Genomic DNA, 57671 nt, shown 5'->3' on the forward strand with positions numbered 1-57671 from the left:
GAGCGGTAGAAGTCGATCGACGGCTTGTTCCAGTCGAGGACGGACCATTCGAGGCGTTCGTAGCCCCGGTCCACACAGATCCGGGCCAGCTCCGTCAGCAGGGCCTTTCCGTGTCCGCCGCCGCGCCGCTCGGGCCGTACGTACAGGTCCTCCAGATAGATGCCGTGCACCCCGCGCCATGTGGAGAAGTTGAGGAACCACAGGGCGAAGCCGATGACCTCACCCGTCTCCGCGTCCTCCGCTACATGCGCGAACGCCGCCGGGTGGTCGCCGAACAGCGCCGTGCGAAGCTGCTCCTCGGTCGCCCGCACCTCGTGCAGGGCCTTCTCGTATTCGGCCAGCTCACGGACCATGGCGTGGATGACGGGGACGTCGTCGGGGACGGCAGTACGGATCATGGCGGAAGGAAACCATCCGGACGTCGCGAGGTCCAGTGGTCGGCGTGCTACCCCGTCCGGTGCGTGGTCAGCAGCTCCGCGATCCTCAGTTGGGTGGCCTGGAGGGGCTCACCGTCCTCGATGTCCCACAGCGAGTTCTGGAGCACCCGTCCCAGCGTCCAGCGGGCCGCCCGTCGCCGGTCCAGGCCCAGGCGCTCGGTCATCAGGTCGAAGCGCCACAGCACCTCGCCGTCCTCGTAGCGGTTGACGAGCGCGGGCATGAGGTCGAAGCCCGGGTCACCGACCAGGGGGTTCGGGTCGATGGCGAGCCAGGGTTCGCGTACGGCGCCGAGGACGTTGTCGAAGTGCAGGTCCCAGTGCAGCAGCCGGTCCCCCGGCTCGGGCAGCACCTCCCGTACCGCGTCACCGCAGACGGACAGCGCGGGGCGGGCCGACGGGTCGCCGATCTGTGGGAGCGCGCCCGGGAGCGCGTCGAGCATGTCCGCCGCGATGTCCGCGAGGTGGCGGACCCCGGGCGGTCCGGGGACGGAAGTGAGGCGGGCCAGCAGGTCCGCGATGACGCCCACCGCCTCCCGGGAGTCCTCGACCGCCGACAGCGGACGGCTCTCGTCGGCGCGTTCGAGGAGCTGGGTCGTGGTCGGCTCGTCGTAGGCGAGCAGCCGGACGATCCCCCGGCCGTCCCAGGCCCGCAGGCCCTCGCCCTGGTGCTCGCTCTCGTCGTCCGCGACCTGCATCTTCAGCACGGCGGACGAGCCGTCCGCGCGGGCCACCGGCAGGACGAGCGAGGCCATGCCGTGCATCGCGGGCCCGGTGATGGTGAGCTCCCAGCGCGCCAGGTGGTCCGCCGCCCGTGCGGGCAGCCCGTCGATGAACGCGCGTCCCGCCTCCCGCTTGTACTTGTGCTGGTTCGCGACCAGTTCCGCCGGGATCTCGAAGCCGGTCCCCCGCGCCTGCGCCGTCGTCCCCTGTTGCGTCCTCCGTTGCGCGCTCATCCCGCCGAGCGTAGGAGAAGAAGCGGGCGACCCGCCTCCGGATATCCGCGCGCCCTGCGCGTACGCTCGCGATCGGCGGCAGCGGTGCGGGCGGCAGCGGGAGGAACGGGCGCATGGGCACGGTCAACGGCGGCATCTCGTACTGGTTCACCGAGGACGGCCTCCCGGCGCCCCGCGAACCCCTGCCCGGTGACACGAGCGCCGATGTGGTGATCGTCGGCGGCGGCTACACCGGCCTGTGGACGGCGTACTACCTCAAGCGGGCCGACCCCGAACTGCGCATCACCGTCCTGGAACAGCGGTTCTGCGGATACGGCGCCTCCGGCCGCAACGGCGGCTGGCTGTACAACGGCATCGCGGGCCGCGACCGGTACGCGCGGCTGCACGGACACGAGTCAGCGGTACGGCTCCAGAAGGCGATGAACGGCACGGTCGCCGAGGTGATCCGGGTCGCCGCCGAGGAGAAGTGGTCGGCGGACCTCCACCAGGGCGGTGTGCTGGAGGTGGCCCTCACCCCGGCGCAGCTGGTGCGGCTGCGCGCGTTCCACGAGGCGGAACGCGCGTACGGGGAGGACGAGCGTCTGCTGCTGGGTGCCCGCGAGACCGCCGAACGGATCAGGATCGCCGGCGCCGTGGGCTCCTCCTGGACCCCGCACGGGGCACGGCTGCACCCGGTGAAGCTGGTCAAGGCGCTGGCGGCGAGCGTCGAGGCGCTGGGTGTCACCGTCCATGAGTCGACGCCCGTCACGGAGATCCGCCCGGGGCACGCGGTCACCCCGTACGGCACGGTCCGCGCCCCGTACGTGCTGCGCTGCACGGAAGGGTTCACCGCGTCGCTCAAGGGCCAGCGCCGCACCTGGCTGCCGATGAACTCCTCGATGATCACCACCGAGCCGCTGACCGAGGAGCAGTGGGAGTCCGTCGGCTGGGCGGGCCGCGAGGCGCTCGGGGACATGGCCCACGCGTACATGTACGCGCAGCGCACGGCGGACGGGCGGATCGCGCTGGGCGGCCGGGGCGTCCCGTACCGCTTCGGCAGCCGCACCGACAACGACGGCGGTACCCAGCGGGCCACGGCCCGGGAACTGCGGGCGGTGCTCACCCGGTTCTTCCCGCAGCTCGCGGGGGTGGGGATCGCCCACGCCTGGTCCGGGGTGCTGGGGGTGCCGCGTGACTGGTGCGCCACGGTGACGCTGGACCGGGCGACCGGGCTCGGCTGGGCGGGCGGCTATGTCGGCTCGGGGGTCGCCACGGCGAACCTCGCGGGGCGGACGCTGCGGGATCTGGTCCGGCACGACGCGGGGCGTTCCGGGGCGGGTGAGCTCGCCGCGTTGCCGTGGGTGAACCACCGGGTCCGCAAGTGGGAGCCGGAGCCGCTGCGCTGGCTCGGGGTGCAGGGGATGTACGCGACGTATCGCGAGGCGGACCGGCGTGAGCGGGTCGGTCGGGGCGCCGCGTCGTCGCGCTTGGCGCGGGTCGCGGACCGCGTTGCGGGACGCGGCTGATCCCTCTCCGGGCCGCCTCCGCGTTACGCCTTCGCTTGCGCTTCCGAGGTCTGTCCGGCTGGACGTAGTTGTTCCCCTGCTGGTCGTTCGTGGGTGCGCAGTTCCCCGCGCCCCTGGGTGCTGCCCCCTCGCGGTCGCTCTTCGGGTGCGGGCCGGTCCTCGTCTTCGCGCAGTTCCCCGCGCCCCTTTGGGGGCGCCTCAGCCCCTTGCTGTTGTTGTTCACCATCCTCCTCGCGGACTCGCGCTGCTGCGGGAGGGGGTGGGCGGGAATCTCTGCCCGCAGACTCCGATGCTCTTCAGTAGGACCACTGGACGTCGTACCGAGCGTGTCGGATCGAGGACGGAGAATCCCGACCGGCACCGACCCGAAGAACCGACCGGACGCGCCCCAAAGGGGCGCGGGGAACTGCGCAAACCCACCGAGCGACGGCACAGGAACGAAGTCCGCCCCGCCGGACAGACCTGGGAAGCGCAAGCGAAGGCGACTACTGGACGTCGATACCGAAGTCCCCCACCAACTCGCCGAGGCCGCCCCCGTACCCCTTGCCGCCGACCACGAAGGTCCAGTCGCCGCCCGCGCGGCGGCGGAACGACCCGAGTACCAGCGCGCTCTCCCCCGCACGGCCGTCGGACACCTCCAGCCGGTCGAGCTCGGTGCCGTCGGCCGCGCGCAGCCGTATCCCCGCGCCGGTGAAGCCCGCGAGGTCGGCGTCCGGATTGACCGCCGGGTCGACGGCCGCGACGAGCACGATCCGGTCGGCCCGGTCCGGCACCGCGTCGAACGCGACCCGCACCGCCGCCCGGTCCCCCGCGAAGTCCCCGAGCATCCGGACCGAGCCGTCCGGGGTGCGCGGATTGTTGAAGAAGACGAACCAGTCGTCCGCGAGGACCCGCCCGCCCTGGCACACCAGCGCGCACACGTCGAGGGCGACCGCCCCGGACCAGGACATCCCGAGGACGTTGAAGTCCCCGTGATCGCCGGGGTCCCCGTCGTCCTCCCCGTGGGTGCGGTCGGCGGGCCGGCCGTGCCCCGCCGCAGGGCCGTCGGGCCCGGTCGGCATGACCAGCGTGGGCGCCGTGGACGAGAACCCCGCCGAACCACCTGAACCACCTGAACCAGCGAAATCCGGCCCCGCACCGCCCCCCGAGCCACCGGAGGACCGCCCGCCGCCGGAAGGCCCGCCGCCGGACGACCGGGCCCCACCGGAGGACCGGCCGCCCCCGGACGACCCGCCCCGGGGACCCCCGTCCCCGAGGCGCCCCCGCAACCCGTGCTGATGGAGCAGCTCCACCAGCTCGGGCCCGGACACCAGGGTCAGCGGCTTGCCGTTCGCGAAGGTGTAGGAACCGGGGCCGAAGCCGGACGTGGTGACGAGGACGCCCTTGTTGGCGCCCGCGTCCTGCACGGTCCCGTACAGATCGCGGACCGCGCTCGGCGGGACGGTGTTGCGGTACCGCTTGACCTGGACGACGATCTTGCCGCCGCTGATCGGGTCCGGGTCGACCGCGTCGACGTCGACCCCGCCGTCACCCGACCGCTGGGTGGTGACCGCCTGCATGCCCCGGGCCCGGAACAGCTCCGCGACCAGCACCTCGAACGCCAGCGGGTCCATCTCCAGCAGATCCGGCTCGGTACCGTCCCCGTGGCTGACCACCCCCGCGCCGACCTGCTCCGGCAGCCGCGCCGGACGGACCGCGACCCGCTGGTCGGGCTTGGCCGACAGCGAGCCGCCGAGCCCGTCCGTGAGGCAGTCCGCCGCGTTCACGGTCTCCAGCCGCAGCCCGTCGAACGCGCCGCGCTCCGCCAGCACCGACGCCACGAACAGCTCCGTGCGGCGGCCCGTCGCCGGGTCGAAGTCGTCCACGAAGCCGTTCAGCGCGACGGACGACAGCACCCCGAACTCGTCGGCCGCGAACACGTCCCGCAGGGCGAGCAGCACGCTCTGCGCGAGCACGTCCCGGTAGACGGCCCGCCGCTGGGTCTGCGGCCGGGCCGTCTCCTTCAGCTGGTCGGCGCTGACCACGTACCGTACGGACCTGGCCTCGGGGACCACGTCGGCCGCGGGCAGCTGCCAGTTGAGGACGAACTGCCGGGCGGCCGGGTCGAACGCGGCGCTGACCTGGCGGGGGAAGCCCTCCGGCCAGACCGAGTTGGCGTACAGGGCGGCGGAGAAGTACTCGATGACCGTCTCCGGTTCGGCGCCGCGCAGACTGGACGTCATCTCCTGGATGTTCGCGTTGTGCGCGCGGACCTCGGCGTTCCGTCCGGCGGCCCAGGTCTCGTAGCGGTGCCGGTAGTCCGCGAGTTCCCGCAGGCGCCGCTCCTCCGCGAGCCGGGCCGTGTCCCAGTCCCGGCGGTAGCGGTCCTCGGCGTCCCGCTGGGCCCGCGCCCGCGCGCCGGCCGTCCAGCCGCCGCCCTGGGTGACGTACGCCCTCGGGTCGGGCATCGGCACGGGCGCCGCGAGCGGACCGGGCTCGAACGGGGCCACCGACTCCTCCCGCCGCAGCGCCGCCACCCGGAACGCGGGCGCCCGGCAGCCCGCGACCAGCAGCCCGCTCAGTTCCGCGACCCGTGCCTCGATCTCCTCGGTGCGCCCCCGGGCGTCCGCCTCCCGCCGCGCGCGGTACGCGGCCTGCTGCTCCCGGTGCATCCGGGCCAGGTCCCGCTCCCGGGCCCGCTGATCGCGCTCGTACTCCCGCCGCTCGCGGGCCTGCCGGCGCAGCCCCTCCTCGTACTGCCGCTGCTGCTGCCGCTGGGCCTCGGCCCACGTCCCGATCAGCCCGCCCGAACCCCGCCCCACCGAGCCCGCCCCTTACGTCTGCCGCTGTCCTGTTCCGCCCCTGCCTCCCAGTGTCTCCAATGGCCGCGTGATCCGACAGCTCTTCACCTGAACCGATGTGCGAACCTCAGAGCGTTCCGTCCGGTTTGTGGCTCACCGTCAACACGCACCAGACGGTTCCCCCGTCCGTGTGAACGCCCCATTCCTGGGCCAGCGCCTCGACCAGGATCAGCCCCCGGCCCCGCTCGGCGAGCCGGTCGTCCGGGGCGAAGGGGGCCGGGTGCGGGAAGGCGGCCCGGGGGCCGGGGCACCCGGCCGCGACCGGACGTCCGGCCGGGACGCGGCGGGGCCGGGGCACCGGCATCGGGCCGGTGCGGACCTCCACCTTGACGGTCTCGGCGGTGCGGCTCAGATGTATGCGGACCTCGTCGCCCCAGCCGTGCTGGAACGCGTTCGTGACCAGCTCGGTGACCACGAGCTGCGCCGATTCCACCAGGTCCGCCAGTCCCCAGTGCCTCAGCTGCGCACGAACGATCCTGCGCATCTGCCGCGGGCGGGCGCGGTCCCGTTCGGTCAGCGGACCGCCGGGGTGCGAGGTCCTCAGATAGCTCACGGCGAATCCCCCCTCCGCCACTGTCCCCGTCGTACCGCCGTCACCGCGGCCGACCGTTTCGGTACCTCTCACCCTGTCTCCATGGGGCCGGGATCGTCCGGATGCCGTTCTGCATCGTTTGCCGTTCCGCATCGCTCGATGTAGTTCGATGTCGTTCGATCGTCTTCAATGTCCGTGCAAGAGGTAACCGCGCGGGGCCTGTTCACGGGTACCGTTGGGGACCAGTGGGACCGTGAACACCGTGAACACCCAGGACGTCGTGGGGAGTTGAGGTCATGGCCACGAGGAAGCGCACCCCCAACCCGAACCTCGCCCGGCTGCTCGACCAGGCAGGCTGGACGCGTACTCAGTTGGCACAGCAGGTCAACCGGCTCGGCCCGCAGGCCGGACTGGAGCTGACCTACGACCGCACCGCGGTCGCGCACTGGATCGCCGGCACAGCGCCGAGACCGCAGGTCAGGGCACTGATCGTCGAGGCGTTCTCGGCACGGCTCGGACGGCCCGTCACCCATGCGGAGGCCGGACTGTGCCCCGCGGTGCCGCCCGGCCCGGCCGACGGCCGGGGCGCCACGGGCGACGCAGTGGAGGAGCTGATCGACCTCGGCCGCGCGACCATGGACCCCTCCCGGCGGGGGGTCCTCGCCGCGTCGGTGTTCTCCGCCGCGCTCACCCTCCCGGCGTTCACCGCGACCGCGCACGCCGCGCCGCGCCCCGAGGCCGAGTGGCGTCCGGGCCAGCGCACCACCCGGATCGGCGCCTCCCAGGTCTGGTCGGTACGGACGATGACCGAGCGGATCGCGGACATCCTCGACGAGCTCGGCGCGGCGCACGCCATGCCCATGGCCTCCGCGTTCCTGGTGAACACCGTCGGCCCCTGGCTCAAGGCGCAGGCCGGGGACCAGGTCCGCAAGGACATGCTGGCCGCCGCGTCCGACCTGGCGTACCTCACCGGCTGGATGGCGATGTACGAGAAGGCCCACGGACTCGGACAGAAGTACTACGTCCGCGCGCTCGGGCTGGCCCAGGAGGCCGGGGACCAGGTCACCTACTGCCGCACCCTGCGCGGGATGTCCCTCCAGGCGTCGAACCTGGGCCACGGTCACAAGGCGCTGGAGCTCGCCGACTCGGCCGCCGAGGCGGCGCCCTCCGCCGGGCCCCGGCTGCTGGCGTTCCTGCGCGGCCAGCAGGCGCACGCGGCGGCGATGGTCGGCGACCGCCGCCGCGCGCACGCCCGGCTGCGGGAGGCCGAGGACGCGCTGTCCCGCGCCGACAGCCGGCGCGAGGCGATCGGCGGGTACGACCGGACGGCCTGGCTGTTCCACGTCGCACACGTGCTCAACGAGGAACGGGACCTCGCGGGCAGCATCCGGGTCCTCCAGCAGTCGATCCGGCACCAGCCCGCGCAGGAGCGGCAGGGCCGGGCCCACGCGTACGCGGTGCTCGCGCGGCGGCAGGTCGCGCTAGGACACCTGGACGCGGCCTGCCACAGCTGGGGCCGGTTCCTCGACGAGTACGAGCATGTGAGCAGCGCGCGGGCGGACGACCACTTCGGGACGCTGCGCGCGGCGATCAGACAGCACGCGAAGTCCCGCCCCGTGGAGGAACTGGCGGAGCGGGCCCGGGAGATCGGGGCACTCAAGGCGGCGTGACGCCTTCGCTTGCGCTTCCCAGGTCCGTCCGGCGGGACGTACTCCGTTCCTGTGCCGTCGCTCGGTGGTTTCGCGGTTCCCTGCGGGGCGCCTTCGCTTGCGCTTCCCAGGTCCGTCCGGCGGGGCGCACTTCGTCCCTGTGCCGTCGTCCGGTGGTTTCGCGCAGTTCCCCGCGCCCCTTGGGGCGCATCCGGTCTGTTCTTCGGGTCGGTGCCGGTCGGGATTCTCCGTCCTCGATCCGACACGCTCGGTACGACATCCCCCTTACCCGACTGAAGAGCATCGGAGTCTGCGGGCAGAGATTCCCGCCCACCCCCTCCCGCAGCACCGCGCCTGCACGAGGAGGAGGGTGAAAAACAACCCCAGGTGGGCGCCCCTTCAGGGGCGCGGGGAACTGCGCGAAGACGAGGGCGGACCCGCACCCTAGGAGCGACCGTAAGGGGGCAGCATCCAGCGGGGCGGCGACCAGCCGCGCCGCGGGAACGGTCGCGCGCTGACGTCCACGCGAAGGGCGGGCCCGGGTACCGAGAGGGCACCCGGGGCCTGCCGCCGTCAGCGCAGGGCGGCCCGCAAGGTTCGCTGCGCGAGGGAGATCGCCGCCTCCGCGGCGTGGGTGCCGCGCAGGGCGTTGAGCATGACGAAGTCGTGGATGATCCCCTGGAAGCGGACGGCGGTGACGGGGACACCCGCCGCGCGCAGCTTGCCCGCGTACGCCTCGCCCTCGTCCCGCAGGACGTCCGCCTCCCCGGTGATCACGAGCGCGGGCGGCAGTCCGGCCAGTTCCTCGCGGGTGGCGCGCAGCGGGGAGACGTTGATCTGCGCCCGGTCGGCGGGGTCGATCGTGTACTGGTCCCAGAACCACCGCATCCCGTCGCGCCGCAGGAAGTACCCCTCCGCGAAGTGGTGGTAGGAGGGGGTGTCGAACGCGGCGTCGGTCACCGGGTAGAAGAGCACCTGGTGGACGAGCGGCACGTCCCCGCGTTCCTTCGCCATCAGGGTGAGCGCCGCCGCCATGTTGCCGCCGACGGAGTCACCGGCCACCGCGATCCGCGCCGGGTCGAGCCCCTTGCCCGTGCCCTCGGCAACGATCCAGCGGGCGACGGCGTAGTTCTGCTCGACGGCGACCGGGTACCGGGCCTCGGGCGACAGGTCGTACTCGGGGAACACGACGGCGGCGCCCGCGCCCACGGCGAGTTCCCGTACCAGCCGGTCATGGGTGCGCGCGTTGCCGAAGACCCAGCCGGCGCCGTGGATGTACAGCACCACGGGCAGCGCGCCGCCGACCCCGGCGGGCCGCACGATCCGGGCCCGTACGTCCCCGGTCGGCCCGCCCGGGACGGTGACCCACTCGTCGTCCACATCGGGGAGGTACTTCGGGTCGACGGCGCCGGACTGCACCTGGTCGACGGCCGCGCGGCCCTCGGCGGGCGGCAGCTCGTACAGGAACGGCGGCTTCGCGGTGGCCGCCGAGAACTCGGCCGCGGCGGCCTCCAGCACGGGCGCCTCGGGAATGTACGCGGTGGACATGGCGCATCGACTCCTCGAACTCACGGAACACGACCCCCCGACCCAGCACCCCTATCAGCCCCGCCCACCCACCCCCCGGCAAACGCCCCGGACGACACCCCCACCCGGCGGCACCCGTATCAGAATCCGGGCACGCGGACGGCGGGCTGTGCCGGGGCGGACCTCGGCACACACGAACGGCCCCGGACGGGGTCCAGGGCCGGGCGAGCGTCCCGGGGGAGGGAAACCCCAGGTCGGCGTGGCGATGTCTGGAGCCCCCTGTCGGATTCGAACCGACGACCTTCGCTTTACAAGAGCGGCGCTCTGGCCAACTGAGCTAAGGGGGCGTGCGTGCCCCAGCAGTGTACCCAGTGCGCGGTGTGCCCTCGGCGGGATTTACGTCGAAGGTCACAGCCCTGGGGCTGATGACAGATCGGGTGAACGGGGGGTAGCGTCCTGGATCAGTTCACTCAAGTGGACTACACCAATGCTTCACCCGCCGCGGGGCATCCCGGGGTGGATCACCTTCTTTACTCGGATCGTCCGGCACGTTCCTGCCGGTGAAGGGGGCTTCACAGCCATGGCATCTGTCACGTTCGACAAGGCGACCCGTCTCTACCCGGGCTCCACCAAGCCCGCGGTCGACAGCCTGGAGATCGACATCGCGGACGGCGAGTTCCTCGTCCTCGTCGGTCCCTCCGGTTGCGGCAAGTCGACCTCCCTGCGCATGCTCGCCGGTCTGGAGGACGTGAACGGCGGCGCCATCCGTATCGGCGACCGCGACGTCACCCACCTGCCGCCGAAGGACCGGGACATCGCCATGGTGTTCCAGAACTACGCGCTGTACCCGCACATGACGGTCGCCGACAACATGGGCTTCGCCCTGAAGATCGCGGGCGTCAACAAGACCGAGATCCGCGCCAAGGTCGAAGAGGCCGCGAAGATCCTCGACCTCAGCGAGTACCTGGACCGCAAGCCGAAGGCCCTCTCCGGCGGTCAGCGCCAGCGTGTGGCGATGGGCCGCGCCATCGTGCGTGAGCCCCAGGTCTTCCTCATGGACGAGCCGCTGTCGAACCTCGACGCCAAGCTGCGTGTCTCGACGCGTACGCAGATCGCCTCGCTCCAGCGCCGCCTCGGCATCACCACCGTGTACGTGACCCACGACCAGGTCGAGGCCCTCACCATGGGTGACCGCGTGGCCGTGCTCAAGGATGGTCTGCTCCAGCAGGTCGCCTCCCCGCGCGACATGTACGACCGTCCCGCGAACCTCTTCGTCGCCGGGTTCATCGGCTCCCCCGCCATGAACCTGATCGAGGTGCCGATCACCGACGGCGGTGTGAAGTTCGGCAACTCCGTGGTGCCGGTCAGCCGTGACGCCCTGACGGCCGCCGCCGAGCGCGGCGACCGCACCGTCACCGTCGGTATCCGTCCCGAGCACTTCGACGTGGTCGAGCACAACGGTGCCGCCGCGAAGAGCCTCGCCAAGGACACCGCCGACGCCCCGGCCGGTCTCGCGGTCCGCGTCAACGTGATCGAGGAGACGGGCGCCGACGGCTTCATCTACGGCGACGCCGACGTCAGCGGCGAGACCAAGGAGCTCGTCGTCCGCGTCGGCGGCCGCCAGGTCCCCGACAAGGGCGCCGAGGTCCACGTCGTGCCGCGGCCGACCGAGCTCCACGTGTTCGCGACCTCCACGGGCGAGCGCCTCAGCGGCTGACCCCGGGACGGGCGGTTTGCGCCGCCCCGCCCACGGACAGGATTCCGGAGCCCCGCACCCCTGGGTGCGGGGCTCCGCCGCGTCCGGCCCCACAGGGCAAATACCCCCGCACAGCGGGCGTTTCGAGCACCGTTCGTCAACACGTCGAACGGCGGAGACGCGTTTCCTTCCCTCAAGAGGGTGACTAAATGTCTCCAAATCACTACCGACCGCTACGCTGCCCAGCGTGACACATTCCCACTCCTACAAGCAGCGCCGGAGGCGTGGCCCCGCCCGCCGAATCGGCCGCTCCCTCGCTTTCGTCCTGCCTGTCGTACTGGTGCTGTCCGGCACCCTGGCGGTGACCTCCGTCAACTGGTCGGGCAGTTCGCAGGACTCGGTGCTCACCGCGTCCTCGGAGAGCGTGTCCACCCGTGCGAAGGCCCCCGCCGCCCACGAGGTGCTCCGCGACCGTCTCCTCCTGGAACTCCAGGAGAAGAACCCCGGCACCGCCCTCACCCACCTCCAGCGGGAGGTCGACCGCAGGCCGTCGCTCGCCGAGCACTGCGTCTCCATCGCCCGTAGTCTCGGCCGCGCCGCGGTCCGCGCCTACGGCCCCACCCGCGCCCAGTCGTACGCCCGCCCGGTGTGCGACACCGCCTTCGCCTCGGGTGTCGCCACACAGGCCTGACCCCCGAGGCACGATCCCGGAACCGACCCGGCCACGACCGGCGCCGCGCCCCGCGCGGGACACCTCCCATGGACACGGACAGCCCGTGAGGTGGTGCCCCGTGAGGTGCGCGGCTTCGGCACGTAGAGTTCCGGCATGACCGATCCGCACGCCCACGCGCGTCCGACACAAGCCGTCGTCCTGGCCGGGGGCCAGGGGACGCGGCTGCGCCCCTACACCGACGACCGGCCCAAGCCGATGGTGGAGATCCCGGGTACCGGGGTCCCGATCATCGGGCACCAGCTGGCCTGGCTCGCCGAGGAGGGCGTGACCGACGCCGTCATCTCGTGCGGGCATCTCGCCGAGGTCCTCCAGGAGTGGCTGGAGTCGGCGGACCTGCCACTGCGGGTCACCACCGTCGTGGAGAAGGAGCCCCTCGGGCGGGGCGGCGGCCTCAAGTACGCGGCTGGGCATCTGCCGCACGCGGACCGGCCCTGGTACGCCACCAACGGGGACATCTGGACGCGGTTCTCACTGCGGGAGATGGCCGCGTTCCACGCGGAGCGGGACGCCACGGCGACGCTGGCGCTGGCCCGGCCCCGGATTCCCTGGGGGGCCGTCGAGACCGACCGCTTCGGGCACATCACCGACTTCATCGAGGCGCCGCCCTCGCCGTTCCTCATCAACGCCGGTGTGTACGTGTTCTCCTCGGAGTTCACCGCGCTGCTGCCGGACCGGGGCGACCACGAGCGGACCACGTTCCCCGGGCTGGCCCGGACCCAGCGGCTCGCGGGGTTCCCCATCCCGCAGGGCGCGTACTGGCGGGCCATCGACACGGCGAAGGACCTCACGGAAGCCTCCAAGGAACTGGCGGCCACCCGCACAACCGGGTAGCCCCGTCGCCCCCGAGCTCCGTCCACCTGGACGTACCTGTTCCCGTGCGGGGCGTTCGCGGGTGCGCAGTTCCCCGCGGGTCGCCTTCGCTCGCGCCCCCGAGCTCCGTCCACCTGGACGTACCTGTTCCCGTGCGGGGCGTTCGCGGGTGCGCAGTTCCCCGCGGGTCGCCTTCGCTCGCGCCCCCGAGCTCCGTCCACCTGGACGTACCTGTTCCCGTGCGGGGCGTTCGCGGGTGCGCAGTTCCCCGCGCCCCTGAGGTGCGGCCCTCTTACGGTCGCTCTTCGGGTGCGGGCCGGTCCTCGTCTTCGCGCAGTTCCCCGCGCCCCTGAAGGGGCACCCCTCTCCTCCCGCAGTCGCGCTGCTGCGGGAGGGGGTGGGCGGGAATCTCTGCCCGCAGACTCCGATGCTCTTCAGTCCGGCAAGAGGGACGTCCGACCGAGCGCGTTGGAGCGAGGACGGAGAATCCCGACCGGCACCGACCCGAAGAACCGGCCGGATGCGCCCCAAAGGGGCGCGGGGAACTGCGCACCCCACGAGCGACGGCACAGGACCGAAGTACGCCCACCCGGACACACCTCGGAAGCGCAAGCGAAGGCGACCCGCGGGGAACCGCGAAACCCACGAACGACGGCACAGAAAACAACTCGCCCCGCACAGGAAACTCCGGGCCGGGGCGCCGACAGCCGAAGGGGACCCGGCGCGGGTGAGCGCCGGGCCCCCTGACGGAGTCAGTTCGCGTCGAGGATGCCCCCGACAAGCCCCGGCCGCTGCTCAGGCGCCCCCCCGGTCCCCCCGGTGCTCGCCCCCGCCGACGCGGCCCCAGGAGCCCCCCCGGTGGCCCCGCCACCGGTGGTCCCCCCCGTGGCCCCGCCCGAAGAGGGCCCCGCACTGGTCGCCGCCGGCGGCGCCTGCGTGGGCGCCGCCTGCCGCACGGGAGCCTCCTGCGCGGCCCCCTGCGTCTGGCTGGGCGTGGTCCCCGCCCCCGCCACCCCCGCGGACTGCGTGGCCCCCGGCACCCCGGGCGTCGCCGCGACAGTCCGGGAGGGCGCGGCGGAGGCGCCGGCACTCGACGGCGTCGGCGTACCGGACGGCGTCGGCGTCGCACTGCCCCGTGCCTTGTCGCGCCGCTCCGCGGACTCCTGCGGCAGCGGCGAGCCGGGCAGCTCGTTACGGGGCGCCTGACCGGGCCCCGGCACCGTGATCCGGTCGGAGTCGCGCACCGCGCCACCGAGCAGGGAGCCGATGAGGAGCGTGAGACCGACCGCGACGGACGCGACGACCATCCCGCGCCGCAGCACCCGCCGCCGCAGCTCCCACAGCTCGGCGCGCGGACCGAGGTTGCGCCACGCCTCCGAGGCGAGCCGCCCGTCCACCGAGTAGACCGGCGCGCCCGCGATGACCAGCGGCGACCAGGCGGCCAGATAGATGATGTCGGGCGCGTCGTACGCGGGGACCGTCCGCCAGCTCACCGTCACGATGAGCGCCGCGGACAGCAGCACCCCGACGACCGCGGCGACCCGCTGCCACAGTCCCAGGACCGTCAGCACACCGACGATGACCTGGAGGAACGCGATGGTCAGCCCGGCGCCCACCGGGTGCTGGAGCGCGAAGTCCCGCAGCGGTTCGGCGAGTCCCCAGGGGTGCAGCGAGGTCAGCCACTTGACCATGGAGCCGCGTTCGCCGCCGTCGAAGTAGACGGGGTCGGAGAGCTTGCCCATCCCGGCGTAGATGGAGATGAAGCCGAGGAAGACGCGCAGCGGCAGCAGCACCACGCCGAGGTTCATCCGGCGGCCGGGGTAGTAGGCGTGCCGGACGGAGTCGCCGGTGCGCCGTTCGCCGTCCCGGTCGGTGCTCGCGTCGAGGTCGTACGCGTCGTCGTCGTAGTGGTGCTCGTACCGGTCGTGACGGTCGTCGCGGTCGTAGGGACCGTACGCGTCGTAGCCGTCCTGGTCGTCGAGCGGTCCGGCGGGCTCCTCGTACGCGCTGCCCGTGCTGCGGGTCTGCGCGGGCAGCAGCCGGGTCTCGGGCTCGCCCGACCGGTGTCCGGGGATACCGGGGCTCTCGACGGTGTCCTCGAACGCCGTCCCGGGGCCGACCCGCGGGATGACCTGCGTGGCTCCGCCGGGGTCCGGCTCGCCGGCGGCACCGACGTGCCGGACGCCGGGCCCCCGCACGGCCTGGAGCAGCCCGGTGGCGCCGGTGTCGCCGGGGGCCGAGCGGCCGCTCCAGACGACGGGGGCGCGGCGGCGCGCGGCGGTAGGTCCGAGGGCGGGGATACGCGCGGTGTCGACGGCGGCGCTCGCGTTCCGCGCGATGCGCGGGGACCGCGTCGGCTGCGCGGTGTTGAGCTGCACGCGGAAGCTCGCATGATTGACGATGACCTGCGCCGGATCGCTCGGCACCTTCACCATGCTCAGCGCGGGAGCGTCGTCGAAGCCCGACGAGCGGTCCCCCGTGGGTGTGCGGGGTGTTCTGGTGTCCACACTCATCTAACCGAGTGACGGGAGCTTTGGACACTGCCTTGACCGGGCCGAGATGTCCGGTCTCCGTCAACAGCAACTTTCCGCTGGTCAGGGCCGCTTGACCGGTGTCCGTGACCCGTCGCTCGTACACCCGTGCCCGGCGCGGGGGCGTGCACGGCCCCGGCCGGGCACCACGCCCGTCCGGGCGCGGCGCCCCTCCGGTCCGGCTGTGCCGTACGCGGCGGGGGAGCCACCCGGGAGGTGACGGGCCCCCGCCGTGTCAGCGGCGGTGCGGGGTCACGCGCGGCGGCGTGCCGCCTCGTAGAGGACGACGCCGGCCGCGACACCCGCGTTCAGCGACTCCGCGCCGCCGGGCATGGCGATCCGGACCCGGTGGTCGCAGGTCTCGCCGACGAGCCGGGACAGGCCCTTGCCCTCGCTGCCGACGACGATGACGACCGGACCGCCGAGCGCCGCGAGGTCGCCGACCTCCAGTTCACCGTCGGCCGCGAGACCGACGACGACGATCCCGGCCTTCTTGTACGCCTCCAGCGCGCGCGTGAGGTTCGTCGCGCGGGCGACGGGCGTACGCGCGGCGGTGCCCGCGGACGTCTTCCACGCGCCGGCGGTCATCCCGGCGGCGCGGCGCTCGGGCACCACGACACCGTGGCCCCCGAAGGCGGTCACGGACCGTACGACGGCCCCGAGGTTGCGCGGGTCGGTCACCCCGTCGAGGGCGACGATCAGCGGGTCGGTGCCGGCGTCGTACGCGGCGGCGGCGAGGTCCTCCGGGTGCGCGTACTCGTAGGGCGGGACCTGGAGGACGAGGCCCTGGTGGTTGAGGCCGTTCGTCATCCGGTCGAGCTCGGGGCGGGGTGCCTCCATGAGGTTGATGCCACCGCGCTCGGCGGCGAGCTGGAGCGCCTCACGGACCCGCTCGTCGTTGTCGATGAACTGCTGGACGTACAGCGTGGACGCGGGGACGCCGCCACGCAGCGCCTCCACGACCGGGTTGCGCCCGACGACCATCTCGGACGTGCCCTTGCCGCCGCGCCCCTTGGCGGTGGCGGTGCGGCCCTGTACGCGTCGGGTCTTCGCGTTGGCGGCGCGCTGCTTGGCGTGTCCCTTGCGCATCTCGGCGGGCGGCGTGGGGCCCTTGCCTTCGAGGCCCCGGCGCCGCTGGCCGCCACTGCCGACCTGCGCGCCCTTCTTGCCGGACATGCGGCGGTTTTTTGCGGCCATGACCTACCTGTCTTCGTGTCTTCGTGGTCTTCGTGGGACGTACGGAGGTCCGTACTGCGTGTCCGTACGTGTGCTGCGTGTGCGTGTCGTGCTGACGTGTACTGCTTACGAGTGTGCCGCCCGGCTCGGCGGGCGGCACATCGCGGGGTCCCCGCAGGGACCGGTTCAGCGGGGCCCGAGCGTCCAGCGGGGGCCCTGCGGTCCGTCCTCGATGACGAGGCCGGACTGGTTGAGCTGGTCACGGATCGCGTCCGCGGTCGCCCAGTCCTTGCGGGTACGGGCGGACTCGCGCTGCTGGAGCACGAGCCTGACGAGGGTGTCCACGACGCCGTGCAGATCCTCGCCGCGGTCGTGTCCCCCGGACCAGTGGGGGTCGAGGGGGTCGAGCCCGAGGACGCCGAGCATGGCCCGGACCTCCGCGAGCCGGGCCACCGCGGCCTCCTTGTCGTCGGCGGCGAGCGCGCTGTTGCCCTGGCGGACGGTGGTGTGGACGATGGCGAGGGCCTGCGGCACCCCGAGGTCGTCGTCCATGGCCTCGGCGAACGCGGGCGGCACCTCGGCCGCCGCCTCGACCGGGCCGCCGGCCTTCTCCACCACGCGCTGGACGAAGCCCTCGATCCGCGCGAACGCCGACTCGGCGTCCCGCAGGGCCTCCGCGCTGTACTCGATCGTGGAGCGGTAGTGCGGGGTGCCCAGGTAGTAGCGCAGCACGATGGGCCGCCAGTGCTTGACCATCTCGCTGACGAGCACCGAGTTGCCGAGCGACTTCGACATCTTCTCGCCGCTCATGGTGACCCATGAGTTGTGGACCCAGTACCGCGCGAACTCGTCGCCGAAGGCCTTGGCCTGCGCGATCTCGTTCTCGTGGTGCGGGAAGATCAGGTCGATCCCGCCGCCGTGGATGTCGAAGACGGTGCCCAGGTACTTGTGGGCCATCGCCGAGCACTCCAGGTGCCAGCCGGGACGGCCCCGGCCCCAGGGGGTCTCCCAGTTCGGCTCGCCCGGCTTGGTGGACTTCCACATCGCGAAGTCACGGGGGTCGCGCTTGCCGGTCTCGCCCTCCCCGGAGGGCTGGCGCAGCTCGTCGAGGTCCTGGTTGGACAGCTCCAGATAGCCGGGGAACGACTTCACGTCGAAGTAGACGTTGCCCTCGGCCTCGTACGCGTGGCCCCGCTCGATGAGGCCGCGCATCATCTCGACCATCTCGGTGATGTGGCCGGTGGCGCGGGGCTCGTAGGTGGGCGGCAGGCAGCCGAGGGCCGCGTAGCCGTCGTTGAACGCGCGCTCGTTCTCGTAGCCGATGGCCCACCACGGGCGGCCCTGCTCGGCGGACTTGTGGATGATCTTGTCGTCGATGTCGGTGACGTTGCGGACGAAGGTCACCGAGTAGCCGCGGTGGGTGAACCAGCGGCGCATGATGTCGAAGTTCAGGCCCGAGCGGATGTGCCCGATGTGCGGGGCGGCCTGCACGGTCGCGCCACACAGGTAGATCGAGACACAGCCCGGTACGAGGGGGGCGAAGTCACGGACCTGCCGGGCGCTGGTGTCGTACAGGCGAATAGTCACTCCCCCAGGGTAGTGGGCGTGCGGTAGTGCCCCGCGACCCCTTGGGCGCACGGGGCACTCGATTCGCGACAACCTCGCACCGGGGCGCCGCCCCGGGGACCGATCAGATCCGGCCGACCACCTTCCGGGGGGTGATCCGGACCACGACCCGGGGGGCGTCGTCGGCGGCGGACGGATTGAACTCCGCGTACTTCTTGCCGGTGTACTTGAGCGCCAGCTCGTCGATGAGTTCCTGACCGCCCTCGGTGGTGAGCTGGGCGGTACCGCGGATCTCGGCGTAGGTGTAGGGCGCGTCGGCGGGCTGGACCACGACCGTCACCCGGGGGTCCCGGCGGAGGTTCCGCTCCTTGCGGCGGTCGAGCGTGGTCGAGAACAGGACGTCGTCGCCGTCACGTTTCACCCAGACCGGCGACACCTGGGGGCTGCCGTCCGGCTGAATCGTCGCGACCGTGAGGAACACCGGGCTGTCGAGCAGAGCCTTGAGATCCTCGGAGAGCTGCGTGGACATAACGCCTTCCCTTCTACCCTCTCGGACGTTGCGACCTCTACGGCTACCCGCCGCCAACGCCTTCCCAACCCTCCGTATTCCCCCGTACCCGGAACGTTCACGGACGGGAAGGAAACCGGGGCCGGGAGCCGCGTCCGGCCCCCGGGCGGGACGCGCTTCAGCCGCGGGGCAGCACCAGGGCCGTGGCGAGGGCCGCGAGGCCCTCCCCCCGGCCGGTCAGTCCCAGGCCGTCCGTGGTCGTGCCGGAGACGGCCACCGGGGCGCCGACGGCCTCCGAGAGCACGTGCTGCGCCTCGGCGCGGCGCCGCCCGATCTTGGGACGTACCCCGATCACCTGGACGGAGACGTTCCCGATGCCGAACCCGGCGGCCCGGACGATCCGCGCCGCCTCGGCGAGGAGGGTCACCCCGGAGGCCCCGGCCCACTCGGGCCGGTCGGTACCGAAGTGCGCCCCGAGGTCCCCGACCCCCGCCGCGGAGAACAGCGCGTCGCACGCGGCGTGCGCGGCGACGTCCCCGTCGGAGTGACCGGCGAGCCCGAAGCCGCCGCTCGCCGCCTCGTCCCACAGCAGCCCGGCGCACCACAGCGCGCGGCCCGGCTCGAAGGCGTGGACGTCCGTACCGATCCCCACCCGGGGGATCACCAGCTCAGTAGCCATCGTTGGCCCTCCTGCGGGCGAGTACCGCCTCGGCCAGCACCAGATCCAGCGGCCGGGTCACCTTGAACGCCTCCTCGTGGCCGGGCACCAGCACGACCGGGGCGCCGGTCCGCTCGACCATGCCCGCGCAGTCGGTGGCTCCCTCGCCGTCCACCCCTACGGTGTCGTGCGCGTGGACGAGGGTGTCGCGCCGGAAGCCCTGCGGGGTCTGCACGGCCCGCAGCCGGGCCCGCGCGGGCGTGGCGACGACCGGCTCGGGATCGCCCGGCCGGTCGGCGGCGCGCGGCTCGACCTCCTTGACGGTGTCGGCCAGCGGCAGCGCGGGGACCACGGCCGGGGCGCCCGCGCGCACGGCGTCGATCACCGCGTCGACGGTGTCGACGGGGACGAGGGGCCGGGCCGCGTCATGGACGAGGACGGTGTCGATCCGGGGCGGCAGCGCGTCGAGACCGAGGCGTACGGACTCCTGGCGGGTGCCGCCGCCGGGGACCACGAGGAATTCGGTGCGCTCGGGCAGGGCGTGGCTGTCGAGCAGGGCCCTGACCTCCGCCACCTCGGCGGGTGGGGCGACCACCACGACCAGCGCGACCGCGCGGGAGGCGGCCATGGCGCGCACCGCGTGGATCAGCATGGGGGTGCCGCCCAGCGGGCGGAGGGCCTTGGGGGCGCCGGGGCCCAGCCGGACCCCCCGTCCGGCCGCGGGGATCACGGCCGCGGTACGGGCGGGTGGCGGGGCGGGGCGGGAATCGTCAGACATCGGTTCCGTTCAGGTTTGTGTGCTCGGCCGACGTGGGTATGGCCTGGGAGTACCCCAGGCCGCTGGTCAGGGGTCAGTGCCGGGCGCGACACCTCGACCAGACCCTTCCGTGACATTTGGTCGAGCCGCTGCGCGGGCCCGGCGCACCAGGTCGTGACGCGTGGTTCACGAGCACGGTGACGCGGGTTCACGAGCGCGGGGGCACGGGGGCGGTTCTCCGGGCGATTCCACCAGGTGCGCGCGGCGGGTGCCGTGGGCACGCCGGGGGTGGGCGCCGGATGCCGGCGCCGGACGGGCGCCGTGCGCCGCTGAGGGCGCGGTACGGGACGCGGTGTCCTGGACGTCGGGGTGTCCTGGACGTGAAGATGCCGCAGCGCCCGGCGACAGCATGAGGTCATCGGGCACCACGGCATTCCCCCGCGTCAGGTTCGGGCACGTCGGTGAGGGCGTGCCGGGACCGCTCCGCGGGGACTCTTCACAGGGACAGCGTCAGGACGCGAGCACTTCGTCGAGCAGCGCTTCGGCCTTGTCCTCGTTGGTGTTCTCCGCGAGGGCGAGCTCGCTCACCAGGATCTGGCGGGCCTTGGCGAGCATGCGCTTCTCACCCGCGGACAGTCCGCGCTCGCGCTCACGGCGCCACAGGTCGCGGACGACCTCGGCAACCTTGATCACGTCACCCGACGCGAGCTTCTCCAGATTTGCCTTGTAACGACGCGACCAGTTCGTGGGCTCCTCGGCGTACGGCGCGCGCAGCACCTCGAAGACCCGCTCCAGCCCGTCCTGGCCGACCACATCACGTACGCCGACGAACTCCGCATTGTCCGCTGGCACACGTACCGTCAGGTCACCCTGGGCGACCTTCAGCACCAAGTAGGTCTTGTCCACGCCTTTGATCTGGCGAGTTTCGATGGCCTCGATCAGCGCGGCCCCGTGATGGGGATAGACCACGGTGTCGCCAACCTTGAACGTCATGTGACAGGTACCCCTTCCGTGGCTATCCAGGGTAACACGGATACGGCGTCTTCTGAATGGCGTTTTCGCAGGTCAGGGCATATCTCGGGGCTTGACAACAACAACACGAACGTGCTGCGGACGGCCCGGCGGGGCCGCCGCGTCACGGGTATTCGCAGGTGGGAGAGGTTGTCCGGGTGGGGTGAAACGTGCACGTCACCGACCCGTTCGGCGGAGGCCGAGTGGGCGAACGTCCCGTTTCGCCTGGTTCGGAAGGGGTGACTTCCGCACACTTCCGCGCGTTCCCGCTACTCCGTTCGGTGCTCGGAGCCCCGTTCTGGAATTGATCACACGGCGGGCGGTGATCAATTCCCGCACCGCGTGTTCATTGATTGCCGGAAAATCACGCGGCGCGGTTCCCCGCGCTTATGTGAAAGACGGCCCGGTGCGGACCGGCGGCAATTCCGCCGCCCCGGTGGCCGACACGGGTGAAGGCGCGGCGCGGTGGGTCCGACGGCGCCGCGGGCCCGACCGGCCACGTCACCGGGCGGATGGGTGACGGGGGTGCCCCACCGGATGGGTGACCGGGCGGGTGACCGGGTGGTCCGGCCGTCGGCGGGTGCCGGAAGGCGGGTCGGGTGCGGTGGCCCGGGGGCGGGTCGATAACCTAAGCCCGCTGACACACCATCGGGGCGGCCCCACGGCCGCCCTGCTCGCCGTACGGGGGCCTTCGGGTCCCCGGTCCCCACCGTCGTCCCCAGCGGCGCGGGCAGCACCCGTACGACCGCCCGACCCTGTTCCGTACCGCCCACGTTCTAGGAGTTGCCGCCGCCGTGAGCAGCAGCCTTCGACGCGGCGCCCTCGCCGCCACCGCCATCGCGTTCTCGATCGCCTCGCTCGCCGCGTGCGGCGCCGGCACCAATGCCCAGACCCTGGGCGTCGAGCCGGACAACGCCTCCACCTCCGTCGGTGACATCCAGATCGAGAACTCCAACATCATCACCCAGCCGGAACTGGAGGCCACCGGACCCGCGGTGCTCTCCGTGACCCTGTTCAACACCGGTTCCAAGGACCAGACGCTGGACGCGGTCGCCCTGTCGGGCGCGGGCGGCAAGGCGGAGCTGAAGCCCGCGAAGGGCGCGGACAAGCTGACCGTCCCGGCCGGCGGGTCCCTGGTGCTCGGCGGCAAGGACAACGCGTCCGCCGTACTGGCCAGCGGCCGGGAGTCGGTGAAGGACGGCGACGCGCAGAACGTCACGTACACCTTCAGCGGCACCGGTCAGATCAAGATCGACAGCTTTGTGGTCCCCGCCACCGGTTACTTCGAGGAGTGGGGCCCGTCCGAGATGCCGAAGCCGGGTCCCGAGCGGAAGCCCGCCGAGCCCGACGCCTCCGGTTCGCCGTCGGGCGACGCCTCCGGGGCCCCTGAGGGCACCGAGGGCACGGAGTCCGGCGCGCCCGGCGAGGGGACCGGGTCCGAGTCGCCCGCCGACGGCGCGTCCGCCGACCCCGCGGGCTCGGAGTCGGCCGCCACGACCGGCTGAGCGGCACAGCGCAGTACGTACGCCGAAGGGCGGTACCCGGCCGGGTACCGCCCTTCGGCGTACGTACTGCGGGCCGGCCCGCGGCCTACGGCTCGAACTTGTAGCCGAGGCCCCGGACCGTGACCAGGAACCGGGGCGCGCCCGGGTCGGGCTCGATCTTGGCGCGCAGCCGCTTCACATGGACGTCGAGGGTCTTGGTGTCACCGACGTAGTCGGCGCCCCACACCCGGTCGATGAGCTGCATCCGGGTCAGCACCCGGCCGGCGTTGCGCAGCAGCATCTCCAGCAGGTCGAACTCCTTGAGCGGGAGGTCCACCTTGGCGCCGGAGACGGTGACCACGTGCCGGTCCACGTCCATCCGGACGGGACCCGCCTCCAGGGCCGCCGGGGTGACCTCCTCGGGCTCCCCGCGGCGGCGCAGGACGGCCCGGATACGGGCGACCAGCTCCCGGGAGGAGAAGGGCTTGGTGACATAGTCGTCGGCTCCTATCTCCAGCCCGACGACCTTGTCGATCTCGCTGTCCTTGGCGGTGACCATGATCACCGGGACATTGGAGCGGCTGCGGAGCTGACGGCAGACCTCGGTGCCGGGCAGCCCCGGCAGCATCAGGTCCAGCAGGACCAGATCGGCGCCGTTGCGTTCGAACTCGTCCAGGCCGTCGGGCCCGGTGGCCGCGATGGCGACCTCGAAACCCTCCTTGCGGAGCATGTACGACAGGGCGTCGGAGAACGATTCCTCGTCCTCGACGACGAGTACTCGGGTCACGGAAGGACCTCCGGGGAGGGATGTGGTGCGTACGGGGATGAGACGGATGTCTCGGGCTGCCCGTTGTCGTCCCCTCGGACGGTACCGGGATCGCCGGTTCCGTATCGGGGGCCGGGCTCCAGGGGCATGCGGTCGCGGGGGGCTCGCGCCTCCGGCAGCCGCAGGGTGAACGTGGAGCCCTGTCCCTCGGTGCTCCACACGGTGACCTCCCCGCCGTGCGAGGCGGCCACGTGCTTGACGATGGCGAGACCCAGCCCGGTGCCTCCGGTGGCACGGGAACGGGCCGGGTCGACCCGGTAGAAGCGCTCGAAGACGCGTTCCTTGTCCCTGTCCGAGATGCCGATCCCCTGGTCGGTGACGGCCACCTCGATCAGGTCGCCGCCCGGTACGGTCACCCGGCGCGCGGCGATGCCCACCCGGGTCCGGGCGGCGCTGTAGTTGACGGCGTTCTCCACGAGATTGCCGAGGGCCGCCGCGAGCTGGCCGCGGTTGCCCCAGATCTGGAGGTCGGCGGTGCCGCCCGCCGCGATCGTGATCTGTTTGGTACCGGCCTGGTGGCGGCAGCGGTCGACGGCCTCGGCGACGAGTTCGTCGACCCGGACCGGTTCGGCGTACTCCAGCGGGTCGTCGTTCTGCACCCGCGAGAGGTCGATCAGCTCCTGGACGAGGCTGGTGAGGCGGGTCGCCTCGATCTGCATCCGGCCCGCGAAGCGCTCCACGGCCTCCGGGTCGTCGGAGGCGTCCATGACGGCCTCCGACAGCAGTGACAGCGCCCCGACCGGGGTCTTCAGCTCATGGCTGACGTTCGCCACGAAGTCCCGGCGGACCGCTTCGATACGGCGGGCCTCGGTGAGGTCCTCCACGAGCAGCAGCACCAGCCGGGAGCCGAGCGGCGCCACCCGGGCGGACACGGCGAGCGCCTCGCCGCCCCGGCCGGTGCCGCGCCGGGGGAGATCCAGCTCCACCTGGCGTATCTCCCCGTCCCGGCGGGTGTCGCGGGCCATCTGGAGCATCGGGTCGATGGCGAGCTTCCCGCCGCGCACCAGTCCGAGGGCGTACGCCGCCGAGCTGGCCTTGACCACGCTGTCGGCCTCGTCCAGGACGACGGCCGACGAGCGCAGCACCGACAGGACCGTGTCCACGCCGGGCGGGAGCACGGGATCGGTGTGCAGGGAGGTCCGGCTGGGGCGTTTCAGGTCGCGCTCGCTCCAGCGGAACGCCAGCATGGCGATGACGCCGGTGAGCACCCCGGCGATCGCTGCCGCTGCGGCGACCGCCGCGTTCACGTCCATGTCTCCAGGTTAGGCACGCTCCGCCGGGGGTCCACAGCCGTCCGGGTGTCAGCTCGAACACTCGTCGCCCAGAGTTCACCGAGGGGACAGGGGTGATTCATGTCCGGTGCCGGAAACGGACGCGTACGGGCCGGAACGTGGGAGCGTGGGGTTCACGGGCAACGGAGGACCCCGGCGGACGTGAGAAAGGGACGAACCGGCATGCGGGACGCGTACCACGAGGAACTTGACTCGATCGGGGACGACCTGGTCGAGATGGCCAGGCTCGTCGGGTCGGCGATCGGGCGCGCCACGACGGCGATCCTCGACTCCGATCTGAAGCTGGCGGAGACCGTCATCGCCGCCGATCAGAAGGTCGACGACCTCCAGCACGACTTGGAGGCGCGGGCGATCGCGCTGCTCGCGCGGCAGCAGCCGGTGGCCACGGATCTGCGGATCGTGGTCACGAGCCTGCGGATGAGCGCGGACCTGGAGCGGTCCGGCGACCTCGCGCAGCATGTCGCCAAGCTGGCGCGGCTGCGGTTCCCGGACCGGGCGGTGCCGCAGGACCTGCACGCGACGATCCTGGAGATGGGGCAGCTCGCGCAGCGGCTGATGGCCAAGGCGGCGGAGGTCATCGTGACCAAGGACGTCGATCTGGCGATGCAGCTGGAGCAGGACGACGACGAGATGGACCTGCTGCACCGGACGCTGTTCCAGCACCTGATCGACGAGCGCTGGAAGCACGGGATAGAGACCGCGGTCGATGTGACGCTGCTGGGCCGCTACTACGAGCGGTTCGCCGATCACGCGGTGTCGGTGGCGAAGCGGGTGGTCTATCTCGTCACCGGTGAGCACGCGGACGAGCTGACGCACACGCCCAGCCCGGTGGAGGGGGCGTAGCCCCTTACGGGGTGCCCTTACCGGGCGGGGCGCGGCTCTTTCCGGTTCCGGGCGGGGTGATCGGCCTTCCCCCGCCCGGCGGGGCCTTGCGGGGCTGCTGCCGAGGCTCTGCGGGCTGCCGCCGGGGCTCTGCGGGCTGCCGCCTGGGCGGGTGAGGCCGTGCGGGGCTGCTGCGGGCCGGTGGTCAGCCGCAGCCGCCGCCGCACTGGCAGGAGCCGCCGGACTGGCAGCCGCACGAGCAGCCCGGTCCGCAGCCGCACGCGCCGAGGAGGACCAGCTCGGGCAGGCCGGGGGCGGGCGGGGTGACGCTCGGTGGTGTCTCGTTCACGGTGTCGGGCTTCGGGGACTCGGCCATGGGTTCCCTCCCTGAGGATGCGCCCCTGGGTGGGGCGTGGGGCTTGACGCCTTCCTTCCATTGACGTGGGGGGTGGTGGGGCGCGTCAACGGCGCACGGTCGCCTTCGCTTGCGCTTTCTCGGTTTCCCTGTGCTGGGCGTACTTGTTTGCTGTGCCGTCGTTCGGTGGTTTCGCGGTTCCCTGCGGGTCGCCTTCGCTTGCGCTTCCTCGGTTTCCTGTGCTGGGCGTACTTCGTTCCCGCACAGGTCGTTCGTGGGGTGCGCAGTTCCCCGCGCCCCTTCGGGGCGCGTCCGGCCGGTTCTTCGGGTCGGTGCCGGTCGGGATTCTCCGTCCTCGATCCGACACGCTCGGTACGACGTACCCGTACCCGACTGAAGAGCATCGGAGTCTGCGGGCAGAGATTCCCGCCCACCCCCTTCGGTAGCCAGGCGAGTCCGCGAGGAGGATGGTTCCGCAGACGACGGACACATGATGGGGCGCCCCCAAAGGGGCGCGGGGAACTGCGCGAAGACGAGAACCGGCCCGCACCCGACGAACAACCGCAAGGGGGCAGCACCTCAGGGGCGCGGGGAACTGCGCGAGAACGAGGGCAGACCCGCACCCGAAGAGCGACCGCAATAGGGCAGCATCCAGGGGCGCGGGGAACTGCGCGAGCAACCAAGAACCACCCGCACCCGAACGGGAACCGCAAGGGGCGCAACCTAAGGGGCGCGGGGAACTGCGCACCCCGGACGTACCCGCACGGGAACAAGTACGCCCAGGTGGGGAACCCCAGGGGCGCGAGGAACTGCGCACCCCGGACGTACCCGCACAGGGACAAGTACGTCCAGCTGGACGGACCTCGGAAGCGCAAGCGAAGGCGACCCGTTCTAGACTCCGGGGGCCGGAGGGGGGCTCCGCGGGTGGCGACGACCACTCGTGGACGTACGGCGTGCCCGGCCCCCTCCCTGCTCAGTTCCGAGCGACATGTGGGGGGTTCCACGTATGACTCATGCCCGATTCGACCGCCTCAGACCGCGCGTCCTGCGCACCGCGGCCGTGGCGGCGCTCTCGACGGCCCTGCTCGCGGGCGGCGGCACCCTGCCCGCGCACGCGGCCCCGGCGGACGGCGCGGACCGCCCGTCCGCCGCCACCCGCCCCGTCGCGCAGGCCAAGGTCCCGCAGGCCGAGCTCCGTACCCGGCTGGCCGGGGCGACCGACGCCGTGGGCGCCGAGGCCGTGCGCAAGGCCGAGGCGCAGGCGAAGGCGACGGCGCGGACGGCGGCCGGGGACGGTGGTGCGCGGGCGACCGGGGACGGTGGTGCGCGGGCGGCCGGGGACGGTGGTGCGCGGGCGGCCGGGGAGGGCGCCCGTATGCGGCCGTTCATCATCGGCGGTTCGCAGACGACCGTAGGCGCGGCGCCCTGGATGGTCCAGCTGGCCTACTTCAACCAGGGGACCGGCGAAGGGTACTTCTGCGGAGGTTCCCTCGTCGCCGCGGACAAGGTGCTGACGGCGGCGCACTGCGTCGACGGACTCGACTGGCGGGTCCACGGTGTCGCGCTCACCGGCGCCACCGGTCTGTACGACTCCGCCGCGGGCACCCTCGCGGGCGTGCACCGGGTGTGGAAGCACCCGAAGTACCGGGCGGCCACCGCCCAGAACGACATCGCCGTGGTGACCCTGGACCGCCCGGTGAAGCAGAAGTGGCTGCGGCTCGCGGCCACCGGGGACACCGCGCTGTACAAGCCCGGCACCTCCGCGACGGCGTACGGCTGGGGTCTGACCTCGGGCCGTGCGGACGGTCAGATGGCGGCGAAGCTGCGCAAGGTGAGTCTGCCGATGGTCGCGGACGCCACCTGTGACCGCGCGATGCGCAATCTGCTGGGCCGGGACTACTTCGTCGCGGGCCAGATGGTGTGCGCGGGCAAGCCCGCGTCCGGCGCGGACCGGGGGACGACCAGTACGTGCAACGGTGACTCCGGCGGACCGCTGGTGGTCGGCGGGAAGATCGCGGGCGTGGTCTCGTGGGGCGTCGAGGGCTGCACGGCCAAGGGCGCGTACCCGGTGTTCGCGAAGGTCAGCTCGTACGTGGCGGCGGCGCAGGCGCGGATCGACGACACGGATCTGTCGTACGACGGGCGCGCGGATCTGCTGGGGCGTACCTCGGCGAACAAGCTGTACCAGATGAACAGCCGGGGCCGTTCGCTGGCGGGCCGCTCCACCGGGGCGGCCGGCTGGCAGTCGGTGAGCTGGGGCCTCCAGGTGGACCTGGACCGGGACGGCGAGCAGGACCTGCTGTACCGCAACTCGCGGGACGGCAAGCTGTACCGCAACTACCGCGACAGGGCGGGCCGGTACACGACCATGCAGGTGTCGTCGGTGGGGGGCGGCTGGAAGTCGTACGCCGTGCCGGGGGACCTCTCCGGTGACGGATGGCCCGATCTGGTGGCGCTCGACGCGTCGGGCAACGCGTATCTGTACCCGGGCAAGGGGAACGGGCACTTCCACGCCAAGAAGAAGGTCGTCTCCGCTGCCTGGAAGGGCGCGAAGCTGTTCGGGCGGGGCGATCTGACGAACGACGGCAAGGCGGACCTGCTGGTGCGGGACAAGGCCGGCACCGTCTGGCTGTACCGGGGGACCGGCAAGGCGTCGGCGCCGTTCGCGGGACGGATCAAGGCCCGGTCGAACTGGAAGTTCACCGCGCTGGTCGGCAACGGCGACATGACGGGCGACGGCATCGCGGATGTCCTGGCCCGTGAGTCGAACGGCAAGCTGTGGCTGTACCCCGGTACGGGCAAGGCGTCGTCGTCGCTGTTCGGTACCCGGGTGTCGCTGGGTTCCGGCTTCAACCAGTACAACCTGCTGTTCTGAGCCCGTCCGGGCACTGAACCCCCGGCCCGGGTGGACGCGCTGCGCGTGCGTACCGCCCGGGCCGGGACCACTTCTTCGTCGGCTTCGTGGTGGCCTCCCAGCTCGGCGGCCGTGTCCTCGACAAGCGGGACGCGCGTCCGGCGATCCGCACGGACCTCGCCGAGGCGAACCAGTGGGTGTTCTACGGCATGGCCGCGGCCCTGGCCCTGGCCTTCCTCTGCGCTCTGGCCCATCCGGGCACGAGGGTCACGGGTACGAGGTTCACGGGCGAGACCGATAGCACATGAGGGATATAGCTCTTCCAGTGCATAATGGTGAGGTGAGCTGGGAAATCCTCCTGTGCGAAGAAGTCAGCGAATGGTTTGTCGATCTGGTCCGGACAGACCCGGCGTCGGCTCATCTGGTCGAACAGGCGATCGATGTCCTCGCCGCTCAAGGACCAACCCTCGGACGGCCGCTGGCGGACCGGGTGAGCCGCTCGCGCCACCACAACATGAAGGAGCTGAGACCAGGATCGGCCGGTACGTCCGAGGTGCGGATTCTCTTCGCGTTCGACCCCTTACGACAGGCTCTACTTCTCGTCGCCGGGGACAAGAACGGCAGCTGGAACGCCTGGTACGACACCAATATCCCGATCGCCGACAAACGGTTCGACAAGCACCTGGATAGCCTGGGTGCCGCGATCGACGAAGCGTGAACGTATGCACAGTTGGGAGAGGGCTGATCATGCACAACTGGAAGGACGTCAAGGCCGAAGCCGCAGCCATCCACAAGGAGAACGGCACGCAGATCAGCGAGGACCGGAAGGCCGGCATCCGTGAGGGGATGGAGGCCCGTGTGAGGGCCTATCGTCTCGCCGAGATCCGCGAGGCACAGGCACTGACGCAGACGGATGTCGCCAAAGCCATGGGGACGACACAGTCCAACGTCTCCCGCTTCGAGCGCGGCGAACTCGGGCGTTCCGAGCTCGCGACAATCAGCGCCTACGTCGAGGCCCTCGGTGGCACCCTGCATCTGGTCGCCGACTTCGGGGACCGTCAGCTCAGGGTGAGCTGACCCGCCGAGTCAGCGCCCGGCCGCGTCGCGGGCCGTACGCCGCGAACCCGCACACGGGCCTGGCCGTCGGTGCCGCTCCGACGGGACGCCCACCCTCCGTGTTCCTGATCCGGACGGGTCACCCGCGCGGCGCTGCTGCGGTGCCCGGCCCCGACCGCGCTGGTCTACTGACCGAGGGCGGCAGCGCCCGGGTACGGGGTCCAGGTTCGGGTTCGGGTTCGGGTTCGTGGTGAAGGAGTGGGCGCGTGACGACAGCGATCATCGGTACCGGGGCGATCGGGGCGCGGCTGGCCGCTTCCCTCACCCAGGGCGGCGAGTCCGTGCTGGTCGCGGGCCGCGATCTCGCGAAGACCCGGGAACTAGCCGACCAACTCGGGGAACGGGCCACGGCGACGACCGTGGACCAGGCCGTCGACATGGCCGATGTGCTGGTCCTCGCCGTCCCGTTCGACACCATCAAGGAACTCGTCGACGAGTGGGGCGAGCGGCTGAACGGCACGATCGTGGTGGATCCGTCGAACCCCATCGTCCCGGACGGCAAGGGCGGCTTCACGAAGACGCTGCCCGAGGAACAGTCGTCGGGCAGCGTCGTCGCCGCGCTGCTGCCGCCGGGCGCCCGGCTGGTGAAGGCGTTCGGCACGCTGCTCGCCCCCTCGCTGGAGTCCGAGGCACGCCGTGAGCCGGACCGGGGCGCCGGGTTCTTCGCGACGGACGACCTGGGGGCGGGCGACGAGGTGGCCCGGCTGATCCGCGCGGCGGGCTTCGCCCCGGTGCCGGTAGGCGGCATCGACCAGTCGCTCCGGATCGAGGTCTTCGGCGATCTGCACGAGGCGACGCTGGGGCGGGTGCCGTCGGTGGAGGAGGGACGCGAGCTGGTGTGAACCCGCGCCCCGTAGGCCCCCTCACGACGATGACCGGTGGCCGGGGCACGCACGGTGACCGCTCCGCGCTCTTCCGGGACGTTCAGCCGAGAAGGTGGTCGAACTCCCCCGCCTTGACGCCCGCGACGAACGCGGCGAGCTTGGCGCGGTCCGTCGTGACGATGACGGCGGGGGCGTCGCTCTCACGTATGTGGAAACGGTCGTCGCTCCGGGCGATCTCGACGCAGTTCTCCCCGCCACCACCGGAGAAGGACGACTTCTGCCACTCGATCGGTTTGGATGCGCTCATTCCGTGGTCTCTCACAGTTCCCGTGCGATGCGGTGGATGATCTGCCGTGATTCGGCTGGATCGAGTGAAGCGGCTTCAGCGATGTCGAGCAACCTTCGGTGCTTCCTCAACTCGGGTTCCGCGTCCAGAAAGCGTCCGCCGAACGCCCCGTCGATCTGCACGGTGTCGAGTTGCGGCACGATGCCACCCGCGTACAGCACCGGCTGTGTCACTTCGATGAAGTCTTCGCAGGTGAACGGCACCACCCGGACGGATACGGCCGGGCGCTCGGAAACAGCGATCAGGTGTTGCAACTGCTTGCGGACGACTTCCCGTCCCCCGAAGCGCATACGGAGCGCGGCTTCGTGGATGACCGCCTCGAAAGGCGGAGGCTCTTCCCGGTCGAGGATCGCGGCGCGCCGCATCCGATGCTCGACGCGTGCTTCGAGTTCATCATCGGGAAGCACAGGCCAGACGCTGGCGAACAAAGTGCGAGCGTAACCCTCGGTCTGGAACAGGCCTGGGATGGTGACACCTTGAAGCATCCTCAGCGTTCGGGCATGCCATTCCAACTCGGCGATGTTGAGGAAACCGGGCGCGAGAACACCGCGGTACTCGTCGAACCAGAACTGTCCGCGCCGTTCACGGGAGATGGCGCACAGGGCTTCGATCAACGCTGTGTCCGCGCACCCGTAGAACGTGGTGAGCCGCCTGATCCGCTCCTCGCTGACACCGATCCGGCCCGCTTCGATGTGGCTGATCTTCGCTTGGTCGGTGGACAACAGACCTGCGGCCTCGCGGGCCGTCCTCGCCGCCTGCTCCCGCAGCTTCCTCAGTTCCACACCCAGTCGCACCTGACGCGCGGTCGGGTTGTCCCTTGGCGGCATGAGTCCCTTTCCCCCTGCGTGACTTCGGCTGTGTCGCGTAACCGTGCCATGCGGACACCTACGAGATCCAACGAGAGTGACAACCTTGCCACGGTGCATACATGCGCCCTATCGTTCAGTGAGCGCGACGTAGCCGTCCGTGACAGGCCGTAGCGCTGCCTTCCACGCGCCCATGGACCACTTGGGAGAACGACGTGCCGCACCCTCACCCTTTAACGCTCCCCGCCTCGGAGAGCTACCGCTTCATCGCCCCCAACACCCCCCGCGCCCCGAGAATCGCGCGGGACTGGGTCGGGTCGCTGCTCCGGACGACCGATCACCCCGCGTTGGTCGACGCGGCGCGGCTGTGCATGTCGGAGGTGGTGACCAACGCCCACCGGCACACCCGTACCCGGCTGATCCATATCGAGGTGACCGTCGGGCCGGATCAGGTGCTGGTCCATGTGCACGACGACCAGCCCCGTAACCTCCCCGTACCGGAACTCCCCCGCGCCGACGAGGCGGAGAGCGGGCGGGGCCTCGCACTGGTCGCGGCGTACGCGGACGACTGGGGTGCGACCAGGTACGGCGAGTGCGGCGAACGCGGCGGAACGGGCTTCGGCGTCAAGTCCGTCTGGTTCGCGCTGGCCGAGCGTGGGGCGGCGGCCCGGTGATCGGCGCGTTCGACGCCGTCGACTGGCTGTTCTGCGTCGTCGGCGCGCTGTCCGTGGGCCTGGGGCTGCTCGCCCTCGTCGCCATCCACGCGTCGATGCCGGACCCGCGCCGCGCGATGACACCGCCGCCGCTCGACCGCCCCGGTCACACGTACCACTGCCATTGTTACGAGCGGCCCTTGCGCGTGGAGATCCTGGAGCCGGACGGCCGTCCACCGCGAAAACCGGTGGCCCGCGCCCGGCACCGCCGCGCACGCTAGGGCCTATGGAACGAACGCAGGACGAACGTCCCCGTCATGAGATCCGCGCCGCGCAGACCGGGGACACCCTCGTCGTCCACCAGGCGTACGCACCGGAGATCGGTGTCCCGGCCGCGCGGGACGGCCGCTTCCCCGCCGCCTGGAAGCGGGACCGGATGACGTGGATCAAGCCGTCGTTCCTGTGGATGATGTACCGCTCCGACTGGGGCACCGCCGAGGGCCAGCGGACCGTACTGGCCGTGGAGATCACCCGCGAGGGTTTCGAGTGGGCACTGGGCAACGCGTGCGTGTCGCACTACGTGCCCGGGCTCCACGCCGACCAGGCCGCCTGGCGCGAGGAACTGCGCCGGGCCCCGGCCCGGGTGCAGTGGGACCCGGAGCGCGACATCCATCTGCGGCCCCTCCCCCACCGCGCCCTCCAGCTGGGCCTCACGGGCGAGGCGGCCCACCGGTACGCGGACGAGTGGATCGTCTCGATCACGGACGTGACCGCCCTCGCCCACGAGGTCCACGCACACGTGCGGGCGGGCCGCCCCGACGAAGCGCGACGACTGCTCCCCGACGAGACCCCGTACGAGCCGAGCACCCCCGGGGTGACGGCACGGATTCGGGAAGCGTAGCGGCGTATCAGGGAAATGAGCAGGTCAAGACTGGTGCGTCTACTAAATTAGTAGAGATTAGTAGCTCACTAGTAGGTATCGCGAAAGCGCTCAGCACTCCCGTTCACCGATGAGCACTCGCTGAAACCGCAAGTCGACAGGGTCGGCAGATCTACTATTCTGGTAGGGATTAGTAGATCACTAGTAGGCGATGCCGGTCGCCGAATCCAAGCGGACCATGCCGGTGCGGTGATGCCGTTGCGGTGAGGAGCGATCCATGAAGAGGCCCATGCCGCCGCCCGACGTGGACGGGCTGATCGAGGACATGCTCAGCTCCTCCCCGCACAAGCTGGCCGGGCTCATGATCGGGCAGTCCGGACCCGGACCGGCGGACCACACCTATCTGCCCTGGGACAAGATCAGGTTCAAGAAGCCACCCGAAGGGCTGGACCACGAGGAGTGGTGGATCACCATCAAGCTGGCCCGGCGCCAGATGATGCGAAGACTGCCGTTGCTGGACATGGCGGGGCGACACTTCTCCTTCACGCTGCCCGACCCCGTCCTGAAGGCCCTGGAGCAGATCAGCCGTGACGCCAGCGGAAAGATCACGATCAGCGAGCAGGTGACGAACCCCGGCACTCGGGACCGCTACCTCGTGAACTCACTGATCGAGGAAGCGATCCATTCGAGCCAGCTCGAAGGAGCGGCCACCAGTCGCAAGGTCGCCAAGGACATGCTCCGCACGGGACGCACTCCGCGCACCCGGGACGAGCGGATGATCGTCAACAACTACCGGGCCATGCGGATGATCGGCGAGATCAAGGACGCTCCCCTGACTCCGGACCTCATCTGCGAGATCCACCGGATCGTCACGGACGGCACGCTGGACAGCCCGGAGGCATCCGGGCGGTTCCAGCTTCCCGGTGAGGAGCGGGTGATGGTCCTCGCCGACGACGGTGAGGTGCTGCACGTTCCGCCCCCCGCCGGGGAGCTTCCCGAGCGCGTGGCCCGGTTGTGCCGGTTCGCCAACGGCGAGCTCGACGACGGCAGTTACGTCCCGCCTGTCCTGCGGGCGATCACCCTGCACTTCATGATCGGGTACGACCACCCGTTCGAGGACGGGAACGGACGCACCGCCCGGGCCCTTTTCTACTGGTCGATGCTGAAGGAGGGCTTCTGGCTGACGGAGTTCGTGGCGATCTCCCAGATCCTCAAGAACGCTCCCGTCCGCTACGCCGAAAGCTATCTCCACAGCGAGGACGACGAGAGCGATCTCACCTACTTCCACCTCTATCAGCTCCAGGTACTGCAACGGTCCATCGAGAACCTCCACCAGTACCTGGCCCGCAAGTCCCAAGAGGTCAGGGAGCTCCAGCGGAAGATCTCGGGAGCCGGGAACACGTTCAACCACCGGCAGACCGCACTACTGGAGCACGCCCTGAAGAATCCGGGCGCCTCCGTCACCGCCCGTTCCCACATGACGAGCCACAACGTGGTCTACGAGACCGCCCGTCAGGACTTGATCGCGCTGGAGGAACGCGGGCTCTTCGTGAAGCAGAGGCGCGGAAACACGTTCGAGTGGACGCCGGTGCCTGATCTGGACGCCCGACTGCACCGGTTGGATGGGGAATGAGGCACGCCCGTCCCCCGAGCGGACCGCCCGTACCCGTACCCGTCAGGCCACCGGTTCCCGCTTCGTGAGCGGGTCGTTGGGGGCGGCCGGGGGCACGGAAACGTCGGTCACCGTCACGGCGGGGGCGGGGGCGGTCGTGGGGACCGCTTCGGTCCTGGCCTCGTCGTCCGCCGGCACGGGGATCTGCACCGGCGACTCGGAGCGTTCCAGCGGCGGCAGCCCCCGCATCAGCGCCCAGTAGCCGAGCGCCGCGATCACGCCGAGGAGCGCGCAGCTCGCCCAGAGCCAGTCCGCGCCGTAGCGGTCGATCATCTGGCCGGACATCAGCGGGGCGATCAGGCTCGCGACGGCCCAGGACAAGGTGTACATGCCCTGGTAGCGGCCCCGGCCGTGGGTCGGGGAGAGCCGGACGACCAGGCCCGTCTGGGTGGGGGCGTTCACGATCTCGGCCAGGGTCCAGACACAGACCGTCAGGCTGAACACGGCGACCGAGTCCGCGAACGCGGTCAGGCCGAAGCCGAGGCCCACCACGACCGACGACGCGATCAGCAGCATGCGCGGGTCGCGGTGCTGGATGAAGCGGGTGACGGGGATCTGGAGGGCGACGATCAGGACGCCGTTCACGGCCATGGCGAGCCCGAAGTCGGCGGGCGTGAATCCCGCCTCGCCCATCGCGATCGGCAGTCCCACCGAGCTCTGCATGAAGATCAGCGAGATCAGGAACGACAGCCCGACCACACCCATGAACCGGCCGTCGCGCAGCACGGTCCCGAGGCCCACCTCCGGCTCGGCGGCCTTCTCCTGCTCGGTGCGCACCGGACGGGACTCGGGCAGCTTCACGAAGACGACGATCGCGCAGGCGAGGGTCATCACGGCCTCGCCGAGGAATCCGGCGAGATAGCTGTACTCGGCGATGAACCCGGCGGCGATGGAGGAGATCGCGAAGCCGAGGTTGATCGCCCAGTAGTTGAGGGAGAACGCGCGGACCCGGTCCTCGGGGCGGACGATGTCGGCCATCATCGCCTGGACGGCCGGCCGGGACGCGTTGCTGGCCGCGCCGACGAGGAAGGCGACGGCCGCGATCGCGGCGGGGTGCTGGACGAAGCCCAGCAGCGCGACGGACACGGCCGTGGAGGTCTGCGCGACGAGCAGGGTGGGGCGGCGGCCCAGCCGGTCGGCCATGACCCCGCCGCCGAGGGACGAGATCACACCGCCGAGGCCGTAGAGGGCGGCGACGAGTCCCGCGAAGGAGGCGGAGTAGCCGCGCTCCAGGGTCAGGTAGAGCGCCATGAAGGTCGCGACGAAGCCGCCGAGCCGGTTGACCAGGGTGCTGGTCCACAGCCACCAGAACTCCCGGGGCAGCCCGGACACGGTTTCGCGCAGCGCGCGCCCGACGGCGCCGCCGGGACCTCTGACGCTCATACGGGACTCCCCCCTCGGCACACACGGGTGCCCGGTACACACAATGCAGAGATGTAAGTGCTGAAACGCGTAACCACACATTACGAGGGCCTGTCGTGATGGCACCAGTCAATTGACCAGGAACGTCAAACGACTAGGTCACAGGGGGTACGGGGAGCCCCGGGCCGGACATCCGCGACACCCGTCCAGAAGCCGGACCGGGCGCGCGGGCGGCGCAGGGGTTCGATTACGCTCGGGGGCATGGCCGACGCACCGTACAAGCTGATCCTCCTCCGCCACGGCGAGAGCGAGTGGAACGCGAAGAACCTGTTCACCGGCTGGGTGGACGTCAACCTGACCGAGAAGGGCGAGAAGGAGGCGATCCGCGGCGGTGAGCTGCTGAAGGACGCCGGCCTGCTGCCCGATGTCGTGCACACCTCGCTCCAGAAGCGCGCGATCCGGACCGCCCAGCTCGCGCTGGAGTCGGCCGACCGCCTCTGGCTGCCGGTGCACCGCAGCTGGCGCCTGAACGAGCGCCACTACGGCGCCCTCCAGGGCAAGGACAAGGCCCAGACCCTCGCCGAGTTCGGCGAGGAGCAGTTCATGCTCTGGCGCCGCTCGTACGACACGCCGCCGCCCGCGCTGGAGGACGGCACGGAGTTCTCGCAGAGCGGGGACGCGCGCTACGCGACGATCCCGCCGGAGCTGCGCCCCCGTACGGAGTGCCTGAAGGACGTCGTCGTCCGGATGCTCCCGTACTGGTACGACGGCATCGTCCCGGACCTCCTCGCGGGCCGCACGGTCCTCGTCGCCGCCCACGGCAACAGCCTGCGCGCGCTGGTCAAGCACCTGGACGGCGTCTCGGACGAGGACATCGCGGGCCTCAACATCCCCACGGGCATCCCCCTCGCCTACGAGCTCGACGCGGAGTTCCGCCCCCTGAAGCCGGGCGGCACGTACCTCGACCCGGCCGCTGCGGCGGCAGCCATCGAGGCGGTCAAGAACCAGGGCAAGAAGAAGTAGGCAGGGCCGAAGAAGCCCCCCACATGCAGGTTTTCCGCGAGGTGGGGGGCTTTTTGGTGCGCTGGGCCGTCTGTGGGCCGTCACATGCTCAACGGGCCGTCAGGCACGTCGGCTCCAGCGGCGGATGCGGATGTCGAGGACGATCAGCAGTGCCACGGGAACGACGATCTCTGCGGGGGCGTCGGCCGACAACGCGAGCGCGCCCCCGGCAGTGCCGATGAGCGCGAGCGGCAAGTCACGAGGACAGATGTCGACGGTGACACCTGTGCGTGGGACCATGAGGCCTCCATCTGTGATTGGTTCCTGGCTAGGGATTCCGAGTGCGGAAATGGAAAAGAATGCCGCCCATGCACGGGCGGCATTCGCATGTGGTGAGACTTTCACACAGCCCTGCTTCCAAGACAAACGTGCATCTAGAAGAGGGTTTGACTTCAAAAGTAGAAATGTCACAAGTCGCAGCTTGACGAGGCGCCCTCATTTCACTTGATGAATAGATCACTGCATGGCCTGGATGGCGCGACCACCCTCCCTGACAAGGGAGTTCCCTTGCTAGGGAGGGATCTTAGCGTGGCCCCACACGCCTGGTCCGCTCTTCGAACATTCGCCATCATCCGTTTATGGATGGAACATTCTGCCCGTGGATGGAAGCACAGCTTCTGAGCCTCTATTCCGGCCACGCGCTTAGTTTCTGAGCCTACATCGCTGCGGTGGCTCACTTTCCGTGCGGTTTCATTTCGTACGCGTGCTCGATTGCCTTACGTGTCCGCTCCTGGCTGGACGGCATCAAGTGCGCGTACACCCGCAACGTCAAGCCGGGCTCCGAGTGCCCGAGGCACTCGGCCAACGCCTTGACGTTCTCCCCGGCATCCAGCAGCACCGACGCGTAGAAGTGCCTCATGGCGTGCATCCCGTTCTCGCGTGACTCGGTGTGCGGAGCTCCAGCCTCCGGGGCCGGGATGACGCTGGCCGAAGCCAGGGCCGGCTTCCAAGCCTCCTCGTTCAGCGAGGTTCGCCAGACGTGACCACCGCGCGGCGCCGTGAAGATGAGCCGCTTGGTCACCAGTGGTCCACCCGCGACCTTCCACGGCAACGTGATCTCGACCGGCGGGAACTGCTTCATGTGCGCCCGCAGCGCGTCCGCGACGGGACCAGGGAGCGGAACGTCCCGCAACTTGCCGCCCTTGGGCGGAGCGAAGACAGGCTTGCTGCGACTCAACATGAGCTGCTGAACGACGTGCAACGTGTCCGACCGGAAGTCGATCGCGTCGACCGCGACACCCAGGATCTCGCCTTGCCGCAGGCCGCAGCCGCCGCCGAGGTCGACCATCGCCTGATACCGCTCCGGCAGGCCCGCACGCACCGCGAAGAGCCGTTCCGTCGTCCAAGGCGTAACGCGCTTCGTGTCCACGGTCGGCGGTCGTACCGAGCGCGCGGCGCAAGGATTTCGAGGAAGGTGCCCGTCATCCACGGCCGCGCTGAGAGCAGCCCGCACGTTGGAGTAGATCGTCCGGGCGTACGAGCCGCGCACACCGTTCGCCTGGAGCTGCTGCGCCCAGTCGCGGATGTGCGCCGGCTAGAACGAACCGAGCGGACGCGTGCCGAGGTACGGGAACGCGTGCAGCCGGAGCTGCGACTCCATCGAGGCTTGCGTGTTGGGGTCCGCCCCTTGGGTGGACACCCAGCCCTCCGCGTACTGCTGGAAGGTGGTCCGGGCCGCGCGGGGATCGATGTACTGTCCCCGCGCCATGTCCGCTTCGGTATGGGCCAGCCACTGAGGTTTTCTCAGCGATGATCATTTCCAGATTCCGTTGAGGACGAGGGCGGCTCGGGTGATGTCGCCGACCCGGCTGGGGCTGAGCGTGATGTGCTGCAAGGTGCGCCATCGCTGTTTGAGCTCGGCGACGGTGCGCTCGCCGAGGGCTCGGAGGTGTCGGATCAGGGTGTTTGTCATGCGGGTGTCGATGTGAAGTGCGCGCTCGGAGCGGCCTTTTGGGCGGCGGACGGGAACGCGGATGCCGATGCCCGCGCCGATGTAGCCCTTGTCGGCCAGGGTCGGCAGGCCGGCGGTGGCCGCCTTGTACAGCGCGGGCAGCACGTGGATGCGGGCGGCGGTGATGTCGGGGACGCTGCCGGGCTCGACGTCGGAGACCCACAATGGGGTGCCGTCCGGGGCGGACAGGAACTGGATGTTGCCGCCGAATGCCTTGTGTTTCTGGCTGAACCACAGGTCGTTGCCGTTCTCGCGGACACCGGCCACGCGGTCGCATTCGATGAGCGTCCCGTCCAGGACCACGTGTGTCATGCCTTCGCGTCGACAGCGGGCGAGGACCTCGTGCAGGTCCGGGGCATGCTCGGCAAGGACGTCGATGCCTTCGTGCAGGTAGCGGTAGCCGGTGGCCTGGGAGATGTTGGCGTCGCGGGCCAGGCAGTGCACGCAGCCGCGCTCGCGGAACCAGCGCAGGACCAGCACGGCCTGGCGGAACGGGCCCAGGGCCCGGCTGCCGCGCGGGGTACCGATGTGCCGTCGGTGTGCTGCGAGCAGGCGGGACAGGTAGTCCACGACGTGGCGTGGGACGTCGAGCGTGGCAACATAGGTGACCAACGTGAAGCCTCTGGTGGTTACGGACATGATCTTGTGGTGAGACCTGTCCTACCAGGGGCTTCACGTCTGTTCGGAGCCGGGGCTGTCCAGCCCAATCCACCCGGGTGTACCGATCAACCCGCTCCGCGAAGATCATTTCACTGAGAAAACCTCACTGATCAGCGAGCCGCTCCTGTCGGTCCGGGAAACTCTTCGACTTCTCCGTGCCGTCCGGCCCCACGTAGCGCGCGCGGTAGCGGGACCCCACTCCGTAGCGATCCGACTTCACCTTGCGCGGCTTACCGTCAGGACCGGTCACGGTCACGAACCAGCGGTCCTCAATGTGTCCGGCCATCAGGCAGCCGCCTCGCTCCGGCGGGAGTCGACCCAGGCCTGTACGTCGTCGGGGTCGAATCGGAGGTGCCGGCCGACACGGAAGCCGCGGGGTCCGGTCCGCTTGCGGCGCCACTGGTAGACCGTCTCGACGCTGGGCAGCTCGAACATCTCGACCAGGTCGTCGGGCGTCAGACAGCGACTCGGCAGAGGGAGCGCCATGGTCACCACTCCCCCTCGTTGACCAGCTCCGCCATGGCTTCACGGGCGGTTTCGCGGTTGAGCTGGAGACCACGGGCGATGGTCGCGGCGAGGACGGATTCGCCGGGCGAGTGACCGTGGCCGACGTACTGCCAGTCGGCCAAGACGAGCACGGTGTCCGGGACGCGGTCCTCCAGGCCGAGGGACTGCCGTTCCTGAGCGGCACGGAAGTCGGCGCGGGCCTGGCGGAGCTCGCCGAGAGTAGTCGAGTAGCGGCGGGACTTCGAGGAGAAGTGCCCGCGGAACCCGAGCATGTGCGCCCAGGCACGCAGCCGACGTTCGGGTTAGAGCGAATCGAGGAGGTGGCATGCGGCGATGAGGCGGCGAGCGTGGTCGGGAACGCCGTGGCGATCGAGCTCGGAGAGTTCACCAATGCGGCGGCCTAAAGTACCGGTGTTCTCCGCCGCCTTGGTGACGTACTTCGCCACGTAGGACGCCACAGCCTGTTCGGTGATGTCGGAGCCGTCGCCGAAGGCAGCGACCGGACGGACGTCGAGTTGTGTGCCCCAGCCAAAGGTACGAGCGGGCTGATCGTCGGCGGCGGGAGCGGACACCGAGGTGTAGTTGTGGCGAGCTGCTGCGTGGATTGCGTCGGTGAGCAGGTCGACGGTGGCCCAGGACGGAGGAGGAGTGCCAGGCCCGTCGGGTCCGTCGATCCGCATCACGGCGTGGAAGTGGATCGCCCCGCGCTTCTGGAACTCCGCGACCTTGCCGTACGAGAGCCGGGCTGATTCCTTCAGTTCGGTCTGTGTGAGTCCGGCGCGTGCCGCTATCTCCCGTCGGAGGCGAGTGGTGAACCGCATCCAGAGGTCGCCCGCGTGGTTGTTGAACAGGACCGATCCGGCGTAGTCGTACGTCTCGGGATCCAGCGCGGTGCCGCGTTCGGGTGCGTCGGCGGAGTGCCGGCCACAGCAGCGGCAGGTGCCATGGTCGGGACGGTTGTGAACGGGGCCGAAAGACAGAGCGGTGAGGGTGACGAAGACGCGGGGGTGATCCCGCACGGTGGCGGGGATGTCGCGGCGGTCGTCTCCGGCCAGGCCCGCGCGGATCAGGTGGAAGGTGTCTCCGGCGTACGTCCAGGCGCAAGAGGGGCAGCGGGACGCTCGGCGGTTGCCGCAGGCGAGGCCAGAGACGTCCGCCGGGTTCCGTCTCGGTCGAGTAGTGGAACAGCGGTACCCGGCGGGGAGCAGGCACGGCAGAGGCCCCCGACCATACGTACTGGTCGGGGGCCTCTCGCCTGCGGTGGGTGTGGGATTTGAACCCACGGTGACATCGCTGCCACGACGGTTTTCAAGACCGTCCCCTCGATCACGTTCACGAGCACGTGACCTGCAACAACGATGGTTCGGTGGCCTAAAACGTGTCCTTGGCCCGCAGATTGCCCACTGGAGTCAGCTGGATCAATCACCCGACGGGCCCAGTGGTGGCATGGCGTCGAAACCTCCACCCGTTACACCAAGAATGTTGCCAGCGCAGCGCATCTAGCGCACCCCTTCGCCTGCTCGTAATATTCACTCGGGGATCCCAATTCGAACGAAAAATTCTGCAACAAACAGGGGGCACAGGTTGAGAGATACAACTAAGCGCAGCCAGGACATACGCATTTCATCAGTCGAGCTGCACGGATTCAGAGGCGTCCCCACATCACTCGCTGTCTCCTTCACGAACAACAATGACCATCCGATCTCTACGATAATTTTCGGGGACAATGGTTCCGGTAAGTCGTCCATTGTTGACGCCGTCGAGTGGGCGTGCCAAGGGCGCGTCGCCCGAAGTTCCGCTTTTCGCGGAACTGCAAGACCGTCGCTAATCAATCTAGCGACACCTGCCCAGGAGTGCTCTGTGCGCGTCAGGTTGTCGAGTGACGTTCTGGTGGAACGAACAGCTCGTATCGAATACGAAGGAGCTATCCGAGTGAGCGGTGACCCCATACCCGAAGAGTTCGGGCGGGTCCCAATGATGCTCAAACGAGCCGATATTCTACGATTCCTCGACACGGCACCATCGAAACGCGGGATACTTTTTCTTGATCACGTATTCGACGATATCGATCAATTCACGCCACGGAATCTTTCCACTCCGGACCAGTTCGCTATAGAAGAAGAGCGGCACGAAGTTAAGCGTCAGATGCGTGAATCTGCAGAAGCGCTGGCAAAAATGCTCTCTATATCGCCGCCACCGTACGATGCTAACGACATCGAGCACATGATTGCGATCGATGTATATAAAGGGATTCAAGAATTTGATCGATCTCGCGTAACCGTACCGAGGGGCGTACAACAGAAGGTTGACGAGATCTTTGCTTTCAGAGCCAAAGTAAAGCAACTGAACAAGGAAGCTCGCAGGCTGAAGATTCCGGATGACAGCGGGCGGGGCGTTGACCGTGTTCGCGCGATGCAAAACCTGCTGGGTGAGGTGGGGGGGTGGCTAACCGAATCTTTTCTCTCTGTTACGCAAGCAAGTCACGTACGTCGGATCCAGCCCGCATTTGGCCGGATAAGTGCGCTTTCCCTTGAGTTAAACGTAGAGCTATCAAGCGGATCGACCGTAACTCCACAGCAGGTATTCAGCGAGGGATACCAGGATCTAATCGCACTGTTGTACTTTCTGGCCGTTGCGCGCGCGGCTGGTGAACAGGGGCAAGCTCGCGTCCTAATCCTCGATGATGTTTTGCAGAGCGTGGACGCAGGCATTCGCGTGGCCGTGATGGAACTTATAGTCAAAGATTTCAAAGCCTGGCAGCTTCTAATCACCGTTCATGACCGATTCTGGCGAACTCAAGTGAGAGACATATTCCAACGCGCCGGTACCCCCGTAGGTGAAGTCGAAATTCGGCGATGGTCATTCGGAGATGGGCCGAATGTAACTACAGCTGGCAATGAGACAGAATCGGCGCTTTGGAACGCCTTGAGCGGCAACGACCCATTCGCTGTCTGTGGCCTGGCTGGCCGCCTTCTGGAGCAAATGTGCGATCGAATGAGCTGGGTAATTCCGGTAAGCGTGAAACGCAAGCGAGGCGACGCCTACACACTCGCAGATACATGGGCAGGAACAATGAAAGAACTAAAGCGAACTTCCTGCGCAGACGACGTCACATCCGTAGACAGGTGGATCCACCTTCGCAACTTGGCAGGGGCGCACTACAACGAATGGGCGGAAGGACTCAGCTGGGACGAAGCCGAATCTTTTGGCTACTCGGTACTCGATCTCTATTCGCACCTGCGCTGTCGTCAATGCAGTCAATGGGTTACAAAGACATCCGCCTACTCCTACGCGTGTAAATGCATGGGCACAAAAATCGATCCGGCGTGACTTCCTCGCTTCCACTGAGTCGCCTCTCTCCTGTGAGGGCTAAAAGCGCTGCCCCTCTCCGGTCCCTACGTCGGGCCTACCCGGGCTGCGAGTGGCAGACAGGCGGTAGGCACTTCCGCGAGGCCGAACCCTTCTGGGACTCCGTCTGCGTAGACGTCCCCGGGGGCTATGCCCGGCAGGAAAGGTGTCTCCACGTGGAACTGCGGCGAGCGTAACCGAGTCCCTGAAGCGGTGTTCGGGCGCCTCAGGCTGGGCCGTCCCTGGGCCGTCCGAGGTTGCTCAAGGGCACCCAATGACGACCAATGGTGACCGCTCACGCCAAGTCGATCAGCATCCCCACCTGCAAAAACCCTGGTCGGCGAGATATCCCGCAAGACCCAGGGCAAGAAGAAGTAACACCGTTTGAGGCAGGGCTGGTTGAACGGGCCCCCTGCCTGCGGATCTTCCGCAGGCAGGGGGCCCGTCGCTGTGCCGGGGCCGCCTCCGGGCCGTCAGGCGCGACGACGCTGGCGGCGGCCGTGGTCCGGGCCGGTGCCGGACGGGTCCCGCCGCGTTCCCAGAGCCGGCGTCGTTCACTCCTGCGAGTGAACAGCCGAGGCATCGCCCCAGGTCCGCCAGGCCGGCCGGGAGACTGGGGCGGGTCCGTGGATCACGCACCGGAGGAGCGATCGTCATGGCGGAAGAGCTGTTCGCGACGTTGAAGACGAATCAGGGTGACGTCGAGGTCAGGCTGCTGCCGGACCACGCACCCAAGACGGTCAAGAACTTCGTCGAGCTGGCCAACGGCGACCGGCAGTGGATCGATCCGACGACCGGGCAGCCGAGCACCGAACCGCTCTACGACGGGACGGTGTTCCACCGGGTCATCGAGGGCTTCATGGTCCAGGGCGGTGATCCCCTCGGCAACGGGACGGGCGGACCCGGCTACACGTTCGCCGACGAGTTCCACCCGGACCTGGCATTCACCAAGCCCTATCTGCTGGCCATGGCGAACAGCGGGCCCGGCACCAACGGGTCCCAGTTCTTCATCACCCTGTCGCCTACCGCCTGGCTCACCGGCAAGCACACCATCTTCGGTGAAGTCGCCGACGACGCGAGCAAGCGGGTCGTCGACGCCATCGGCACGACGGAGACCAACCCCCGCAACGACCGCCCGGTGCGGGACGTGGTCATCGAGAAGGTCGTCGTCGGGAACCGCTGACCTCGCTCACCGCGTATGCGGTCCGGTCCCCCCTCCGTTCACGGCGCCGTCCCGCCCGTCCCACGCGGGTTCGTCTCCCGGGCCCGGGCGAGCAGGGCCCGCTGCGCGTCGACCCATCCCGACGGCAGGGCGAACAGGGGCACGGTGACCGTGACCCCCGACGAGGGCGCGTCGTGCACGGTCACCGCCATCCGGTCGTGGCCGTCGGGCCTGAACCTCATGGACGGGACGCGCCCCCCGCCGAGCCATCCGGCGTGCCTCCGGGACGCCAAGGTCTCCAGGACCGTCTCCCACTCCTCCAGGTCCTCCGGCGTCACCACTGCCCGGAACGTGGCGTTGAGGGACTCCGCCGTGACGGCTATCTCGCAGTCGAGGTAGCCGTCGCCCGACAGGGAGTCCCGTATCCGTATGACGACGCTGTGGCCGCTCGTCCCCGGCCGGTCCGCCAAGTGGACCAAGTCGGCCCCGTCGTACGTCGGTTCCATGATTTCCCCTCCCGGGTCGGCTGACCCGGGCATCCTCTCCTGCCGCACCGACAACGTGGTGCTCCCTGGCCCCTCAGCCCCCCGGGCCCGCCCCCGCGTCCAGCTCGCACAGCGTCCCGTAAGCAGCCTGGATGAAGGGGGCGCCCAGGGTCGGGGCCGTGTTCGTCAGGGCCGCGAGGGCCGTGCCGGAGCGGGGGAGGAAGCCCACGAAGGCGGTGAAGCCGCGGGTGCCGCCCGAGTGGTGGAGGAGGGGGCGGCCGTCGCGGGGGCGGAGGTTCCAGACGAGGCAGAGGCGGTTGGCCGAGCGGGGGAGCGCGAGTCGCGGGCGCTGGACGTCGGCCAGGGCCGCGCGCAGGGGCGGGGGTGCGGGGCTCGACGCCGGGTCGAGCAGTGCCGTCAGCACGGTGAGCAGGTCCCGGGCGCTGGAGCGCAGGGCCCCTGCGGCGGGCAGGCCGGGGATCAGCCAGACGGGACGGGGGTGCCCGCGCCAATGGCCCTGGGCCTGGGGGCGATCGGGGTCGCAGTCGGTGTCCGTCAGGCCCAGGGGGGTGAGGACCCGTTCGGTGAGGAGGGCGCCGTAGTCTGCGTCCGGGTCCTCCTCACTGCCTCCCGCCGCGCGGGCCAGCGCGTGGCCGAGCAGTCCGGCCCCGAAGTTGGAGTACCGCACCCGGGTGCCGGGGCGGTGGCGTGGCTCGGCACGGGAGAACGCCGTCAGCAGCTCGGCGGAGGAGTATCCCGCGTACGGGTTGCTGAACCACGCGCGGCGGGCCGAGCCGGTCAGCAGGCCCGGGGGCAGCCGGGGCAGCCCGGAGGTGTGGGTGGCCAGATGCAGCAGGGTGATCGGCGGGGCGGCGGCGCCGCGCGGCAGATAGCGGGCGACGGGGTCGTCGTACCGGACCTCGCGCCGGGCGACCAGCTCCGCGAGCAGCAGCGCGGTGAACGTCTTGGTGACCGAACCGGTCTCGAAGCGGGTGCCGGTGTCACCGCCGCGCGCCAGCGCGGTCCGTTCGCCGCCCCGGATCGCCGACACGGCCACGGCCGGCCCGCCCTTGGCGGTGTCCAGCAGTGGCCGCAGCCGGGCTTCGAGGGACGGGGACGGGGACGGGTCGGTCACCCGGTCGCGGGGTGGGCCGTCCACGCGCGGTTCACCGCCCGCCCCACCGTGACCCATCGCACCGCCGCCGGCCGGACCACCCACCGGCGTCCGGCCACCGACCGGGGCGCCCGCTCCACCACCGCCGACTGCCTCACCCGCGAGAGCAGAACCGCCCGCCCCACCGCCGTCCAGGTCCCTCGCACGCGCCTCGTCGCCCGCCCCACCGTGGCCCACCGCACCGCCGCCTACCGCCCCACCCGCGAAAGCAGGACCGCTCGCCCCACCGCCGTCCGGCCCGCCCGCAGGCACCTCACCAGCCACTCCACCACCACCCCCGCCGACCGGTTCACCCCCGCGGGCCGGGCCACTCACCCGGCCGTCGCTCCGGCCGTCGCACCGGCCGCGCGGGCCAGGGCGATCGAGCCCGCCATGGCGGTGACGACCACCGTGTGCTGGTGGTCCGTGAAGCGCTGCTGCGGGTCGTCGTCCACGGGGTCGCCGTCGCGGGGGATGAAACCGTCCTCGTGCTGGAGGGACGCGATCGCGTCCCACGCCGCGGGGTCGCAGTACGGCTCGTCCAGGCTGGCGCCGACGATGAGCAGTTCGCCCACGAGGTCCCACTGGGCGACCTCCAGCCAGATGTCGGTCCACACCGGCAGCCAGGTCCGCAGGTACTCCGCCAGCTCGGGCGCGAGGCCCTGCGGGCGGCCGCCCCAGTCGGTGAGGTGGAAGACGGTGTGGGTCATCGCGTAGGCGGTGATCCAGTTGATGGCCCATGGCTCGGGCCTGCCGCCGAGCCAGGTGGCGCGGGCGAGCGCCGACCAGTCCTCCTGGCTGTCGAGGCCCGCGACCCGGGCGGCGTTGGCGACGGCCAGCCGGCGGTTGGGCATCTGCTCGACGCCCTGGACGGAACGCAGCCCGCCGAGGTGGCCGAGCAGCCGGTGCAGGTCGGGGTGGCGGTACCCGCAGCGGGCGAATGTCGCGTACGTCTCCAGCGGGTCGGTCATCAGGATGTGCTGGAGCTGGCGCTCGTAGAGCATGTCGCCGCCCCGGAACTGCTCCCAGGTGAAGTCCAGCAGGTCCTGCGCGGCGACCAGCTGCCCGGCGCCCGCGACGCCCTCCCGCAGCACGATGGACGCGGCCAGCGCCGTCTCGCCGAGCGGCTTGTAGACGCTGTCGGGGTCGGCGAGCGTCTCCGAGGTGCCCTGCGGAAGTGCTCCGTAGGCGCGGTTGGCGTGCAGCCAGGACAGGGAACGGTCGGTCATGCGCCGGGCCACCAGCGCCACGGACTCGGGAACCGCTGTCGTCATGTCCGTACCGCCTCTGGTTCCTGCGGGAGCCGTCCGTCGAGCAGATGCCGGGCGATGGCCAGGTCGACCGCGGTACGGGGGCCCACCCCGCCCAGCAGCCGTACGTGCTCCGCCATCGGCGCCGGGTCCACGGGCAGGGCGACGCCCTCGTGGTGCAGCCAGGCGAGCCAGCGGATGAGGCACACGGCCGTGCGGTGGTCCCGGCGCAGCACCGAGCGGGTGGCGCCGCGGGCCAGCGGCAGGGCCGCCGCGCGCGCCGCCTCGTGCACCGGGCCGTCGAGGCCGGGGATCGCGAGCGTGGCCAGCTGCGCCATGCGTACGGACCAGCGCCGCCAGTCGGTGGTGTCGGCGAGCTCGTCGTCGCCCTGGGGCGGTGCGGTGGTGCCCGGGGCGCTCCCGCCGCTGAACCGGGCCAGGCACTCGGCCGTCGCCCAGTCGCGCCAGGCGAGGGTCCGCTGCTCGGTACGGGCGGTGGGGGCCTGCGCGGTGGGGTCCGGGGCGGGGAACGCGGCGAGGGAGCGGGCCACGGTCGCCGCGTCGTCGGTGTGGAAGGGGACCCCGGTCAGGACGTGCGGGGTGAAGGTGTCCGCGCCGATCACCCTGATCGCGGCGAGGGCGGCCACCGAGTCGGAGGCGGTGTCGAAGTGCCGGGAGACGAACGCCGTGCCCCCGGCGCCCCGAAGGGCGCTGAGGACACGGGTCGCGAGTTCGTCCGCCGCTGAGGCGAAGTCCGCGCGGGAACTCACTTGCCCGTCGGCTCCTTCGGCTCCTTCGGGGACAGGAGCAGGAGCGCGAGGAGCAGGCCGGCGGCCTCCGGTGCGTAGACCGGCGCACCGCTGACGGTGGTCTCCGGTTCCAGCATCAGCGTTCCTACGGCCGACATCTCACTTTCGGTAGCGACGATGCGGGTGTCCTTGTGGGTGAGCATCTGTGCCTCCTTCGAGAGCGACATATCACCACTTATATGGTGATGCCGCTTCCGAGGTTAGCCGCTGGTACGGGAATTGGAGCCGTGAGGTCCGGATATTCAGCCGAACGGGGGCGCGCCTCCGGCGCCGTCACGGCGGCGCGGACGCGCGCCGGAGTACGCCACCGGCTCCGACCTGCGGTTTCGCGACCCGCACTCCGTACGGGGGAGGGGGCCGCCCGCGGGGGCGGCTGGAGGTGGCGACCGGAGGGGTGGGCGAACTTATAGGGTTCCGGGAGGAGTTGCCCCCGGCCGGTCAGGGGTGGCGGGCGGCGGCGGACGGGTACGTGGCCCCGGTCCGTGGCACCCCGAGGGGGCGCGGGCGCCTCCGTGAGTGAGCCCCCACACCCCCGCACCTCGTCCGACCGTCCGGTTCACCCGAACAGCGGACGACGAGGGCACCCCTTATCCGCAACATCAGCCAAGGGGAGTGCTCCCCAGCACGGACGTGGGGCCCCCGCACACCGCCCACCCGGGGGAAACCTCACCGCGTCCGCGTCGTAAGCATTCCGTGACCTCACCACACCGACCGCATGGGTTCACCGTCCGTTCACCTGTGGCCGTAGGCCGCGTCACCTGTTCTGCCTAATTTCGGTCGTACCGGGTGCGAACCGGGGCCTTCGTGGTCCAGGGCCCCGTAACCGGTGAACGCACGACCGGACACCCTCCGGACCTCCGCGGCGCACCTCTTCCGCGCCGAGGGGGTCCGACCGACGACACGCACGCCGCCGACGCAACGCGCGGCTCCTGGAAGGAACACCCGAAAAGTGAAGCTTCAGCGCAAGAACCGGCTGCGCGCCCTCTCCCTCGGTGCGGTCGCCGTCTCCGGCGCCCTGGCCCTCACGGCGTGCGGCTCGGACGACACCGGCGGCGGTTCCACCGACGCCAGCGGCGGCGCGCAGACCGCCGCCGCGGGCTCCATCGCCTGCGACGACGCCAAGGGCGAGGTCCTCGCGGCCGGGTCCTCCGCGCAGAAGAACGCCATCGACGCCTGGGTGAAGAACTACCAGGCGGCCTGCAAGGACGTCCGGATCAACTACAACCCCAAGGGGTCCGGCGCCGGCATCACCAACTTCCTCCAGGGCCAGACCGCGTTCGCGGGCTCCGACTCGGCGCTCAAGCCGGAGGAGATCACCGAGTCCGCCAAGGTCTGCGAGAACAGCCAGGCCATCGACCTGCCGATGGTCGGCGGCCCCATCGCCCTCGGCTACAACGTCCCCGGCGTGGAGAACCTCGTCCTGGACGCCCCGACCCTCGCCAAGATCTTCGACGACAAGATCAAGACCTGGGACGACGAGGCCATCGCGAAGCTGAACCCGGGCGCCGACCTGCCGGACACCAAGGTGCAGGCGTTCCACCGCTCCGACGAGTCCGGCACCACCGACAACTTCACCAAGTACCTGAAGGACGCCGCTCCCGGCGACTGGAAGTACGAGGGCGGCAAGGCGTGGCAGGCCAAGGGCGGCCAGTCCGCGCAGGGCTCCTCGGGCGTGGCCCAGCAGGTCAAGGAGACCCCGGGCGCCATCTCGTACTTCGAGCTGTCGTACGCCAAGGACGGCATCAAGACCGTCGACGTGAAGACGGACGCCACCCAGCCGGTCAAGGCCACCTCGGACAACGCGTCCAAGGCCATCGCCGCCGCCAAGATCGTCGGCAAGGGCAAGGACCTCGCCCTGGAGCTGGACTACACGCCGACCACCGAGGGCGCGTACCCGATCACCCTGGTGACGTACGAGATCCTCTGCGAGAAGGGCAACGACCCGGAGACCCTGCCGGCCGTCAAGTCCTTCCTCACCTACATCGCGGGCGAGGACGGCCAGAGCCTGCTGTCGAGCAACGGCTACGCCCCGCTGCCCGCCGAGATCGCCACCAAGGTCCGCGAGACGATCGCCTCGCTGAGCTGACCTGAGCGTGCGGGCGGACCCCGCTCCTTCCCCGGCCCCCGCCGAAGAGGGACCACGGTCCGCCCGCACCGTCCGGTGCACCGCCGCCTGGAGCCGCGCACTTCCCCGCACGGCTCCGCAGACCGGAGAACTCCATGGACATCACCACCACACAGGACACCGCTCCTCCCCCGCTGTCACCGCCGCCCGCCGAGACCCGGCAGAAGCAGGCGGCGCGCGGCGCCACCCGCCCCGGCGACCGGATCTTCCTCGGGCTGTCGCGCGGCTCCGGCATCTTCCTGCTGGCCCTCATGGCCGCCATCGCGGTCTTCCTGACCTATCGCGCCGCGCTCGTCCTCACGAAGAACGAGGGCAACTTCTTCACCACGTTCGAGTGGGAGGCCAATGGCAGCCCGCCGGTCTTCGGCATCGCCGTACTGGCCTTCGGCACGATCGTCTCCGCGCTGATCGCGATGATCATCGCGGTCCCGGTCGCCGTCGGCATCGCGCTGTTCATCACCCACTACGCGCCCCGCAAGCTCAGCGGCCCCATCTCGTACGTCATCGACCTGCTGGCCGCGGTGCCGTCCATCGTGTACGGGCTGTGGGGCGCGCTGGTGCTCGTCCCGCATATGACCGGGCTGTTCAGCTGGCTGGACGAGTACTTCGGCTGGACCGGGATCTTCGCCTGGCAGGGCGGCGCCCCGCGCTCGATGCTCACCGTCGGCATCCTGCTCGCGATCATGATCCTGCCGATCGTGACGAATGTGTCGCGCGAGGTGTTCAAGCAGGTCCCGCAGATGCACGAGGAGGCCGCGCTCGCGCTCGGCGCCACCCGCTGGGAGGTGATCCGGATGGCGGTCCTGCCGTTCGGACGCTCCGGCGTGATCTCCGCGTCGATGCTCGGGCTCGGCCGCGCGCTCGGCGAGACGATGGCCGTCGCCACGGTCCTGTCGCCGACGTTCGACATCAACGCCAGTCTGCTCGACCCGGGCGGCGGCACCTTCGCCCAGAACATCGCCAGCAAGTTCGGTGAGGCCAACACCACCGGCCAGGACGCGCTGATCGCCTCCGGCCTGGTCCTGTTCGTCATCACCCTGCTGGTCAACGGCGCGGCACGGGCCATCATCGCCCGTCGCAAGGAGTACTCGGGGGCCAACGGATGAACCAGTCAGCCACCACCACCCAGCGGCCCGAGCAGCCCGAGTCCCGTATCCGGGGCGCGAGCCTGCCCCGCTGGACGCCGTGGGCGGTCGCCGGGGCGTCCGTCGCCCTCTCCGTCACCGCCGGTCTCCTCTTCGACCTGCACAGCCGGGTGCAGTGGGGCCTGATCGCCGCGCTGCTCTTCGTCGCGCTCACCTACGCCGTCGCCGCGCGGGTCGAGGGGCGCCGCCAGGCCAAGGACCGGGTCGCCACGAGTGTCGTCTGGGTCGCCTTCGTCCTCGCGGTCATCCCGCTGGCATCCCTCATCTGGGAGACCGTCAAGCGCGGGGTGACCGTCCTCGACGGGTACTTCCTCAGCCACTCGATGGGCGTCGTCGCGGACACCGAGACCGGCGGCGGTATCTACCACGCGCTGATCGGCACACTGGAGCAGGTCGGCATCGCGACCCTGGTGTCGGTGCCGATCGGTGTCCTCACCGCGATCTACCTCGTCGAGTACGGCCGCGGGAAGCTCGCGGCGGCCGTCACCTTCTTCGTCGACGTGATGACGGGCATCCCGTCGATCGTCGCGGGTCTGTTCGTCCTCAGCTTCTGGATCCTGATCCTGGACCTCGGGCCGTCCGGCTTCGCCGGTTCGCTGGCCCTGGCCATCCTGATGATGCCGGTCGTGGTCCGCTCCACGGAGGAGATGCTCAAGCTCGTCCCGAACGAGCTGCGCGAGGCGTCCCTCGCGCTGGGCATCCCCAAGTGGCGGACCATCCTCAAGGTGGTGCTCCCGACCTCCATCGGCGGCATCACCACGGGTGTGATGCTCGCGGTCGCGCGCATCACCGGTGAGACGGCGCCCGTGCTCCTGCTGGTCTGGGGCACCAACTTCATCAACAACAACCCCTTCGACGGCGCCCAGGCGTCGCTGCCGCTGTACATCTACCAGCAGTACGCGAACAGCGCGGGTTCCGGCGCGGCGTACGACCGTGCCTGGGCCGCGGCGCTCACCCTGATCGCCTTCGTCATGATCCTGAACCTGGTGGCACGCGGTATCGCCCGCTGGAAGGCCCCGAAGACCGGTCGCTGACCGCGGCCCTCCCGAAAGAAGTGAAACCCATGGCCAAGCGAATCGACATCAGCGGTCTCACCGCGTACTACGGCTCCCACAAGGCGATCGAGGACATCTCGATGTCCGTCGAGCCCCGGTCCGTCACCGCGTTCATCGGCCCCTCCGGCTGCGGCAAGTCCACGTTCCTGCGGACGCTGAACCGGATGCACGAGGTCACGCCCGGCGGACGGGTCGAGGGCAAGGTGCTCCTCGACAACGAGGACCTGTACGGGGCGCAGGTCGACCCCGTCGCGGTGCGGCGGACGGTCGGGATGGTGTTCCAGCGGCCGAACCCGTTCCCGACGATGTCGATCTTCGACAATGTCGCGGCCGGGCTGAAGCTCAACGGCTCGTACAAGAAGTCCGAGCTGGCCGACGTGGTCGAGAAGTCGCTGAAGGGCGCGAATCTCTGGAACGAGGTCAAGGACCGGCTGAACAAGCCCGGTTCCGGGCTGTCCGGCGGGCAGCAGCAGCGGCTGTGCATCGCGCGGGCGATCGCCGTGGAGCCGGACGTCCTGCTGATGGACGAGCCGTGCTCGGCGCTGGACCCGATCTCCACGCTGGCGATCGAGGACCTGATCGGGGAGCTGAAGGAGCGCTTCACGATCGTCATCGTCACGCACAACATGCAGCAGGCGGCGCGGGTGTCCGACCGGACCGCGTTCTTCAACCTCGCGGCGGTGGGGCAGCCCGGGCGGCTCGTGGAGATCGACGAGACGGAGCGGATCTTCTCGAACCCGTCCGTGCAGGCCACGGAGGACTACATCTCCGGCCGCTTCGGCTGACCGGTCGGGCCCTGGTCCGGGCTGTTGCTCGTCCGGTTCGGCCTCGGCCGTCCGGTGCGGCCTGGGTCGTCCGGCGCGTCCGGGGGTTTGGGCCGTCCGATGGGCCCTTGGCCGTCGGGCCCTGTCCGGGCTTCGGCCGTCCGGTGGGCCCCTAGTCGTCCGGTGTGGCTTTGGCCGTCCGGTGTTCCGGTCTCCTCGCGGTGCTGCATGGCGGTGCCACCGCGAGGTGTGGGACCCGCCCCTGAACTCCCTGGGGCGGGTCCCTTCTTCGTTACGGGTCGCCTTCGCTTGGGCTTCTGGGTCTGTCCGGGTGGGCGTACTTCGTTCCTGTGCCGTCGCTCGGTGGGTTTGCGCAGTTCCCCGCGGGTCGCCTTCGCTTGCGCTTCCTAGGTCTGTCCGGGTGGACGTACTCCGTTCCTGTGCCGTCGCTCGGTGGTTTCGCGCAGTTCCCCGCGCCCCTTTGGGGCGCCATCTGCTTGTTCTTCGGGGCGGGGCCGGTCGGGATTCTCCGTCCTCGCTCCAACGCGCTCGGTCGGACGTCCCCCTGGTCCTGCTGAAGAGCATCGGAGTCTGCGGGCAGAGATTCCCGCCCACCCCCTCACGTGAGTCCTGCGACTGCGCGGGGAGGGCGGTTTTCACCCGGACCTCCGGGCCGGCGGAGGTCGTGAACATGCCACAAACAGCGGCAATCCGGCCATGGCGCGGCCGGGTCCTGGCTGGGCCGTTCATGCGTGTGGAAGGCCGCCGCACACGGGGTGTGACGGTGACAGGGGTCCGCGCCCTGTCCGGCGTCGTCACGCGGGGAACACGCGCCGGTCTCCCGTGGCAGCGCGGATCGCGGACGGCCGTCCGCTCGTCGGCGCCCGTCGGGGCGGGGCGGCCATGAGCCGGGCGTCGGCACCTTCCCCGCCATACGGATGCCGCGGAGTCGTCACGCGCGGATGTCCGGTGGGGACCGGCTCATGACGACGGGCTCGGATGCCCCTTGATGATCCGGGCCGCGATCCGGGTGTGGCCCCTGGCCGCCACCCGGTGGGACGGCCGTACGTGATCCCGGGCCCGCCACCCGGCGGAATTGCACTCGAAGAACATATGTGTTCCGAGGCTGTTCAAATCGCGAACCCAACCGGATAAACCATCGGGATGTGCGGTGTCGACCGACTGTTCAGGGGCCAGGACTCGGTCTCACCTCGGCAACTCCGATGCATTCACGGAGTAATGGGTGGGGTGGAGCACAACCAGCCTCAAGCGGGTGCACCGTTGGGCCTGAAATCATCCCTGGAGGGGTTCCGGCATGCTCTGGACAAGCCTGCGGGCGATGGGTAAGTTCACGCCTCGTCATCATTCGACCGGCTCCATCAAGAGCCATTCCGTGAAAGAACGTGAACGAAGGCGGCGCCACGACGGGCAGCAGCCCTGCCGGGACGCGTACGGCGATATGGCCGACTCGCGGACGACGGTGGAGGAATGCGCAGCAATGGCGCGTGCCGTCATGTATTCGCACGGGAACCCCCGTCGTCAAGGAGTGGGATGAAAATGCTGAACAAGCGTGCCCAATTCGCCCTGGCTGCCGCCGCCGGAACCATTGTCGCCGTGCTGGGCCCCGCGCAGTCGGCCAGTGCCGCCATACCTACGCAGAACGCCGACAGCAACTGCGACTACAGAAGCTGCCCGGTCGGTCACGCCGGCCAGTTCCACCTCCACTACAACTCGAAGGAAAACGACGGCTACTACTCCGGCACCGCCAGCTTCTACGGCAATGTGACCAACTACGCCGGAGAGACCTACGGACACAACGGCGGCGCCAACCCCGTCCACTACAAGTTCGTCTTCGGGAAGAACTCGGCGGGGCTGAACGGGCCCGGCACCGGGCAGGCGGTCAAGAACAACGCCGCGTCGGCCGAGAACTGCTCGCCGTGGGACTCCTACCGCGTCTACTTCAACTCGGGCTACCAGGGTTCGTCGCAGTACTTCGGCCACACCAACGGAAGCCAGCTGTGCGCGGGCGGCGTGCACATGAACCTCAACGCCACCCTGAAGAACAACAATGCGTCGCAGCACTTCGCCTGAGCGACGCGTCGCCCTGCTCGCCATGACCGTGCTCGCCGGCACGGTCATGGCGGGCTGTGGCCCGGGGGAGCGGCCGGCCGAGCACTCGGGGTCGAAGGCCGCACGGACCTTTGATGACGTCGACCGCTCGCAGTGGCCCGATGCCACGCCCCGACGGGGGCTCGCCAAAGGACTCAAACTGCCGCTGGAGCGGTACATGCAGTCCTATGAGCAGCGCGTGGCCATCGACCAGGCGGTGCGTGACCAGCAGACCGCGTGCATGGCGGGATTCGGATTCGAATTCCGTCCGCCGCCGGCCGGTACCACGCCGCCACCCAACCCCAACGACGCGAATATGGAGCGACGTTACGGCATCACCGACCGGGTCGTCGCCGAGCGGCATGGATACGGGCTCGCCAAGGAAGAACCGCCCGCCGGTTCCTCGTCCCCGAAGCTGGGCGAAGCCGCCACCATGGTGCTGTCCGGAACGGTCGACAAGGGTGACACCAAGTCTTCCGCGCCGATCTCCTACAAGGGCAAGGAGATCCCTCAGGGCGGCTGCTCCGGATGGGCTCCGAGGAAGGTAGGGGCCGCGGGTCTCGATTTCTCACTGGTCAGCCGGCTGAACTACGAAAGCCTCACCCGGTCGCAGGAGACGCCGAAGGTGCGTGCCGCGCTGAAATCGTGGTCCCGCTGTATGAAGGAAAAGGGATACGAGGTGGCAATTCCCTTCGATGCCATCCACCTCACCACTGGCAAAGGGAACGGGAGCGAGAAGGCCGTGGCCATCGCGCTCGCCGACATCGACTGCAAGAAGTCGACCGATCTCGTGTCGATCTGGTACCGGGTCGACTCCGGTATCCAGCGTGAGCAGATCAAGCAGCATCGAACCGGCCTGGAGGCGAGCAGCAAGCAGAACGAGGCCGCCGTCCGGACCGCGGAGCGGTTGCTGCGAGGCTGACCCCCCGCCGCGAGAGAACGTCCTGCCATGCCCTGTCCCTCCGGCTCACCGGATGGGGTGAGTGCTGCCGGGCACCGACTCCCTTACGGTTCCGTGGCCCGGCGGCCTGGACCGCGCCCGCGCGCCCCCGCCGCCGGAGGGCCGCGCCGGACTGCCCCATGGCCACACATGCCGATCGTGACCGCTCTCCCGGGTGAGGACCGCCTTCGCTCGCGCCTCTGGGCGCTGCCTCCTGTTGTTGTCCGCCGGGCGGCCCGGTTCTCGTCGGCGCGCGGTTCCCTGCGGGTCGCCTTCGCTTGCGCCTCCGAGGTCTGTCCGGCGGGACGTACTTCGTTCCTGTGCCGTCGTTCGGTGGTTTCGCGCAGTTCCCCGCGCCCCTTTGGGGCGCATCCGGCCGGTTCTTCGGGTCGGGGCCGGTCGGGATTCTCCGTCCTCGCTCCAACGCGCTCGGGAAGACGTCCAGTGGCCGCGCTGGTGGCGTCGGAGTCTGCGGGCAGAGATTCCCGCCCACCCCCTCCCGCAGCAGGGCGACTGCGCGAGGAGAGGAGTGCCCCTTCAGGGGCGCGGGGAACTGCGCAAAAGACGAGAACCGGCCCGCACCCGAAGAGCGACCGCAAGGGGCAGCACCTCAGGGGCGCGGGGAACTGCGCACCCACGGACGACCTGTGCAAGGACAAGTACGCCCAGCCGGAGAGACCTCGAAAGCGCAAGCGAAGGCGACCTGCAGGGAATGCGCACCCCACGAACCACCTGTGCGGGGACACGTACGTACAGGAGTGGAACCCCGGAAGTGCCAGCCTGGTGGACGCCTCGCCGTCGGGGGCCTACCGTTCGGCGCATGGTGGAACGACGTGCGATTCCCGGCGGTTCGGTGTTCGAGGAACGGATCGGATACGCCCGTGCCGTGGTCGACGGCGACCGGGTGCATGTGTCCGGGACGACCGGGTTCGACTACACGACGATGACCATCGCGGACGGTGTCG

General features: G+C 70.2%; 52 protein-coding genes, 2 tRNA genes and 3 pseudogenes (2 of these 57 cut by a window edge). 26 read left to right on the forward strand and 31 right to left on the reverse strand.

What is annotated here, in order from left to right:
• Together OG711_RS17710 and OG711_RS17715 are read right to left on the reverse strand one after the other, a co-directional pair.
• On the reverse strand, positions 1-398 hold the 5' portion of the coding sequence (locus tag OG711_RS17710; protein ID WP_329559723.1) for a GNAT family N-acetyltransferase. The gene continues 82 nt to the left of window position 1, outside the view; only the first 398 of its 480 coding nucleotides appear in the window; it begins with the start codon at positions 396-398; its stop codon lies off the left edge, out of view.
• Between the two features lie 47 nt (positions 399-445).
• Positions 446-1390: an aminoglycoside phosphotransferase family protein gene (locus tag OG711_RS17715; protein WP_329559724.1), complete on the reverse strand. Its 945-nt coding sequence runs from the start codon at positions 1388-1390 to the stop codon at positions 446-448.
• 113 nt (positions 1391-1503) lie between these two features.
• Here OG711_RS17715 and OG711_RS17720 point away from each other — a divergent pair, with 113 nt between their 5' ends.
• The gene (locus tag OG711_RS17720) at positions 1504-2895 is read left to right on the forward strand and encodes an NAD(P)/FAD-dependent oxidoreductase (protein WP_266509356.1); all 1392 of its coding nucleotides are present in this window, start codon (positions 1504-1506) and stop codon (positions 2893-2895) included.
• 485 nt (positions 2896-3380) lie between these two features.
• Here OG711_RS17720 and OG711_RS17725 read toward each other — a convergent pair whose 3' ends face one another.
• A complete protein-coding gene (locus OG711_RS17725) occupies positions 3381-5696 on the reverse strand; it encodes a restriction endonuclease (RefSeq protein WP_329559725.1) in 2316 nt (771 codons plus the stop codon).
• Positions 5697-5802: 106 nt separating this feature from the next.
• On the reverse strand, positions 5803-6360 hold the full coding sequence (locus tag OG711_RS17730; RefSeq protein WP_245876596.1) for an ATP-binding protein: 558 nt from the start codon (positions 6358-6360) through the stop codon (positions 5803-5805).
• A gap of 203 nt (positions 6361-6563) precedes the next feature.
• Between OG711_RS17730 and OG711_RS17735 the strand changes: the two genes are divergently transcribed.
• Complete coding sequence (locus tag OG711_RS17735; RefSeq protein ID WP_329559726.1) at positions 6564-7937, forward strand: hypothetical protein; 1374 nt, start codon at positions 6564-6566, stop codon at positions 7935-7937.
• Positions 7938-8489: 552 nt separating this feature from the next.
• Here OG711_RS17735 and OG711_RS17740 read toward each other — a convergent pair.
• Complete coding sequence (locus OG711_RS17740; RefSeq protein ID WP_329559727.1) at positions 8490-9464, reverse strand: alpha/beta hydrolase; 975 nt, start codon at positions 9462-9464, stop codon at positions 8490-8492.
• A 249-nt stretch (positions 9465-9713) separates the two neighbouring features.
• A tRNA-Thr gene (locus tag OG711_RS17745) sits at positions 9714-9790 on the reverse strand.
• A gap of 233 nt (positions 9791-10023) precedes the next feature.
• Between OG711_RS17745 and OG711_RS17750 the strand changes: the two genes are divergently transcribed.
• From OG711_RS17750 to OG711_RS17760, 3 genes are all read left to right on the forward strand, one after another.
• Positions 10024-11160: an ABC transporter ATP-binding protein gene (locus OG711_RS17750; RefSeq protein WP_329559728.1), complete on the forward strand. Its 1137-nt coding sequence runs from the start codon at positions 10024-10026 to the stop codon at positions 11158-11160.
• Positions 11161-11386: 226 nt separating this feature from the next.
• Positions 11387-11830, forward strand: a complete 444-nt coding sequence (locus OG711_RS17755) for a hypothetical protein (RefSeq protein ID WP_073783380.1) — start codon at positions 11387-11389, stop codon at positions 11828-11830.
• A gap of 135 nt (positions 11831-11965) precedes the next feature.
• The gene (locus OG711_RS17760; protein WP_073783378.1) at positions 11966-12703 is read left to right on the forward strand and encodes a nucleotidyltransferase family protein; all 738 of its coding nucleotides are present in this window, start codon (positions 11966-11968) and stop codon (positions 12701-12703) included.
• Between the two features lie 731 nt (positions 12704-13434).
• Here the strand turns inward: OG711_RS17760 and OG711_RS17765 are convergent.
• From OG711_RS17765 to OG711_RS17795, 7 genes are all read right to left on the reverse strand, one after another.
• On the reverse strand, positions 13435-15195 hold the full coding sequence (locus OG711_RS17765; RefSeq protein WP_329559729.1) for a DoxX family protein: 1761 nt from the start codon (positions 15193-15195) through the stop codon (positions 13435-13437).
• A 270-nt stretch (positions 15196-15465) separates the two neighbouring features.
• A complete protein-coding gene (rlmB, locus tag OG711_RS17770) occupies positions 15466-16410 on the reverse strand; it encodes a 23S rRNA (guanosine(2251)-2'-O)-methyltransferase RlmB (RefSeq protein ID WP_073783374.1) in 945 nt (314 codons plus the stop codon).
• Positions 16411-16575: 165 nt separating this feature from the next.
• A complete protein-coding gene (gene cysS, locus OG711_RS17775) occupies positions 16576-17976 on the reverse strand; it encodes a cysteine--tRNA ligase (protein WP_073783372.1) in 1401 nt (466 codons plus the stop codon).
• Positions 17977-18079: 103 nt separating this feature from the next.
• On the reverse strand, positions 18080-18484 hold the full coding sequence (locus OG711_RS17780; RefSeq protein WP_073783370.1) for a PPOX class F420-dependent oxidoreductase: 405 nt from the start codon (positions 18482-18484) through the stop codon (positions 18080-18082).
• A gap of 157 nt (positions 18485-18641) precedes the next feature.
• Positions 18642-19142 (reverse strand): 2-C-methyl-D-erythritol 2,4-cyclodiphosphate synthase, encoded by a 501-nt coding sequence (gene ispF / locus OG711_RS17785; protein WP_329559730.1) that lies wholly within the window; start codon positions 19140-19142, stop codon positions 18642-18644.
• Positions 19132-19899 carry a 2-C-methyl-D-erythritol 4-phosphate cytidylyltransferase gene (gene ispD / locus OG711_RS17790; protein ID WP_329559731.1) on the reverse strand — a complete coding sequence of 256 codons (768 nt, stop codon included), beginning with the start codon at positions 19897-19899 and terminating at the stop codon, positions 19132-19134. The genes ispF and ispD overlap by 11 nt, the downstream gene beginning before the upstream one ends.
• A gap of 489 nt (positions 19900-20388) precedes the next feature.
• A complete protein-coding gene (locus OG711_RS17795) occupies positions 20389-20871 on the reverse strand; it encodes a CarD family transcriptional regulator (protein WP_050374646.1) in 483 nt (160 codons plus the stop codon).
• A gap of 812 nt (positions 20872-21683) precedes the next feature.
• Here OG711_RS17795 and OG711_RS17800 point away from each other — a divergent pair.
• The gene (locus OG711_RS17800) at positions 21684-22394 is read left to right on the forward strand and encodes a DUF461 domain-containing protein (RefSeq protein ID WP_329559732.1); all 711 of its coding nucleotides are present in this window, start codon (positions 21684-21686) and stop codon (positions 22392-22394) included.
• An 85-nt stretch (positions 22395-22479) separates the two neighbouring features.
• Here the strand turns inward: OG711_RS17800 and OG711_RS17805 are convergent, their stop codons facing one another.
• Positions 22480-23160, reverse strand: coding sequence for a response regulator transcription factor (locus OG711_RS17805; RefSeq protein WP_073783362.1), 681 nt, complete (start codon positions 23158-23160; stop codon positions 22480-22482).
• A complete protein-coding gene (locus OG711_RS17810; protein ID WP_073783360.1) occupies positions 23157-24452 on the reverse strand; it encodes a sensor histidine kinase in 1296 nt (431 codons plus the stop codon). The genes OG711_RS17805 and OG711_RS17810 overlap by 4 nt, the downstream gene beginning before the upstream one ends.
• 201 nt (positions 24453-24653) lie before the next feature.
• Here OG711_RS17810 and phoU point away from each other — a divergent pair, with 201 nt between their 5' ends.
• Entirely contained in the window at positions 24654-25334 is a 681-nt protein-coding gene (phoU, locus tag OG711_RS17815; protein ID WP_073783358.1) for a phosphate signaling complex protein PhoU, read from the forward strand.
• Positions 25335-25518: 184 nt separating this feature from the next.
• Here phoU and OG711_RS17820 read toward each other — a convergent pair whose 3' ends face one another.
• Complete coding sequence (locus OG711_RS17820; protein WP_178390911.1) at positions 25519-25689, reverse strand: hypothetical protein; 171 nt, start codon at positions 25687-25689, stop codon at positions 25519-25521.
• 985 nt (positions 25690-26674) lie between these two features.
• Here OG711_RS17820 and OG711_RS17825 point away from each other — a divergent pair.
• The 5 genes from OG711_RS17825 to OG711_RS17845 all read left to right on the forward strand — a co-directional run bounded on the left by OG711_RS17825 (position 26675) and on the right by OG711_RS17845 (position 30480).
• Positions 26675-28543, forward strand: coding sequence for a trypsin-like serine protease (locus OG711_RS17825; RefSeq protein WP_329559733.1), 1869 nt, complete (start codon positions 26675-26677; stop codon positions 28541-28543).
• An 86-nt stretch (positions 28544-28629) separates the two neighbouring features.
• A complete protein-coding gene (locus OG711_RS17830) occupies positions 28630-28830 on the forward strand; it encodes a hypothetical protein (protein WP_329564264.1) in 201 nt (66 codons plus the stop codon).
• A 32-nt stretch (positions 28831-28862) separates the two neighbouring features.
• Positions 28863-29240 carry a type II toxin-antitoxin system RelE/ParE family toxin gene (locus OG711_RS17835; RefSeq protein ID WP_266509379.1) on the forward strand — a complete coding sequence of 126 codons (378 nt, stop codon included), beginning with the start codon at positions 28863-28865 and terminating at the stop codon, positions 29238-29240.
• A 29-nt stretch (positions 29241-29269) separates the two neighbouring features.
• A complete protein-coding gene (locus OG711_RS17840; RefSeq protein ID WP_079184256.1) occupies positions 29270-29599 on the forward strand; it encodes a helix-turn-helix domain-containing protein in 330 nt (109 codons plus the stop codon).
• 245 nt (positions 29600-29844) lie between these two features.
• Entirely contained in the window at positions 29845-30480 is a 636-nt protein-coding gene (locus OG711_RS17845) for an NADPH-dependent F420 reductase (protein WP_329559734.1), read from the forward strand.
• 82 nt (positions 30481-30562) lie between these two features.
• Here OG711_RS17845 and OG711_RS17850 read toward each other — a convergent pair whose 3' ends face one another.
• A complete protein-coding gene (locus OG711_RS17850) occupies positions 30563-30769 on the reverse strand; it encodes a DUF397 domain-containing protein (protein WP_329559735.1) in 207 nt (68 codons plus the stop codon).
• 11 nt (positions 30770-30780) lie between these two features.
• Positions 30781-31635, reverse strand: coding sequence for a helix-turn-helix domain-containing protein (locus tag OG711_RS17855; protein WP_329559736.1), 855 nt, complete (start codon positions 31633-31635; stop codon positions 30781-30783).
• A 194-nt stretch (positions 31636-31829) separates the two neighbouring features.
• On the opposite strand from OG711_RS17855, the gene OG711_RS17860 reads away from it, so the two are divergent.
• The 4 genes from OG711_RS17860 to OG711_RS17875 all read left to right on the forward strand — a co-directional run bounded on the left by OG711_RS17860 (position 31830) and on the right by OG711_RS17875 (position 34780).
• On the forward strand, positions 31830-32288 hold the full coding sequence (locus tag OG711_RS17860) for an ATP-binding protein (protein ID WP_329559737.1): 459 nt from the start codon (positions 31830-31832) through the stop codon (positions 32286-32288).
• A complete protein-coding gene (locus tag OG711_RS17865; protein WP_073783342.1) occupies positions 32285-32548 on the forward strand; it encodes a hypothetical protein in 264 nt (87 codons plus the stop codon). Before OG711_RS17860 ends, OG711_RS17865 begins: the two co-directional genes overlap by 4 nt.
• A gap of 5 nt (positions 32549-32553) precedes the next feature.
• Positions 32554-33168, forward strand: a complete 615-nt coding sequence (locus OG711_RS17870) for a DUF4291 domain-containing protein (RefSeq protein WP_073783340.1) — start codon at positions 32554-32556, stop codon at positions 33166-33168.
• A gap of 256 nt (positions 33169-33424) precedes the next feature.
• Positions 33425-34780: a Fic family protein gene (locus OG711_RS17875; protein WP_329559738.1), complete on the forward strand. Its 1356-nt coding sequence runs from the start codon at positions 33425-33427 to the stop codon at positions 34778-34780.
• A 42-nt stretch (positions 34781-34822) separates the two neighbouring features.
• On the opposite strand, the gene OG711_RS17880 is transcribed toward OG711_RS17875, so the two are convergent.
• Positions 34823-36202 carry an MDR family MFS transporter gene (locus OG711_RS17880; RefSeq protein WP_329559739.1) on the reverse strand — a complete coding sequence of 460 codons (1380 nt, stop codon included), beginning with the start codon at positions 36200-36202 and terminating at the stop codon, positions 34823-34825.
• Between the two features lie 240 nt (positions 36203-36442).
• On the opposite strand from OG711_RS17880, the gene OG711_RS17885 reads away from it, so the two are divergent.
• Positions 36443-37204, forward strand: coding sequence for a phosphoglyceromutase (locus OG711_RS17885; protein ID WP_073783338.1), 762 nt, complete (start codon positions 36443-36445; stop codon positions 37202-37204).
• Between the two features lie 99 nt (positions 37205-37303).
• Here OG711_RS17885 and OG711_RS17890 read toward each other — a convergent pair whose 3' ends face one another.
• The 7 genes and pseudogenes from OG711_RS17890 to OG711_RS17920 form a co-directional block, all read right to left on the reverse strand.
• On the reverse strand, positions 37304-37483 hold the full coding sequence (locus OG711_RS17890; RefSeq protein WP_329559740.1) for a hypothetical protein: 180 nt from the start codon (positions 37481-37483) through the stop codon (positions 37304-37306).
• Positions 37484-37916: 433 nt separating this feature from the next.
• Positions 37917-38978 (reverse strand): annotated as a pseudogene (locus tag OG711_RS17895) (tyrosine-type recombinase/integrase); the annotation flags it as partial.
• Positions 38979-38996: 18 nt separating this feature from the next.
• A complete protein-coding gene (locus OG711_RS17900) occupies positions 38997-39806 on the reverse strand; it encodes a transposase family protein (protein WP_266510418.1) in 810 nt (269 codons plus the stop codon).
• 154 nt (positions 39807-39960) lie between these two features.
• A pseudogene (locus OG711_RS17905) lies at positions 39961-40140 on the reverse strand (site-specific integrase); the annotation flags it as partial.
• A complete protein-coding gene (locus OG711_RS17910) occupies positions 40140-40340 on the reverse strand; it encodes a helix-turn-helix transcriptional regulator (RefSeq protein WP_329559741.1) in 201 nt (66 codons plus the stop codon). The gene OG711_RS17910 and the pseudogene OG711_RS17905, both read right to left, overlap by 1 nt.
• A gap of 2 nt (positions 40341-40342) precedes the next feature.
• A pseudogene (repSA, locus tag OG711_RS17915) lies at positions 40343-41549 on the reverse strand (replication initiator protein RepSA); the annotation flags it as partial.
• A gap of 73 nt (positions 41550-41622) precedes the next feature.
• Positions 41623-41771: transfer RNA gene (locus OG711_RS17920), tRNA-Ser, on the reverse strand.
• A 174-nt stretch (positions 41772-41945) separates the two neighbouring features.
• On the opposite strand from OG711_RS17920, the gene OG711_RS17925 reads away from it, so the two are divergent.
• Together OG711_RS17925 and OG711_RS17930 are read left to right on the forward strand one after the other, a co-directional pair.
• The gene (locus OG711_RS17925; protein ID WP_329559742.1) at positions 41946-43691 is read left to right on the forward strand and encodes an AAA family ATPase; all 1746 of its coding nucleotides are present in this window, start codon (positions 41946-41948) and stop codon (positions 43689-43691) included.
• Between the two features lie 673 nt (positions 43692-44364).
• Positions 44365-44892, forward strand: a complete 528-nt coding sequence (locus OG711_RS17930) for a peptidylprolyl isomerase (RefSeq protein ID WP_329559743.1) — start codon at positions 44365-44367, stop codon at positions 44890-44892.
• A gap of 38 nt (positions 44893-44930) precedes the next feature.
• Here OG711_RS17930 and OG711_RS17935 read toward each other — a convergent pair whose 3' ends face one another.
• The 5 genes from OG711_RS17935 to OG711_RS17955 all read right to left on the reverse strand — a co-directional run bounded on the left by OG711_RS17935 (position 44931) and on the right by OG711_RS17955 (position 48735).
• Entirely contained in the window at positions 44931-45377 is a 447-nt protein-coding gene (locus OG711_RS17935) for a DUF5959 family protein (protein ID WP_329559744.1), read from the reverse strand.
• Between the two features lie 73 nt (positions 45378-45450).
• Positions 45451-46515, reverse strand: a complete 1065-nt coding sequence (locus OG711_RS17940; RefSeq protein WP_329559745.1) for a serine hydrolase domain-containing protein — start codon at positions 46513-46515, stop codon at positions 45451-45453.
• A 326-nt stretch (positions 46516-46841) separates the two neighbouring features.
• Positions 46842-47783 (reverse strand): DUF6895 family protein, encoded by a 942-nt coding sequence (locus tag OG711_RS17945; protein WP_329559746.1) that lies wholly within the window; start codon positions 47781-47783, stop codon positions 46842-46844.
• The gene (locus OG711_RS17950; protein WP_329559747.1) at positions 47780-48529 is read right to left on the reverse strand and encodes a hypothetical protein; all 750 of its coding nucleotides are present in this window, start codon (positions 48527-48529) and stop codon (positions 47780-47782) included. Before OG711_RS17950 ends, OG711_RS17945 begins: the two co-directional genes overlap by 4 nt.
• Complete coding sequence (locus tag OG711_RS17955; RefSeq protein WP_245876591.1) at positions 48526-48735, reverse strand: hypothetical protein; 210 nt, start codon at positions 48733-48735, stop codon at positions 48526-48528. Before OG711_RS17955 ends, OG711_RS17950 begins: the two co-directional genes overlap by 4 nt.
• A gap of 782 nt (positions 48736-49517) precedes the next feature.
• Between OG711_RS17955 and pstS the strand changes: the two genes are divergently transcribed.
• From pstS to OG711_RS17990, 7 genes are all read left to right on the forward strand, one after another.
• On the forward strand, positions 49518-50654 hold the full coding sequence (pstS, locus tag OG711_RS17960; protein WP_329559748.1) for a phosphate ABC transporter substrate-binding protein PstS: 1137 nt from the start codon (positions 49518-49520) through the stop codon (positions 50652-50654).
• A gap of 134 nt (positions 50655-50788) precedes the next feature.
• Positions 50789-51799 (forward strand): phosphate ABC transporter permease subunit PstC, encoded by a 1011-nt coding sequence (pstC, locus tag OG711_RS17965; RefSeq protein WP_073783312.1) that lies wholly within the window; start codon positions 50789-50791, stop codon positions 51797-51799.
• The gene (pstA, locus tag OG711_RS17970; RefSeq protein WP_073783309.1) at positions 51796-52872 is read left to right on the forward strand and encodes a phosphate ABC transporter permease PstA; all 1077 of its coding nucleotides are present in this window, start codon (positions 51796-51798) and stop codon (positions 52870-52872) included. The genes pstC and pstA overlap by 4 nt, the downstream gene beginning before the upstream one ends.
• 29 nt (positions 52873-52901) lie before the next feature.
• Positions 52902-53678: a phosphate ABC transporter ATP-binding protein PstB gene (gene pstB, locus OG711_RS17975; protein ID WP_073783307.1), complete on the forward strand. Its 777-nt coding sequence runs from the start codon at positions 52902-52904 to the stop codon at positions 53676-53678.
• Between the two features lie 1536 nt (positions 53679-55214).
• Positions 55215-55748, forward strand: a complete 534-nt coding sequence (locus tag OG711_RS17980) for a hypothetical protein (RefSeq protein WP_266509417.1) — start codon at positions 55215-55217, stop codon at positions 55746-55748.
• Positions 55749-55770: 22 nt separating this feature from the next.
• Positions 55771-56688: a hypothetical protein gene (locus OG711_RS17985; protein ID WP_329559749.1), complete on the forward strand. Its 918-nt coding sequence runs from the start codon at positions 55771-55773 to the stop codon at positions 56686-56688.
• An 838-nt stretch (positions 56689-57526) separates the two neighbouring features.
• Positions 57527-57671, forward strand: the 5' end (the start) of a protein-coding gene (locus tag OG711_RS17990) for a RidA family protein (protein ID WP_073783302.1). It continues 245 nt past the right edge of the window; 145 of the gene's 390 nt are visible here — the first part of the coding sequence; the start codon lies at positions 57527-57529; the stop codon falls past the right edge of the window.

The organism is Streptomyces uncialis, assembly GCF_036250755.1.
Classification (GTDB): Bacteria; Actinomycetota; Actinomycetes; order Streptomycetales; family Streptomycetaceae; genus Streptomyces; species Streptomyces uncialis.

Coding starts and splice junctions, on each gene's coding strand:
- OG711_RS17840 (WP_079184256.1), top strand. CDS start 29,270: ATGCACAACTGGAAGGACGTCAAGGCCGAAGCCGCAGCCATCCACAAG.
- OG711_RS17810 (WP_073783360.1), bottom strand. CDS start 24,452: ATGGACGTGAACGCGGCGGTCGCCGCAGCGGCAGCGATCGCCGGGGTG.
- OG711_RS17910 (WP_329559741.1), bottom strand. CDS start 40,340: ATGGCGCTCCCTCTGCCGAGTCGCTGTCTGACGCCCGACGACCTGGTC.
- pstA (WP_073783309.1), top strand. CDS start 51,796: ATGAACCAGTCAGCCACCACCACCCAGCGGCCCGAGCAGCCCGAGTCC.
- OG711_RS17980 (WP_266509417.1), top strand. CDS start 55,215: ATGCTGAACAAGCGTGCCCAATTCGCCCTGGCTGCCGCCGCCGGAACC.
- OG711_RS17795 (WP_050374646.1), bottom strand. CDS start 20,871: ATGACGTTCAAGGTTGGCGACACCGTGGTCTATCCCCATCACGGGGCC.
- OG711_RS17760 (WP_073783378.1), top strand. CDS start 11,966: ATGACCGATCCGCACGCCCACGCGCGTCCGACACAAGCCGTCGTCCTG.
- phoU (WP_073783358.1), top strand. CDS start 24,654: ATGCGGGACGCGTACCACGAGGAACTTGACTCGATCGGGGACGACCTG.
- OG711_RS17825 (WP_329559733.1), top strand. CDS start 26,675: ATGACTCATGCCCGATTCGACCGCCTCAGACCGCGCGTCCTGCGCACC.
- OG711_RS17885 (WP_073783338.1), top strand. CDS start 36,443: ATGGCCGACGCACCGTACAAGCTGATCCTCCTCCGCCACGGCGAGAGC.
- OG711_RS17955 (WP_245876591.1), bottom strand. CDS start 48,735: ATGTCGCTCTCGAAGGAGGCACAGATGCTCACCCACAAGGACACCCGC.
- pstC (WP_073783312.1), top strand. CDS start 50,789: ATGGACATCACCACCACACAGGACACCGCTCCTCCCCCGCTGTCACCG.
- ispD (WP_329559731.1), bottom strand. CDS start 19,899: ATGTCTGACGATTCCCGCCCCGCCCCGCCACCCGCCCGTACCGCGGCC.
- OG711_RS17735 (WP_329559726.1), top strand. CDS start 6,564: ATGGCCACGAGGAAGCGCACCCCCAACCCGAACCTCGCCCGGCTGCTC.
- OG711_RS17750 (WP_329559728.1), top strand. CDS start 10,024: ATGGCATCTGTCACGTTCGACAAGGCGACCCGTCTCTACCCGGGCTCC.
- ispF (WP_329559730.1), bottom strand. CDS start 19,142: ATGGCTACTGAGCTGGTGATCCCCCGGGTGGGGATCGGTACGGACGTC.
- OG711_RS17930 (WP_329559743.1), top strand. CDS start 44,365: ATGGCGGAAGAGCTGTTCGCGACGTTGAAGACGAATCAGGGTGACGTC.
- OG711_RS17880 (WP_329559739.1), bottom strand. CDS start 36,202: ATGAGCGTCAGAGGTCCCGGCGGCGCCGTCGGGCGCGCGCTGCGCGAA.
- OG711_RS17740 (WP_329559727.1), bottom strand. CDS start 9,464: ATGTCCACCGCGTACATTCCCGAGGCGCCCGTGCTGGAGGCCGCCGCG.
- pstB (WP_073783307.1), top strand. CDS start 52,902: ATGGCCAAGCGAATCGACATCAGCGGTCTCACCGCGTACTACGGCTCC.
- OG711_RS17820 (WP_178390911.1), bottom strand. CDS start 25,689: ATGGCCGAGTCCCCGAAGCCCGACACCGTGAACGAGACACCACCGAGC.
- OG711_RS17720 (WP_266509356.1), top strand. CDS start 1,504: ATGGGCACGGTCAACGGCGGCATCTCGTACTGGTTCACCGAGGACGGC.
- rlmB (WP_073783374.1), bottom strand. CDS start 16,410: ATGGCCGCAAAAAACCGCCGCATGTCCGGCAAGAAGGGCGCGCAGGTC.
- OG711_RS17850 (WP_329559735.1), bottom strand. CDS start 30,769: ATGAGCGCATCCAAACCGATCGAGTGGCAGAAGTCGTCCTTCTCCGGT.
- OG711_RS17715 (WP_329559724.1), bottom strand. CDS start 1,390: ATGAGCGCGCAACGGAGGACGCAACAGGGGACGACGGCGCAGGCGCGG.
- OG711_RS17855 (WP_329559736.1), bottom strand. CDS start 31,635: ATGCCGCCAAGGGACAACCCGACCGCGCGTCAGGTGCGACTGGGTGTG.
- OG711_RS17780 (WP_073783370.1), bottom strand. CDS start 18,484: ATGTCCACGCAGCTCTCCGAGGATCTCAAGGCTCTGCTCGACAGCCCG.
- OG711_RS17935 (WP_329559744.1), bottom strand. CDS start 45,377: ATGGAACCGACGTACGACGGGGCCGACTTGGTCCACTTGGCGGACCGG.
- OG711_RS17870 (WP_073783340.1), top strand. CDS start 32,554: ATGGAACGAACGCAGGACGAACGTCCCCGTCATGAGATCCGCGCCGCG.
- OG711_RS17875 (WP_329559738.1), top strand. CDS start 33,425: ATGAAGAGGCCCATGCCGCCGCCCGACGTGGACGGGCTGATCGAGGAC.
- OG711_RS17985 (WP_329559749.1), top strand. CDS start 55,771: ATGACCGTGCTCGCCGGCACGGTCATGGCGGGCTGTGGCCCGGGGGAG.
- OG711_RS17945 (WP_329559746.1), bottom strand. CDS start 47,783: ATGACGACAGCGGTTCCCGAGTCCGTGGCGCTGGTGGCCCGGCGCATG.
- OG711_RS17890 (WP_329559740.1), bottom strand. CDS start 37,483: ATGGTCCCACGCACAGGTGTCACCGTCGACATCTGTCCTCGTGACTTG.
- OG711_RS17765 (WP_329559729.1), bottom strand. CDS start 15,195: ATGAGTGTGGACACCAGAACACCCCGCACACCCACGGGGGACCGCTCG.